The sequence below is a fragment of the Nonomuraea muscovyensis genome, assembly GCF_014207745.1.
Classification (GTDB): domain Bacteria; phylum Actinomycetota; class Actinomycetes; order Streptosporangiales; family Streptosporangiaceae; genus Nonomuraea; species Nonomuraea muscovyensis.
Window position 1 is genome coordinate 56,480 of sequence record NZ_JACHJB010000005.1, and the last position, 57,671, is coordinate 114,150.

At 72.9% G+C, this 57,671-nt stretch carries 45 protein-coding genes and 1 tRNA gene (2 of these 46 running past the window's edge); 28 read left to right on the plus strand and 18 right to left on the minus strand.

From position 1 onward, the window contains the following. The 3 genes in view from FHU36_RS42430 to FHU36_RS42440 are tightly spaced (at most 1 nt apart) and all read right to left on the minus strand, a layout consistent with a single transcriptional unit that may run on beyond the window. On the minus strand, window positions 1-200 hold the 5' end (the start) of the coding sequence (locus tag FHU36_RS42430; protein ID WP_185089816.1) for an ABC transporter ATP-binding protein. The gene continues 568 nt to the left of window position 1, outside the view; 200 of the gene's 768 nt are visible here — the first part of the coding sequence; the start codon lies at window positions 198-200; its stop codon lies off the left edge, out of view. A 1-nt stretch (window position 201) separates the two neighbouring features. Next, window positions 202-990, minus strand: a complete 789-nt coding sequence (locus FHU36_RS42435) for an ABC transporter permease (protein WP_185089817.1) — start codon at window positions 988-990, stop codon at window positions 202-204. After that, window positions 983-1,879, minus strand: a complete 897-nt coding sequence (locus tag FHU36_RS42440; protein WP_246503371.1) for an ABC transporter permease — start codon at window positions 1,877-1,879, stop codon at window positions 983-985. The genes FHU36_RS42435 and FHU36_RS42440 overlap by 8 nt, the downstream gene beginning before the upstream one ends. A 120-nt stretch (window positions 1,880-1,999) precedes the next feature. Here FHU36_RS42440 and FHU36_RS42445 point away from each other — a divergent pair, with 120 nt between their 5' ends. After that, entirely contained in the window at window positions 2,000-2,980 is a 981-nt protein-coding gene (locus FHU36_RS42445; RefSeq protein WP_185089818.1) for an alpha/beta hydrolase, read from the plus strand. Between the two features lie 60 nt (window positions 2,981-3,040). Continuing rightward, window positions 3,041-3,895 carry a siderophore-interacting protein gene (locus tag FHU36_RS42450; protein ID WP_185089819.1) on the plus strand — a complete coding sequence of 285 codons (855 nt, stop codon included), beginning with the start codon at window positions 3,041-3,043 and terminating at the stop codon, window positions 3,893-3,895. On the opposite strand, the gene FHU36_RS42455 is transcribed toward FHU36_RS42450, so the two are convergent. The 3 genes from FHU36_RS42455 to aceA form a co-directional block, all read right to left on the minus strand. Continuing rightward, window positions 3,879-5,135 (minus strand): TolB-like translocation protein, encoded by a 1,257-nt coding sequence (locus FHU36_RS42455; protein WP_185089820.1) that lies wholly within the window; start codon window positions 5,133-5,135, stop codon window positions 3,879-3,881. The genes FHU36_RS42450 and FHU36_RS42455 overlap by 17 nt on opposite strands. Then, window positions 5,132-5,665 (minus strand): SigE family RNA polymerase sigma factor, encoded by a 534-nt coding sequence (locus FHU36_RS42460; protein ID WP_185089821.1) that lies wholly within the window; start codon window positions 5,663-5,665, stop codon window positions 5,132-5,134. The genes FHU36_RS42455 and FHU36_RS42460 overlap by 4 nt, the downstream gene beginning before the upstream one ends. A gap of 184 nt (window positions 5,666-5,849) precedes the next feature. Continuing rightward, complete coding sequence (gene aceA, locus FHU36_RS42465; RefSeq protein ID WP_185089822.1) at window positions 5,850-7,130, minus strand: isocitrate lyase; 1,281 nt, start codon at window positions 7,128-7,130, stop codon at window positions 5,850-5,852. A 239-nt stretch (window positions 7,131-7,369) separates the two neighbouring features. On the opposite strand from aceA, the gene FHU36_RS42470 reads away from it, so the two are divergent. Beyond that, on the plus strand, window positions 7,370-8,842 hold the full coding sequence (locus FHU36_RS42470) for a helix-turn-helix transcriptional regulator (RefSeq protein WP_246503372.1): 1,473 nt from the start codon (window positions 7,370-7,372) through the stop codon (window positions 8,840-8,842). 67 nt (window positions 8,843-8,909) lie between these two features. Next, on the plus strand, window positions 8,910-10,121 hold the full coding sequence (locus FHU36_RS42475) for an acyl-CoA dehydrogenase family protein (RefSeq protein WP_185089823.1): 1,212 nt from the start codon (window positions 8,910-8,912) through the stop codon (window positions 10,119-10,121). A 99-nt stretch (window positions 10,122-10,220) separates the two neighbouring features. Here FHU36_RS42475 and FHU36_RS46695 read toward each other — a convergent pair whose 3' ends face one another. Next, window positions 10,221-12,278 carry a DUF4132 domain-containing protein gene (locus FHU36_RS46695; protein WP_185089824.1) on the minus strand — a complete coding sequence of 686 codons (2,058 nt, stop codon included), beginning with the start codon at window positions 12,276-12,278 and terminating at the stop codon, window positions 10,221-10,223. Window position 12,279: 1 nt separating this feature from the next. Then, a complete protein-coding gene (locus FHU36_RS42485) occupies window positions 12,280-12,672 on the minus strand; it encodes a hypothetical protein (RefSeq protein ID WP_185089825.1) in 393 nt (130 codons plus the stop codon). A 419-nt stretch (window positions 12,673-13,091) separates the two neighbouring features. Here FHU36_RS42485 and FHU36_RS42490 point away from each other — a divergent pair, with 419 nt between their 5' ends. After that, window positions 13,092-13,676 (plus strand): CGNR zinc finger domain-containing protein, encoded by a 585-nt coding sequence (locus FHU36_RS42490; RefSeq protein ID WP_185089826.1) that lies wholly within the window; start codon window positions 13,092-13,094, stop codon window positions 13,674-13,676. Beyond that, window positions 13,673-14,212: a GNAT family N-acetyltransferase gene (locus tag FHU36_RS42495; protein WP_185089827.1), complete on the plus strand. Its 540-nt coding sequence runs from the start codon at window positions 13,673-13,675 to the stop codon at window positions 14,210-14,212. Before FHU36_RS42490 ends, FHU36_RS42495 begins: the two co-directional genes overlap by 4 nt. 266 nt (window positions 14,213-14,478) lie before the next feature. Here FHU36_RS42495 and FHU36_RS42500 read toward each other — a convergent pair whose 3' ends face one another. After that, a complete protein-coding gene (locus FHU36_RS42500) occupies window positions 14,479-14,739 on the minus strand; it encodes a hypothetical protein (protein WP_185089828.1) in 261 nt (86 codons plus the stop codon). Then, window positions 14,736-15,416, minus strand: a complete 681-nt coding sequence (locus FHU36_RS42505) for a TetR/AcrR family transcriptional regulator (RefSeq protein WP_185089829.1) — start codon at window positions 15,414-15,416, stop codon at window positions 14,736-14,738. The genes FHU36_RS42500 and FHU36_RS42505 overlap by 4 nt, the downstream gene beginning before the upstream one ends. Window positions 15,417-15,544: 128 nt before the next feature. Between FHU36_RS42505 and FHU36_RS42510 the strand changes: the two genes are divergently transcribed. Together FHU36_RS42510 and FHU36_RS42515 are read left to right on the plus strand one after the other, a co-directional pair. Further along, window positions 15,545-16,246, plus strand: a complete 702-nt coding sequence (locus FHU36_RS42510; protein WP_185089830.1) for an NAD(P)-dependent oxidoreductase — start codon at window positions 15,545-15,547, stop codon at window positions 16,244-16,246. Between the two features lie 472 nt (window positions 16,247-16,718). Further along, complete coding sequence (locus FHU36_RS42515) at window positions 16,719-18,710, plus strand: PQQ-binding-like beta-propeller repeat protein (RefSeq protein ID WP_185089831.1); 1,992 nt, start codon at window positions 16,719-16,721, stop codon at window positions 18,708-18,710. Here FHU36_RS42515 and FHU36_RS42520 read toward each other — a convergent pair. After that, the gene (locus FHU36_RS42520; protein WP_185089832.1) at window positions 18,707-20,668 is read right to left on the minus strand and encodes a ligand-binding sensor domain-containing protein; all 1,962 of its coding nucleotides are present in this window, start codon (window positions 20,666-20,668) and stop codon (window positions 18,707-18,709) included. The genes FHU36_RS42515 and FHU36_RS42520 overlap by 4 nt on opposite strands. Before the next feature lie 344 nt (window positions 20,669-21,012). Here FHU36_RS42520 and FHU36_RS42525 point away from each other — a divergent pair, with 344 nt between their 5' ends. The 4 genes from FHU36_RS42525 (at window position 21,013) to FHU36_RS42540 (ending at window position 23,419) form a co-directional block, all read left to right on the plus strand. Continuing rightward, entirely contained in the window at window positions 21,013-21,339 is a 327-nt protein-coding gene (locus tag FHU36_RS42525; RefSeq protein WP_185089833.1) for a PadR family transcriptional regulator, read from the plus strand. Beyond that, window positions 21,336-21,692, plus strand: a complete 357-nt coding sequence (locus tag FHU36_RS42530; RefSeq protein ID WP_185089834.1) for a DUF1048 domain-containing protein — start codon at window positions 21,336-21,338, stop codon at window positions 21,690-21,692. The genes FHU36_RS42525 and FHU36_RS42530 overlap by 4 nt, the downstream gene beginning before the upstream one ends. A 1-nt stretch (window position 21,693) precedes the next feature. Then, window positions 21,694-22,020: a DUF1048 domain-containing protein gene (locus FHU36_RS42535; protein ID WP_185089835.1), complete on the plus strand. Its 327-nt coding sequence runs from the start codon at window positions 21,694-21,696 to the stop codon at window positions 22,018-22,020. Between the two features lie 598 nt (window positions 22,021-22,618). Continuing rightward, window positions 22,619-23,419 (plus strand): alpha/beta fold hydrolase, encoded by an 801-nt coding sequence (locus tag FHU36_RS42540; RefSeq protein WP_185089836.1) that lies wholly within the window; start codon window positions 22,619-22,621, stop codon window positions 23,417-23,419. Between the two features lie 144 nt (window positions 23,420-23,563). Here FHU36_RS42540 and FHU36_RS42545 read toward each other — a convergent pair. Continuing rightward, window positions 23,564-23,636, minus strand: a tRNA-Gly gene (locus FHU36_RS42545). Between the two features lie 133 nt (window positions 23,637-23,769). On the opposite strand from FHU36_RS42545, the gene FHU36_RS42550 reads away from it, so the two are divergent. Beyond that, entirely contained in the window at window positions 23,770-24,507 is a 738-nt protein-coding gene (locus tag FHU36_RS42550; protein WP_185089837.1) for a response regulator transcription factor, read from the plus strand. Here FHU36_RS42550 and FHU36_RS42555 read toward each other — a convergent pair. From FHU36_RS42555 to FHU36_RS42570, 4 genes are read right to left on the minus strand one after another with little or no spacing between them, the layout of a single operon-like run. Further along, window positions 24,464-26,776: a chorismate-binding protein gene (locus tag FHU36_RS42555; protein ID WP_185089838.1), complete on the minus strand. Its 2,313-nt coding sequence runs from the start codon at window positions 26,774-26,776 to the stop codon at window positions 24,464-24,466. The two genes, FHU36_RS42550 and FHU36_RS42555, sit on opposite strands and share 44 nt — an antisense overlap. Window positions 26,777-26,791: 15 nt before the next feature. Then, window positions 26,792-28,309: an AMP-binding protein gene (locus FHU36_RS42560; RefSeq protein WP_185089839.1), complete on the minus strand. Its 1,518-nt coding sequence runs from the start codon at window positions 28,307-28,309 to the stop codon at window positions 26,792-26,794. Continuing rightward, window positions 28,302-28,937 (minus strand): hypothetical protein, encoded by a 636-nt coding sequence (locus tag FHU36_RS42565; RefSeq protein WP_185089840.1) that lies wholly within the window; start codon window positions 28,935-28,937, stop codon window positions 28,302-28,304. The genes FHU36_RS42560 and FHU36_RS42565 overlap by 8 nt, the downstream gene beginning before the upstream one ends. After that, window positions 28,916-29,629 (minus strand): Phenylacetic acid catabolic protein, encoded by a 714-nt coding sequence (locus FHU36_RS42570; protein ID WP_312892231.1) that lies wholly within the window; start codon window positions 29,627-29,629, stop codon window positions 28,916-28,918. The genes FHU36_RS42565 and FHU36_RS42570 overlap by 22 nt, the downstream gene beginning before the upstream one ends. A gap of 286 nt (window positions 29,630-29,915) precedes the next feature. Between FHU36_RS42570 and FHU36_RS42575 the strand changes: the two genes are divergently transcribed. From FHU36_RS42575 to FHU36_RS42615, 9 genes are all read left to right on the plus strand, one after another. Beyond that, window positions 29,916-36,701, plus strand: a complete 6,786-nt coding sequence (locus FHU36_RS42575; protein ID WP_185089841.1) for a non-ribosomal peptide synthetase — start codon at window positions 29,916-29,918, stop codon at window positions 36,699-36,701. After that, a complete protein-coding gene (locus FHU36_RS42580; protein ID WP_185089842.1) occupies window positions 36,698-42,241 on the plus strand; it encodes a non-ribosomal peptide synthetase in 5,544 nt (1,847 codons plus the stop codon). Before FHU36_RS42575 ends, FHU36_RS42580 begins: the two co-directional genes overlap by 4 nt. Further along, complete coding sequence (locus FHU36_RS46700; RefSeq protein ID WP_221497443.1) at window positions 42,238-44,190, plus strand: saccharopine dehydrogenase NADP-binding domain-containing protein; 1,953 nt, start codon at window positions 42,238-42,240, stop codon at window positions 44,188-44,190. The genes FHU36_RS42580 and FHU36_RS46700 overlap by 4 nt, the downstream gene beginning before the upstream one ends. Beyond that, on the plus strand, window positions 44,187-45,374 hold the full coding sequence (locus FHU36_RS42590; protein ID WP_185089843.1) for a Gfo/Idh/MocA family oxidoreductase: 1,188 nt from the start codon (window positions 44,187-44,189) through the stop codon (window positions 45,372-45,374). The genes FHU36_RS46700 and FHU36_RS42590 overlap by 4 nt, the downstream gene beginning before the upstream one ends. Beyond that, window positions 45,371-46,150 carry a thioesterase II family protein gene (locus tag FHU36_RS42595; protein WP_185089844.1) on the plus strand — a complete coding sequence of 260 codons (780 nt, stop codon included), beginning with the start codon at window positions 45,371-45,373 and terminating at the stop codon, window positions 46,148-46,150. The genes FHU36_RS42590 and FHU36_RS42595 overlap by 4 nt, the downstream gene beginning before the upstream one ends. Before the next feature lie 28 nt (window positions 46,151-46,178). Continuing rightward, the gene (locus tag FHU36_RS42600) at window positions 46,179-46,556 is read left to right on the plus strand and encodes a nuclear transport factor 2 family protein (RefSeq protein ID WP_185089845.1); all 378 of its coding nucleotides are present in this window, start codon (window positions 46,179-46,181) and stop codon (window positions 46,554-46,556) included. Window positions 46,557-46,629: 73 nt separating this feature from the next. Then, window positions 46,630-47,589, plus strand: a complete 960-nt coding sequence (locus tag FHU36_RS42605) for an ATP-binding cassette domain-containing protein (RefSeq protein WP_185089846.1) — start codon at window positions 46,630-46,632, stop codon at window positions 47,587-47,589. Then, window positions 47,586-48,410, plus strand: coding sequence for an ABC transporter permease (locus FHU36_RS42610; RefSeq protein WP_185089847.1), 825 nt, complete (start codon window positions 47,586-47,588; stop codon window positions 48,408-48,410). Before FHU36_RS42605 ends, FHU36_RS42610 begins: the two co-directional genes overlap by 4 nt. Before the next feature lie 56 nt (window positions 48,411-48,466). Continuing rightward, window positions 48,467-49,222 carry an ABC transporter permease gene (locus FHU36_RS42615; protein WP_185089848.1) on the plus strand — a complete coding sequence of 252 codons (756 nt, stop codon included), beginning with the start codon at window positions 48,467-48,469 and terminating at the stop codon, window positions 49,220-49,222. A gap of 52 nt (window positions 49,223-49,274) precedes the next feature. Here the strand turns inward: FHU36_RS42615 and FHU36_RS42620 are convergent, their stop codons facing one another. After that, window positions 49,275-49,961 carry a methyltransferase gene (locus FHU36_RS42620; protein WP_185089849.1) on the minus strand — a complete coding sequence of 229 codons (687 nt, stop codon included), beginning with the start codon at window positions 49,959-49,961 and terminating at the stop codon, window positions 49,275-49,277. 114 nt (window positions 49,962-50,075) lie between these two features. On the opposite strand from FHU36_RS42620, the gene pdxH reads away from it, so the two are divergent. The 4 genes from pdxH to FHU36_RS42640 all read left to right on the plus strand — a co-directional run bounded on the left by pdxH (window position 50,076) and on the right by FHU36_RS42640 (window position 54,402). Further along, on the plus strand, window positions 50,076-50,714 hold the full coding sequence (gene pdxH / locus FHU36_RS42625) for a pyridoxamine 5'-phosphate oxidase (RefSeq protein WP_185089850.1): 639 nt from the start codon (window positions 50,076-50,078) through the stop codon (window positions 50,712-50,714). A 94-nt stretch (window positions 50,715-50,808) separates the two neighbouring features. Continuing rightward, window positions 50,809-52,560: a (2,3-dihydroxybenzoyl)adenylate synthase gene (locus tag FHU36_RS42630; RefSeq protein ID WP_185089851.1), complete on the plus strand. Its 1,752-nt coding sequence runs from the start codon at window positions 50,809-50,811 to the stop codon at window positions 52,558-52,560. Next, window positions 52,557-53,747 (plus strand): 3-deoxy-7-phosphoheptulonate synthase, encoded by a 1,191-nt coding sequence (locus FHU36_RS46705; protein ID WP_185089852.1) that lies wholly within the window; start codon window positions 52,557-52,559, stop codon window positions 53,745-53,747. The genes FHU36_RS42630 and FHU36_RS46705 overlap by 4 nt, the downstream gene beginning before the upstream one ends. A gap of 10 nt (window positions 53,748-53,757) precedes the next feature. Next, window positions 53,758-54,402, plus strand: a complete 645-nt coding sequence (locus FHU36_RS42640; RefSeq protein ID WP_185089853.1) for a DUF2461 domain-containing protein — start codon at window positions 53,758-53,760, stop codon at window positions 54,400-54,402. A 150-nt stretch (window positions 54,403-54,552) separates the two neighbouring features. On the opposite strand, the gene FHU36_RS42645 is transcribed toward FHU36_RS42640, so the two are convergent. After that, complete coding sequence (locus tag FHU36_RS42645) at window positions 54,553-55,884, minus strand: MFS transporter (RefSeq protein WP_185089854.1); 1,332 nt, start codon at window positions 55,882-55,884, stop codon at window positions 54,553-54,555. Window positions 55,885-56,089: 205 nt separating this feature from the next. On the opposite strand from FHU36_RS42645, the gene FHU36_RS45350 reads away from it, so the two are divergent. Both FHU36_RS45350 and FHU36_RS42655 read left to right on the plus strand, forming a co-directional pair. After that, window positions 56,090-57,076, plus strand: coding sequence for a shikimate dehydrogenase (locus FHU36_RS45350; protein WP_185089855.1), 987 nt, complete (start codon window positions 56,090-56,092; stop codon window positions 57,074-57,076). A 26-nt stretch (window positions 57,077-57,102) separates the two neighbouring features. Further along, on the plus strand, window positions 57,103-57,671 hold the 5' portion of the coding sequence (locus tag FHU36_RS42655; protein ID WP_185089856.1) for a bifunctional sugar phosphate isomerase/epimerase/4-hydroxyphenylpyruvate dioxygenase family protein. The gene runs 1,174 nt beyond the window's last position; only the first 569 of its 1,743 coding nucleotides appear in the window; its start codon is at window positions 57,103-57,105; the stop codon falls past the right edge of the window.

The window sequence follows — 57,671 nt, forward strand, 5'->3', positions numbered from 1 at the left end:
AGCCCGGCAACCCGCACGGTGCCGGAGGTGGGGGTGAGGATGCCGCAGAGCATCTTGATCGTGGTGGACTTGCCGGCGCCGTTGGGGCCGAGGTAGCCGACGAACTCCCCGGCCGCGATGCCGAACGACAGGTCGCGCACGGCGTGCACGACCTCGCGGCGGACCTTGAAGGAGCGGCCGGCCCGGTCGAGTTCGATCATGTTAACTCCCCGTGGATCGGTAGTGCCGCAGGCCCTGCCGCCAGGCGAGACCGGCGAGCAGGGCGAGGATGACGGCCGCGGCCGGGCCGAGGAACCGCATGAAGGCGGGCGTGCCGAACGGGTCGGCCCGGCCGAGCACGTACAGGCCGGGCTGCCAGTTGACGAACGCCAGCGGCAGCACGTAGGTGACCCCGCGCACCAGGTCGCGCCCGTAGGCGCTGAACGGATACTGGGTGAGCTGACCGCTGCCGTAGGTGAAGGCGTTGGTCACCTCCGGCGCGTCGGTGAGCACGAACTGCGCCGCCGCCCCCAGCGTCCACAGCGAGGCGAAGATGACGATGCCCGTGACGACCATGACCGGGACCATCCAGAGCCGCGCCGGGTCGAGGTCGAGCACGGTCAGCGCGTAGCCGAGCACGATGGCGGCCTGCAGCACCCGGCCGATCCGGGTGGGCGTGAAACGGTCGGTGGCGAGCTGGATCCACGGGCTGACCGGCCGGATCAGCATCGCGTCCAACGTGCCGGCCTTGATGTGCTGGCTGACCCGGTCGAGGTTGCTGACGAACATGTCGCACAGCGTGAACGCCATGCCGGCGGCACCGTAGAGGAAGAGGACCTCGTCGCGGTCGAACCCGGCGAGGCTGGTGGTGTTGGCGAAGATGACGAGGATGACGGCCACGTCGGTGGCGGCGATCACCGACCCGAGCGCCACCATGAGCGCGAACGACGCGCGGTAGGCCATCGCGGCGCGGGTCCAGGTCCACACCAGCACGAGGTAGGTGCTAACCACCCTGGATCACCACCTTGCGGCGGATCGCCCGGGTGCCGAGCGCGCCCAGCGCGAGCAGCACGACGGCCCAGCACACCTGCACGGCGAGCGTCCGGGGGATGTCGGCCTTGCCGAGGTAGACGTCGGCGGGCGCCTGCACCATGGCCGCGAACGGCATGGCCCTGACCACCTCGCCCAGCCGGCCGGGAACCAGGGCGAGGGGGAACATCATGCCGCTGCACAGCGTGCTCAGAACGAAGGAGAAGGCGTTGGCGCCCCTGTCGTCGACCAGCCAGCAGACGGACAGGGCGACGAGATAGCGCCAGGCGAAGCTGATGGCCCACGCGGCGGCGAACGACGCCAGGAACGCCGCCCAGTGTGCCGGGCCCGCCGGCGACACGATGCCGAACACCGCGGCGCCGAGCAGCATCGGCGGGATGCCGCGCACCAGGCCCAGATAGCCGGCCCGGCCCAGGTCCTCGGCCATCGTCCACGCCTGAAGCGAGGCTGGACGGACCAGGTCGAGCGCGATGTCGCCGCTGCGGATGCGCTCGGCGACGCCCAGCCCGCCGCCGAACAACTGCAGGGGGCCGATGAACGCCTGCGTGATGAAGCAGAAGGTGACGGCGTCGACGACGTCGTAGCCGGCCAGGCCGGGCCGGGCCTGCCACAGGGCGATGAGCACGTAGGCGCGCAGCACGCCGAACACGCTGTTGGTGAAGGCGCCGGCCAGCGCGGCCCAGACGTAGGTGGCGTGCTTGCGGAAACCGTACCGGACGAGCCGGGCGTACAGGGGGATGGTCTGACACCTCCAGAGAGTGAGGGCGCGGTGACGTACCGTGCCCGGACCCGTGCGCGGGTCGGCCGATGGGAGCGCTGGATTATGCGCCGGAGCGGCCGGCGCGCGCAACAGGATTTCCGGCCGCCGGACCGCCCGATATGAGGGCGAAATATCCCGGTAAGGGATGAGTTTCTTACTCGCTGGTAGATCGGTGTTCCACGGGGAAGGAGATCCATTGGAGGACAGGACATGCACATCGACAGGGACGTCGCTCCGGACTACCCCCTCAGCTGGCAGGCCCGAGCGCTCACCGGGCTGATGCGCGGCACGTTCAAGCCGGCGGCCAGCCTGCTCATGCGCCACGGCCTGGCCCTCGACTGCGCGGCCCGCATCGGCGAGCTGACCCGGTGGGTGCCGCTCCGCCCGCCCGAACACGTCACCATCACCCCCACGGACTTCTCCGCCTGCGGCGGCGAGTGGGTGCGTTCCGCCGAGGGCGGCGACCTGGACGAGGGCAAGGTGCTCCTGTACTTCCACGGTGGCGGCTACTTCGCCTGCTCGCCGGGCACGCACCGGTCGATCACCTGGCGGCTGTCGGCGGCGGCCCGGCGGCCCGTGCTGGCGCTCGACTACCGGCAGGGGCCGGTGCACAAGCTGGCCGACTCGCTGGCCGACGCGCTCGACGCCTACCGGTGCCTGCTGGAGCGGGGACACGCCGCCGGCGACGTCATCCTGGCCGGCGACTCGGCGGGCGGCCACCTGACGCTCGCCACGCTGCTCGCCCTGCGCGACCGGGGCGCCCCGCTGCCGGGTGCGGCGATCTGCCTGTCGCCGTGGGCCGACCTGACCGACTTCCCGCGCCGGGCCAACCGCTGGCAGGACCCCATGCTGTCGGCCGGCCGGATCCGCTGGCTGGCCCGCCGCTGGACCTCCGGCCTGGACCCGCGTGACCCGCTGGTCTCGCCGGTGCTGGGCGACTTCGCCGGGCTGCCGCCGATGATGATCGTGACCGGGTCCACGGAGGTGCTGCGCGACGAGGCGCGCCGGGTCGCGGTCAGGGCGCGCGAGGCGGGGGTGCCGGTGACGTACGAGGAGTGGCCGCGCATGCCGCACGTCTTCCCGCTCCTGGCCGACGTGCTGCCCGAGGCGCGTCACGCCTTCCGGCACATGGCGGGCTTCCTCGACGCGGTGGCCGCCTTCCGGGCCTCCGGCGAGACCGCCGCCGCATGAACGTGTCCTTCGGGTATAGGTTAGGTATGCCTAACTTTTATCCGCGCGGAGGAGCCGCCCATGCCAGCCAAGCCGGTAGACCACCACCGCGGTGTCGTCGTGCGCACCGAGCGGCTCACGCCGCACATGATCCGTGTCGTGGTCGGCGGTGACGGCCTGCGTGACTTCGCGCTGTCGGGATGCACCGACCACTACGTGAAACTGGTGTTCCCGCACGAGGGCGTCGACTACCCGGTGCCGTTCAGCGTCGCGAACGTGCGGGCCACCATGCCGCGCGAGGCGTGGCCCCGGCTGCGCACCTACACGGTGCGCGCGTGGGACGCCGAGACGCGGGAGCTGACGATCGACTTCGTGCACCACGGCGACAAGGGCCTGGCCGGGCCGTGGGCGGCGCGCGCCGAGCCGGGTGATGAGCTGCTGATGCTCGGCCCGGGCGGCGGCTACGCGCCGAGCCCCGACGCCGGCTGGCATCTCCTGGTGGGCGACGAGAGCGCCCTGCCCGCCATTGCGGCGTCGGTGGAGGCGCTGCCCGCCGGCGTGCTCGCCCACGTGCTGATCGAGGTGGACGGGCCGGCCGACGAGCAGAAGCTCGACTCGATGGGCGACGTGCGGGTGGCGTGGCTGCACCGCGACGGCCGCCCGGTCGGCGAGGCGCTGGTGGAGGCGGTGTGCCGGCTGGACTTCCCCGAGGGCGCCGTGCACGCGTTCGTGCACGGCGAGGCCGGGTTCGTCCGCCGGCTCCGCCACCACCTGCGCGTCGAGCGGCGGGTGCCGCTGGAGCGGCTGTCCATCTCCGGCTACTGGCGCTCCGGCGTGGACGACGAGGCGTGGCGGGCGGTCAAGAAGGCGTGGAACGCCCAGATCGAGGCCGAGGAGACCGCCGCGCTCGGGGCGGACGTCAGCCGATCTTCCTGAGGTCGACGACGTAGCGGGTGTCGCCGACGGTGTAGGACAGCAGCGGCTGGTCGCCCTCGACGTGGGGTGTCTCGATCATGGTGAGCCCCGGCTGGATGCCGGGGTCGCCGGACTTCGCGGTCGTCGCCGCGGAGCCGTCCTTCGGCCGGATGCCCAGATCGCCCGACTTGCCCGTCGTCGTGTCGTACAGCGCGACGCCGAGCGGGTGCCGGTCCGCCGCCACCGCCGTGGTGCAGAATCGGCCGGGCGCGAACCGTGACGGCTCGCACGGCGTCGCCGTCTCCCGCGAGCCGTCCCGCAGCCGCTGGAAGGTGGTGCCGTCCGCGGTCCAGCCGAGGCAGACGGTCAGGCCGCAGATGATCTCCTTCTCACCGGCCCGGACCAGCGCGGTGCGGGTCTCGTCCGTCTCCAGGTTGCGGATCGTGCCGAACATCGGCTCCTCCGGGCCGCGCATTCCCACCGTGCCGGCCCACGGCCAGGACAGCAGGTGCAGGCCGGCGCCGCCTTCGACGGGCTGCACCGTCCCGCCCCCGAGGGGGACGGCGAACACCCCGCCTTCGTTGATCGAGAAGACGACCCGGTCGCCGGTCACGGCCAGGCCGTCGAGGCCGTTCTCGTGGCCGCCGCCGTCCACCTGGTGGGTCGTCACGGTCCGCGCCTCGCCCCCCGCGAGCGGCGCGGACCAGATCTGGGCCCGGCCGTCGTCCAGCTTGGTCCACCAGACCACCTGGTCCGCGCCGATCGTGAAGCCGGAGGCGAAGAGCACGGTGCCCTCGGGCCTCGGCACGTCCGCGATCTTGCGCAGCTCGCCGCCGTCGAGGTCGTAGGCGTGGACCGTGTCGGCCACCTCGAAACGTTGCTGCGTCGTCACGAGCAGCGTCCGCTCGTCGATGAAGGCGAGCGGCCGGAAGGGGCGCCCGTCGGGCAGTTTCGCCGGGATCTTGCGCACCGCCGCCGGCCACACCTGCTCGATCGGCTCGGGCAGCGCCGTGAGCCTGACCTGGTCGGACGTCGCGGTCGGGGGGGTGGCGGGCACGGCCCGGATGTCCTCGCCGCGCAGCGCGTACGACGTGCCCCCGGCCAGCACCACCACGGCCGCCGCTGCGAGCAGCGCCCGGCCGCGCTGCCTGCGCCTGCGGTAGCGGGCCTCGACGGCGCGGGCCAGCGTGCCGGGCGCGTGCGGCGCCCGCCCTGCCGCGCCGGCCAGGGTCCTGCTCAGCCTGTTCTCCAGGTCGTTCATCGCGCCTCTCCTCGTCCGGCGTGGGGGTGCAGCTGTCGGTCGGGTACGGGCTCGCCCGGCGGCGGCAGGGCGGCGCGGAGCTTGTCGAGCGCCCGGGAGACCTGGCTGCGCACGGTGCCCCGCGAGATGCCGAGCACGGCCGCGATCTCGGAGTCGGTGAGCTGCTCGTAGTAGCGCAGCACGACGACCGCCCGCTGGCGGCGCGGCAGACCGGCGAGCGCCTGCCACAGGTCGCGCTCGTCGCCGGCCGGCAGCGCGTCGTGGTGCTCGCCCTCGGGCAGCGCCCAGGCGAGGTGCTCGCGCCGCCGCAGCCGCCAGGTGGCGATGTGCAGCCGGGCCATGGTGGTGCGCGCGTAGCTCTCCGGGTTGTCCTTGGACCGCAGCCGCGGCCAGGCGGCGCGCAGCTTGACCAGCGCCTCCTGGACGAGGTCGGCGGCGTCGTGCGGGTTCCCGGCGAGCACGTATCCGTAGCGCAGCAGCGCGTCGCCGCGGTCGGCGACGAACTCCGCGAAACGGGAGTCTGGTTCCACGTGCTTTTCGCCCTTCGTCGTTTCCGTCACCTCCCAGAGGGACCTGGCCGGGAAACTGTTGCACGGGCGCGCGCATGGGAAAGGGCCGCGCCAGGCCGGGGGGAGTGGCTGGCGCGGCCCTGGTCGCCGGGGAACCGTCCCATGCCCTGGAGGTGGCCGGCGAGTCGAGGGGTTGTCCGGTGGGTCAGTGCGTGAACTGCTCCTCTTCGGTGGAGCCCTTGAGCGCGGTCGTCGAGGAGTCGGGCGCGACGGCGGTGCTGATCAGGTCGAAGTAGCCGGTGCCGACCTCGCGCTGGTGGCGGGTGGCGGTGTAGCCGCGCGTCTCGGCCGCGAACTCGGCCTCCTGCAGGTCCACGTAGGCGGTCATGCCGCTGTTGGCGTAGCCCTGGGCCAGGTCGAACATCGAGTAGTTCAGCGAGTGGAAGCCGGCCAGCGTGATGAACTGGAACTTGTACCCCATGTGGCCCAGCTCCTTCTGGAACTTGGCGATCGTGGAGTCGTCGAGGTGCTTCTTCCAGTTGAACGACGGCGAGCAGTTGTAGGCGAGCATCTGGTCCGGGTACTCGGCCTTGATCGCCTCGGCGAACTCCCTGGCCACGTCGAGGTCGGGCGTGCCGGTCTCCATCCACAGCAGGTCGGAGTGCGGCGCGTAGGCCAGGCCGCGCGCGATGCACGCCTCGATGCCGTTGCGGACCCGGTAGAAGCCCTCGGCGGTGCGCTCGCCGGTGGTGAAGCGCTGGTCGCGGGGGTCCACGTCGCTGGTCAGGAGCGTCGCGGCCTGGGCGTCGGTCCGCGCGATGATCAGGGACGGGACTCCGGCCACGTCGGCGGCCAGGCGGGCTGCGTTCAGCGTCTTGATGTGCTGCCCGGTCGGGATGAGCACCTTGCCGCCGAGGTGGCCGCACTTCTTCTCGGAGGCGAGCTGGTCCTCCCAGTGGACGCCCGCCGCGCCGGCGGCGATCATGCCCTTCATCAGCTCGTAGGCGTTGAGCACGCCGCCGAAGCCCGCCTCGGCGTCGGCCACGATGGGCGCCAGCCACTCCCGGGGCTCCCCCTCCGACCAGCTGATCTGGTCGGCGCGCAGCAGCGCGTTGTTGATGCGGCGCACGACGGCCGGCACGGAGTTGGCCGGGTACAGGCTCTGGTCGGGGTAGGTGTGGCCGCCCAGGTTGGCGTCCGCGGCCACCTGCCAGCCGGACAGGTAGATCGCCTGGAGGCCGGCCTTCACCTGCTGGACGGCCTGGTTGCCGGTGAGCGCGCCGAGGGCGTGCACGTAGTCCTCGGTGTGCAGCAGCCGCCACAGCCGCTCGGCGCCGAGCCGGGCGAGCGTGTGCTCCTCCTGGACGCTGCCCCGCAGTCTGACCACGTCCTCGGCGCTGTAGGTGCGCTCGACGCCGTCCCAGCGAGGGTCGTTCTCCCATTCGTCCCGCAGCTGCTCAGCAGCTCCCTTGAGGCGATCGTTCATGATTTCACTCCTTTGTCGTCCCCTGGGGCCCGTCTCGAGTGTGTGCCCGTACGGCGCATGATCAGTAGCATCTGTGGCGAGAAGAAGTGTGAAAATTCTGCAGAGGTGAATACCTGCGGGTATTAGATGGAGAAGAAATCGCGAGTTTTCCTGTTGGACTAGACCAATCCGATCGAGAGCATGGCGTGGCTGCGCCGACGCTCTAGAAGATGGGCAGAATTTCTGTCTAAGATTGCGGCATGGCGTCCTTGTTGGGTGAAGAACCGCTGTCTTTGACGCAGGAGCTCGACCTCATCGCGTTCGGACAGCGCCTGCGCCACCTGCGCAAACAGCGCGGCCTGACCCTCTCCGACCTGGGCGCCCGCGTCGACCGGGCCCCCAGCCAGCTCTCCCTGCTGGAGAACGGCAAGCGCGAGCCCAAGCTGTCGCTGCTCAAGTCGCTCGCCACCGCCCTCGGCGTGCCCGTCGAGGAGCTGCTGCGCCGCCAGCCGCCCAACCGGCGCGCCCAGCTCGAGATCGCCCTCGAGGAGGCCCAGCGCGACCCTCTCTACGCCTCGCTCGGCCTGCCCCGACTCAAGGTCTCCGCGCGCGTGCCCAACGACGTGCTCGAACACATCCTCGGCCTGTACGGCGAGCTGCGCGCCCGCCAGGCCCGGGGCACCGCGACCCCGGAGGAGGCCAGGGCCGCCAACGCCGAGCTGCGCCGCCGGCAGCGCGAGCTGGGCAACTACTTCCCCGACATCGAGAAGGCCGCCGCCGAGTCACTGGCCGCCGTCGGCTACCGCACCGGGGCCCTGTCGCAGAGCACGGTCCAGGCGCTCGTCACCCACTTCGGCTACACGGTGCACACCGCCCAGGACCTGCCCCGCTCGGTGCGTTCCATCACCGACCTGCGCAACCGCCGCATCTACGTCAAGCACGAACAGCTCGGCATGCACACCCCGCGCACGATCCTCCTGCAGACCCTCGGCCACCTCGCGCTCGGCCACGGCAAGCCGCGCGACTTCGCCGACTTCCTGCGTCAGCGCACCGAGGCCAACTACTTCGCCGCCGCCGTCCTCGTTCCGGAGCGGGCCGCCGCCCTCTTCCTGAAGGAGGCCAAGGCCGATCGCGCGCTGTCGGTGGAGGACCTGCGCGACGTGTTCGCCGTCTCCTACGAGATGGCCGCCCACCGCTTCACCAACCTCGCCACCCACCATCTCGGCCTGGTCTGCCACTTCGTCCGCAACGACGCCGGCGGCACCATCTACAAGGCGTACGAGAACGACGGCATCGTCTTCCCCGCCGACGAGCAGGGCGCCATCGAGGGGCAGCGGATGTGCCTGCAGTGGTCGGGACGGCAGGTGTTCCTCTCGCCCGACCGGTTCTCCGTCTTCTACCAGTACTCCGACTCGCCCACCGGCACCTACTTCTGCGTCGCCCACGTCGACCCGTCACGCGAGCGCGACTTCGCCATCACGCTCGGCGTGCCGTACAGGGAGTCGCGCTGGTTCCGGGGCCGCGAGACGACCAACCGCACCAAGTCCCACTGCCCCACCGGCGACTGCTGCCGCCGCCCGCCCACCGAGCTGGCCGAACGCTGGGAGGGCTACGCCTGGCCGTCGGCCCGCGCCAACTCCCACGTCCTGGCCGCGCTGCCGCCCGGCTCGTTCCCCGGCGTGGACGAGGCCGACGTCTACACCTTCCTCGAACGGCACGCGGCCCGAAGCTGACCTTGGCCCCGTACCTACTGATGGGTAGGGTTTGTCTCGCCCGGAGGCACGGTGAGGGGAGTGGCGCATGAGCGGCGGTTTCGGTCTGGAGCCCAGCGACGATGTGGCCGAGGTGCGCGACTGGGTGCACACCTTCGCCCGTGACGTGATCCGCCCCGCGGGGGCCGAGTGGGACGAGCGCGAGGCGACCCCCTGGCCCGTCATCCAGGAAGCCGCAAGGATCGGGCTGTACTCGCTCGACTTCTTCGCCACCCAGTGGTTCGAGGAGAGCGGGCTGGCGCTGCCCGTGGCGTTCGAGGAGATCTTCTGGGGCGACGCCGGCATCGGCCTGTCCATCGTCGGCACCGGCCTGGCCGCCGCCGCGGTGTCGGCAGGCGGCACGCCCGAGCAGGTGGGGGAGTGGCTGCCCCAGATGTTCGGCACCGCCGCCGACGTCAAGCTCGGCGCGTTCTGCGTCTCCGAACCCGACGCCGGCTCCGACGTCGGCTCCATCCGCACCCGAGCCGTCCCCGACGGCGGCGACTGGGTGCTCAACGGCGTCAAGACCTGGGCCACCAACGGCGGCATCGCCAACGTCCACGTGGTCGTCGCCTCCGTCGACCCCGACCTCGGCACCCGCGGCCAGGCGACGTTCGTCATCCCGCCCGGCACACCGGGCCTGTCCATGGGGCAGAAGTTCAGGAAGCACGGCATCCGCGCCTCCCACACGGCCGAGGTCGTCCTCGACGACGTCCGCGTCCCCGGCTCCTGCCTGCTGGGCGGCAAGGAGAAACTGGAGGCCCGCCTCGCCCGCGTCCGCAAGGGCGAGCGCGCCGGCGAGCAGGCCGCCCTGCGCACCTTCGAGACCACCCGCCCCGCCGTCGCCGCCATGGCCGTCGGCATCGCCCGCGCCGCCTTCGAGTACGCCCGCGACTACGCCCGCGAACGCGAGCAGTTCGGCCGCAAGATCGGTGAGAACCAGGCGATCGCGTTCCTGCTGGCCGAGATGGCCACCAGGGTCGACATGGCCCGCCTGCTCACCTGGCGCGCCGCCTGGATGGCCCGCACCGGCAAGCGCTTCGAACAGGCGGAGGGCTCGATGTCGAAGCTGGTGGCGGGCGAGACGGCGGTCTGGGTGACGGAGCAGGCGATCCAGATCCTGGGCGGGGCGGGGTACACGCGCGAGCACCCGGTCGAACGCTTCCACCGCGACGCCAAGATCTACACCATCTTCGAGGGCACCTCGGAGATCCAGCGGCTGATCATCGGGCGCGCAGTGACCGGTCTGCCTGTGCGGTGACATTTCCGCAGGTCACAGGAAGTTTCGCGAGTGATCGTTCCAGGGTCGTAACCGGCGCCGCAGGGGGCGGGCACGAGTGTGCCCGCCCCCTGGCGTCGATCAGGCCTGGAGTTGGCGGGTGATGGACGGGTCGGTGATGGTGGTGTCGTTGGCCAGCAGGAAGGCCTTGGACAAGATGAGCGCCAACCGGCCGTCCTCCTCGAAGGGCAGGAACAGCCCGGCCCGGGGGTCGCGACCGGCGACGATGCACAGGTAGGCGTCGTTGGGCTCCATCAGGATGTTCGCCGACCCCAGGTGGATCTTGTAGGTGCGCAGATCGCCGCGGACCACCAGGAAGCGGTCGGTCAACGTGCAACGGTCGGAGATGGCCAGGCGCGGCAGCAACCGGGACAACACGTCCCGGCGTACCTCGGCGGACGGCGCAAGCGCAGCGAACGAGCCGGTCCGCCAGTAGGTCTGCAGCGCGTCCGGCCCGCTTGCGGCCCACTGCGGATCGGTCGTGATCGAACAGACTCCCACGAACAGGTCCACATCCCGCATCGCCTCGCTGAACACCAGCGTGGGGACCTCGGCCAGCGGCGCCAGGTGCCACCTGCCCCCGACCAGCCGGTGGAAGAGGACCTGCTCGGTGAGCGCGTAGCCCTCGTCGTAGAGGCCGTGTTCCAGCGTCGCCCGCCACTGCCCGCCGGCCAGCAGCCGCCGCGCGTCGCCGTTGTCGAAGCCGCCGTCCCACGGCCCGAGGTAGTTCGATTTCCAGCCCCGTGCCTTGAACAGCGCGCGGAGCCTGCGGTAGTCCACCACATGACCGGCGAACCGCCGCGAATGGTCGCCTGTCTCCTCCTCGGCGGGCGTGAGCAGGTAGACCTCGCGGAAAGCCTGCTTGTACGGCTGGCGCAGCTCCTTGTCCTGCACGACCTCGCGCCAGGCCCGAACCTCCTCCACCGACGCGCGGGCCGGATGCCACGGCCGCACCGGCACGTCCGGCACGTTCAGCCCCAGCTCGCTGCGCCACACGCCGGGGGAGACCTCGAACTCCCAGATCAGCCGCTCGGTGATCGGGTGACCCTCCAACTGCCGGTACGGCGGCGCCTTCTCCGCGGTGTAGCCCGCCTCCAGAGCCCTGGCCAGGGTCACCTGCTGCTGCTGGACCAGCTTGACCTGCTCGCGCAGCCGCTTCACCTCGTCGGGATGCTCCCGCCTGACGGCCGCCGGGACGGATGTGAGCTTCTTGTCGCCGTGCCACCACGACAGCTCGCCCCCACCCTCGATCGAGATCACAGCCGTGTGCTCACCGAACGCCTGCCGTACCCGTCCATCCGGCAGGCGGAACGCGACCTCCAGCCGCTCGGCCAGCGCGGGCTCGATGCGCTTGAACATCCGGTCGAGCTGCTTGGGCACCCCGGCGTGCCGGGTGACCTGGCGGGCGGCGCGCAGCGAGGAGATCGCCTCGGGAGTCGGATGGTCCTCCACCGCGCGGGCGATCTCGAACAGCAGGGCCTGGGAGGGCAGGGTCTTGGCCTGGGTGGGCGCGACCGCGACGCCGCGCAGCAGCCGGTCCAGCAAGGCGGGCAGCCAGGGCTCGTCACGGTGGAGCGCGAGCCGCACGGCACGCCCGAGAGTTCGCGTCTCCCAGGAGTCGAACGCCTTGTCCGCCTGGTAAGGGATCTCGCCCGCCTGGATCGCCGCGACGCGGGCCTCGGCCTGCTCCAGGACGGCGCGGGCGAAGGCGGGGTAGCCGGGCCGGCCGTCGAGCCATTCGGCCAAGCCGGTCGACCGCGGTTGGTCGAGGGCCGGTTCCCGGGCCGCCTCGGTGAACAGGGCACGCAACTCCACGTCCCAGCCGAGCATCAGGTCCACCTCCGCGATCGCGATGGGACCGAGCGCTTCGGCGAACCGCGGTCTCACCTCGGCATCCATGCCCGCCAGCCCTGCGGCCACCAGCGCGGCGAAGGACAGGCGGTTGTCACGCAGCAGGTAGTCGGCGAGCTCGCGCGCTGGGGCGACCAGATTCCGCCAGGTCTGGTCGACGACCGCGCTGTCACCGGGCCTGCCGCCCATCGCGGTGGTCAGCTGGGAGGTGATCGGCCAGTAGGTGGCGTCGGGCGCGGAACCGTTGAGCAGTTTGAGCAGGCGCTCCGCGAGGGGGGAGAGGTTCACGTCAGCCTCCGACCAGGGGAACGAGCTTGACGAACGACACCACCGGGTCGGTGGTCAGGTCGATCTCGGTGCCCAGGTCCTCGATCTGGCGGTCGCCGACCAGCAACAGGAACCCGTTGCGGGCGAACGCGGCCTCGGCGGCGTCGGCCTGCCGCTCCCAGTCGAGCGTGCGGGCGGTGCGCATCCGGTAGCCGTTCAGCTCGACCTCGGCGTCCGTCGGTTTGACCAGGCCGCGGAAATGATGGGAGGGAGCCGCGTTGTAGCGGGCCACCTCCTCGCGCACGCGCAGCCGTACCAGCTCCCGGGCCGAGATCCGCTCGGGCAGGCCGGGCAGGGAGAACTCCTCCAACGCCCGGCCCGTCGCCGTCTCATCGCGAAACACTACCGATGCCATCGAACGCCCTGTCTCTGTCAAATGTCAGATGATGGCGTCATCTATAGCAGCGCCCGGCGACAGAACACCGGTGACTGCGGGCATACTGCCGCACGCCGCAGTCGCTCGGCGGCGGCATCCCGGGCGCGCTGAGTCCGCTGCGACGGGATGTTCACCTTCAGTACAGTGCGCAACGCGATGACTACGCTTCCGCCCGTGAGGCGCTGCGGGACATGCTCACCGACCGGACGAAGGGCAGCCTCCACGGCGTGCGGCCTCGGCCGCCGGTCACGAGAGTCGGCGCGAGACCTCGTACGGCGGATGACGCACCTGACCCGGTAGAGGGTCCCCTGCCGCGCGCCGAAGACCTCGGGAGTCGCCGCCGGGCCCGAGGAAAAAGCGGATGCTGATGGTTGAGAGGTCCTGTTACCGTCAGGGTCATGGCAGCTACGGCGTTTCCGATCCTCGGCACCGAGCCGCCGGTGGTGGAGTTCGCCAACACGCTCTACGGCGACGGCGACCGGCGGATCGACTTCCTCGACACGGCCGCCCGGATCGAGGAGTGGTTCGCGCTGGTGCCCCTCGACGGCGGCGTCACGGCGCCCGCGGGCGTCATGGGGCGGCACGGCGAGCGGGTGCGGGCGGCGCGTGACTGCGTGCGGGCGCTGCTGTGCGCCGCGGCCGACGGGCGGGGGCCGGGCCGGGCGGCGGTCGAGCGGCTCAACGACCTGGCCGCGGCGGCGCCGACGTACCCGCGGCTGGAGTGGACACCCGGCGCCGCGCCGGCCGTGCGGCGTCTCGACACCGTCGCCGGCGCCCCCGCGCTGCTCGGCCGCCTCGCGAGCGGGTGCGCCGAGTTGCTGGCGGGGCCTGAGCCGGTGGCGGTCCGGCGCTGCCCGGGGCCGGGCTGTTCGATGCTCTTCGTCCGCGGCCATCCGCGGCGGCGCTGGTGTCACCCCTCGTGCGGCCACCGCGACCGGCAGGCCCGCTTCTACCGCAGACACCTCGCCCGGAGGCCGACATGACGATCACCTGGCGCCGGCTCGGCGCGTCCGACTTCCCGCTGCTGCGGCGGTGGCTGGAGCAGCCCCACGTGGCCCGGTGGTGGAACCATGAGACCTCGGCCGAGGCGGTGGCGCGCGACTTCGGCGCCGCCGCCCGGGGCGAGGAGCCGTCCGAGGACCTGCTGGTGCACCTCGACGGCCGCCCGCTCGGCCTGGTGCAGCGATGCCGTCTGGCCGACTACCCCGGCTACCGCGACGAGCTGGCCGCCGTCACCGCCGTGCCCGAGGGGGCGGTGACCATCGACTACCTCATCGGCGATCCGGGACAGACGGGCCGCGGCCTCGGACCGGCGGTGATCCGCGCGGTGGTCGAGCGGACGTGGGAGGAACTGCCGGACGCCACCTGCGTGCTGGTCCCGGTGCCGGTCGCGAACCGCGCCTCGTGGCGGGCGCTGGAGAAGGCCGGGCTGTGCCGGGTCGCCGAGGGCGAGCTGGAGCCCGACAACCCCGTCGACGGCCCCGCCCACTACGTGTACCGGACGGACCGGCCTGCGTAGCGGCGAACCTGTCGTACCCGGCCGGCTGGATCCACCCGAGTGGCTCCACCTGGGACGTCCGGATCTCAGCCGGAGGCGATGCCGGGCTCCGGCGCCAGGCCGTGGGTGTGCGGTGGCCGACGGCGGCGTCAGATGCGGGAATGCCCGTGGACGACCCGTGCCCAGATGAGGCATCCGAACGAGCCGGCGGCAGCGAGGGCCCGGACGATGTTCGGCTGCCAGGTCGGCGATCTTCGCCGGGTCGCCGGCCTGGGCCAGCCGGTCGTTCAATCCGCGACAGGGTCCTGGCCGAGCTGCGCGCGGGCGTCCGCCACCGGTCGATCGTGCACCGCAGCACGCTGGACGACCCGGAGGTGGCCGCCTACTTCCACGAGATCCACCGAGCCGGTGACCGGCACCGGGTGATCGACGAGCCGATCCAACTGCTGCTCATCCTCATTCCGGTTGCCGAATTCTCGGAGCCGGCCGGCAGTGACTGCCGGCCGGACAGCGATCAGCGAACGGGTGAACAGCAGCTCCCTCGTCACCCGGGCCCCCGGAGGATCCTCTCCAGGCCGTCGAGGATCAGGCCGAGCCCGAACTCGAACTCCTCCGCGTAGGCGTACCCCGGTTGCAGGGCGTGGTCCGTCATCATCTCGGCGAGGTGCGGATACATCCCGGCGGGCATGCTCCGGCCGATCGTCTCGGCCACGTCCTCGAGCTCATCCGGGGTGCTGAACGGCAGGCTCGACTCCTGCAGGACGAACCCGTAGACGTAGCTGTCGAGGGCGGAGAACGCGTGAGCGGCCATCCCGATCGAGAACCCCGCGGCCCGCAGGCTCCCGATCACGGCGTCGTGGTGGCGCAACGTCGCGGGGCCGGGGTTCCGCCGGGACTCCATCAGCCCGAGCGCCCAGGTGTGGCGCGACAGGACCCGGCGGGCCGAGGCCGCGCGCCGAAACATGGCCGTCTTCCAGTCCGCCTCGCCCGGGGGCAGTTCGATCTCGTCGAAGACGAGGTCCACGATCCCGTCCAGGATCTCGTCCTTGCCGGCCACGTGGTAGTAGAGCGACATCGCCTCGACCCCGAGATGCTCGGCCACCTTGCGCATGGTGACCGAGGCGACGCCCCGCTCGTCGGCGACCTGCGCGGCGGCTCGCAGGACGCGCTCCCTGCTCAGCGCGGTGCGGGGCGTGCGTGGCCGGTCGGGGCGCGATGGCGGCATGTGCGGTCTCCTGATGCTCCCCGACGTCGGCTCCGACGGTCCGGGGCTTGACTGCCTTACGGGCGTAAGGATAGCGTCCGAGCTATACCTTACGCCTGTAAGAACGCAGGCGGCGGGAAGGAGACGACATGGACGAACGCCCGTTTCGGGTCTGCGTCGTCGGAGCTTCCGGGAAGCTCGGGCGATACATGATCCGGCACGCCCTGGACCGGGGCTACGAGGTGGTGGGAGTGTGCCGCGAGCAGAGCGTCGGGAAGCTCGCGGAGTTCGCGGGGCGGATCACCGTCGTGCCTGGGGCGACGGACGACCGCCAGGTCATCAGGCGTGCGGTCGCCGGGTGCGACGGCGTGCTGACGGTGCTGGTCCCCTGGGGTGTCAAGGGCTACTCGACCGGGACGGCCCAGGCGGTGCTGGACCACGCGCCCCCGGGGGCGCGGCTGGTGTTCTCCTGCGGATGGCACATCACGCGAGACGGCCAGGATGTGTACGGGCTCGGGCTCCGGGTGTTCCTCAAGGTCTTCGGCCCGCTCGCGCGGCTCGCCCGCTTCGCAGACCTCGCCGACCAGGTGGAGGCGTGCCGCAGAGTGTTCGCCAGCGACACCCGCTGGACCGTCGTGCGCGGCAGCAACCTGGAGGAGGGCGAGAGCCAGGGGCTGCCGGTGTGGAGCCGGCACGTCGGCGATCCGGTCCTCAAGAGCAACCTCACCCGCCGGGCGGACTTCGCGCTGTTCATGGTGGCGGCGCTGGCCGACGACGAACTGGTCCACGAGGCTCCGGCGATCGTCGGCTGCCGGACGCCCTCGGCACTCGCCCACGCCCAGCCGGCCTGACCTGTCGACGGTCCGCGATGCCGCCGCGCCCCGAGTGGCGAAGGCGCCGGACCTGAAGGTGAGGCCGGCGGATGACGCGGGCGTGATGCCGTGGGGTGCCGTCCGTTCGTCGCGCCCGGCGGGCACCAGCGTGTGTCATCTAAGGGTTGCGTGGGGGTGCCGGTGGGAGGAGGCGGCGACGGAGTGAGCGCGGACCGACATGACGATCCACCGGAAACGGATGAGGAGCCGGCCGTGGCAGCAGGGCTCGGTCGCCGTCGGCGAGCCGACGCACGTGTCGCGCCCCGCGATCAGCTCTTCGATCCGATCGGTGAGGCGCCGCTGGACATCGGCCACAGCAGGGGCGCACTGCTCGGGCTGACCCGGGACCGGCAGCGGAAGCGTTGGCGTGGATTAGTTCCTTTGCCGTAATTCGGTATAGACAGGAAAGCGCACGGTTTCCTAGGTTTCGGTTATGACCTTAATTAAGCGCATGCTTGCATGCAGCATGGTGAGCGCTCTCGCGGTGCTCGGCGCCGTCGCTCCGGCGGCGGCCGCGGCGGCGCCACGCGTGGAGGATGTCGGCGTCCCGCTGGAGGACGTGCTGCTGATCGGCGGCGTGGTGGCGCCCGGCCCCGGTGGCCGCACCGTCCTGTGGGGCGCCTCCTCCGGCGCCCCCGCCCACCTCAACGCCGTCGACCCCGCCACCGGTGCCGAGGTGGCCAGATACGACCTGCCGGGCGCCGGCGGCTCCTGGGCCGTGGACGCTTCCCCTGACGGCGGCGTCTACGCCGGCACGTACGGCGACGGCCGCCTCTACCGCTGGACGGACCAGGGCGGTGTCCAGGATCTCGGCAGGCCCGTGCCCTCGGAGAACTTCATCTGGTCCGTGGCCGCGGGCGAGGGTGGCACCGTCTACGGCGGCACCTCCCCAGGCGGTCGCCTGTTCGCCTACGACCCCGCGACCGGCGTGCGCGACTACGGCAAGCTCTCACCCGCCCACGCCTACGTCCGCAGCGTCTCCTACGCCGGCGGGAAGATCTACGCGGGCACCGAGGCTCCCGCCGCCGTCTTCGAGATCGACGCGGCCTCGGGCGCCACGAGGCAGCTCCCCCTGCCCGACGGTTTCGACCCGGCGGGCCAGTGGGCCTACGACGTCAACGTCGCGGGCGGCTTCCTCTACGTCCGCTTCGGTGGCGCGAGCCCTGGCCCGCTGCACGTCTGGGACATCGCCGCCGGTGGATGGAGCGACACGCTCGCCGCCGCGCACGGCCTCGACGTCTCGCCCCCGGACGACGAGGGCGCGGTCTACCTGGTCAAGGGCGGTGAGCTGGTCCGCTACGACCCCCGTACCAAGGCCACGACGGGGACCGGGGTGCCCATCACGGGCCGGGTGGCCAACACGCGCGGCATCGGCTGGGCCGAGCTGGGCCTGCCGGACTATCCGGGCAAGAGCGTCGTGGGCCTGCTCTGGCGCGGGCTGATGTTCCGCTACAACCCGCAGACCGGCGCGAAGTCGTTCGTGCAGACGGCGGTCAAGGGCGAGCCCATCGACGTGACCGCGCTCGCGGAGGGTCCCGACGGCCGCATGTACGCCGGTGGCTTCCTCAACGGCGGCTTCGCCGCCCTGGACCCGGTGACGGGCAAGAGGGCGGAGTTCCACACGTTCTCCCAGAGCGAGGACATGACCGCCCACGACGGCAAGCTCTACATCGGCGCCTACCCCGAGGCGAGGGTCTACGCCTACGACCCGGCGCTGCCGTGGAACAGCACCGAGTACTCGCCGAGCCCCGAGCCGGGCCCCGCGGCGAACCCGGCGCGGCTGTTCGACCTCGCGGCGGACAAGCAGATCAGGCCGCGGGCGCTGGTGTCGGCGGGCCGCTATCTCGCCGCGGGCACCATGCCGGACCTCGGCCATCTGGGCGGCGTGCTGGCCGTGTGGGACCCGCGGACCGGGACGCTCAAGCACTCCCAGCGCAACGTGGTCAAGGACCAGAGCATCGTCTCGCTCGCCTACCGCGACGGCGTGCTCTACGGCGGCACGTCCATCTACAGCGGCCAGTCGGCCACGCCGCCGACGCAGCCGGAGTCCAAGCTGTTCGCGTGGTCGGTGAAGGAGAACCGGCTGCTGTGGGAGATCGTCCCCGCCCCGGGCAAGCCCGCCATCCCGGCGCTGACGTTCGACGACCGTGGGCGGTTGTGGGGGATCGCGGGCGGTGAGGTGTTCGCGGTCAGCACGGCCGCTCGCAAGGTGGTCGAACGCGTCACGCTGTCGGCCGGCAAGAGCTCGAGCGGGCAGCTCGCCTTCAACCGGCGCGATCACCTCCTGTACGGCGCGCACGCCGGTCAGGACGTCTTCTCGCTCGACCCGCGGACCGGGCGGCACACCGTGCTGAGGCAGGGACCCGTGCACCACCTCGCGGTGCACGGGTCCGGGGACGTCTACTTCGCCGAGGGGGCGCGCCTGTTCCGGCTGACCCGCTAGCAGACGCGGTAGGTGTAGAACTTCTCGAAGCGTGACAGGTAGAGGTGGCCGTCAGGGCCGAGGAGCAGGTTGGAGATCGGGCGGGCGATGAGCGCGAGCGCCATCGTCCCCGGATCGATCCGGTACGCCTTGCCCTGCACCTTGCCCCACAGGAAGCCCTTGTGGAAGACGAGGTTGGTGTCCAGCCACACCTGCGTGGCGCTGGACCAGGGATAGGTCTGGTGCTTGACGGACCTGACGGTCCGCCCGGTGGCCGGGTCCAGCTCGAACAGGGTGTCCGGGGTCAGTCCCCAAAGCCGCCCCGCGTCGTCGAAGGCGATTGAGCCGAGCGCCAGGTCGCCGGGGACGGGGGTGGACTGCCACTTGAGCGAGTCCGTGGCGATGTCGTACGCGAACGCCACGGCCTCGCCCGCCGGCGTGCTGGTGCCGCCGAAGGCCGAGGTGGCGCCGTAGACGACCCCGTCGCGGTAGGCCAGCCCGATGACGCTGTGGCCGGGGATGATGTCCCGTCTGATCACCGAGCGCCCGGTGGCGGGGTCGAGCAGGCCGAGCGCGCCGCCGTGGGTGCCGGCCTTGGGCACGGTGCCGAACGCCAGCCAGTCGCCCGCGGAGATCATCGCGAAGGGCCGGTCCTGCTCCTGGCCGCCGAGGTTGAGCAGGAGCCTGGGCGCGCTGCCGTCCCACTCGTAGATGCGGGCGCCGGGGTAGACGCCGAGGTAGAGCTTGCCCCTGTGGGTGACGATGCCCTCGCTCTGGCCGACGTTCGGCCAGTTCTGGGCCTCGCCGGTGGCAGGGTCGTAGGCGGCCAGGCCGCCGGTGAAGAAGCCGCCCGCGTAGACGCGGCCGTCGGGGCCCGTGCCCAGCGAGCGGATGGCGACGGGCTGGAGGGTCAGCGTGCTGTCGAGCAGCCGGCCCCGCCCGCTCTTGCGGTCGAAGTGCCAGATGCGGCCGGTGGAGCTGGTGCCGACGAGCACGTTCCCGAGCCAGCCGAGCGGGCGGGCGGCGCCTTCGCCGTATTCGGTGAAGCCCAGCCTGGTGATCTTCTTGGTCCTGAGGTCGTATTTCACGAGCTCGTCGTGCTGGAACAGGTAGAGGTCGTGGCCGAGCCTGCCGCCGCCGACGGTGAGGCTGTCGACGTCCGCCACGACGTCCGTCCACTTGCTCTCACGCAGGTCGTACACGCCCATGGGGTTGGCGCCCGTGGAAGTGCCGAAGCGGACCAGGAGGTAGTGGCCGGACACATCCACGTCGTAGGCGTAGCCGTTGCCCTCGATGGGCGGGTCGATCACCCGCTCGACCGTGCCGTCCGGGGAGAGCACCGCGACCTTCATGCTGCGCGCGCCGACGCCGGCGTACACGGTGCCGTCCTCGCCCACGGCCAGATCCCTGACGAACTGGTCGCCGGCCACCGGGACGCCCAGGTCGGTGAACTTCCCGGTCGCGGTGTCGTAGCGGAAGAGCTTGCCCGTGGGCGAGGTGCCGCCGTAGACGGCCGAGCCGTCGGGGGAGGCGGCGACCGTCCAGACGAACGATTCGGTCGAGATGGGGATGCCCAGCTCGCTCACCTGGTCGGTCGACGGGGTGTAGCGGAAGAGGCGGCCCATCGCCCCGGCGGTGGCGTTGTAGCTGCCCACATACACCGAGTGGTCCGGGGCGACGGTGACGGCCCAGGAGCCGAGGGCGAGCGGGAGCGGCCGCTCGCCGATCAGGTGGCCGTCGCGGGCGTCCCTGATGCCGAGCAGCGCCGGTCCGGACGCGCTGGAGGTGACGGAGTAGACGCGCGGGCCCTGCGGGTGGCTGGCGTCCAGCGCGGTACCCGCGGTGGTGGCACCCGTCAGCGGGAGCGTGCCGAGGTTGTGGAAGCCACACCCGGTGGGTGGTGCTGTGGTGGATTCGGCCTGGACCGGAGTTGGGAGAAATAAGACGGCGAGGAGAGCTGCGATTGCCATGATGCGCACGTACGACCTCCTATAACTGATAACGGCCTTGACCGTAATTTGCCGAGCCGCTCCGTGACAAGATGGTGGACCGGTTCCGGTGGTGATCATCCCCGTGCGGGAAGGCGCGCTCAAGGGGCCGGGCTCTGGGGCATGGTGTGACAGGCGTAGCGGGCGCCTGTGGTCAGGGCCCAGTAGTGGTCGCCGTAGGACCAGTGCCACCACCGCACCGAGCGCGGCGCCGATGATTCGAATCGCTTCCGCGGTCTGTGCTCGCCGCCTGCTGGCATACTCCACTACTCGGTGGTACCGTATAGTGGTACTCGATAGCACAGAGTACCAAGAGTGACCGAAGAGGACCCACGATGGACGACCTGACGGAGATGCTGAAGGGCACGCTTGAGGGCTGCGTGCTCGAAATCATCGGCAGCGAGGAGACCTACGGGTACGCCATCACGCGTCGGCTGCACGAACTCGGCTTCGCCGACGTCGTCGAGGGGACGGTTTACACCATCCTGCTGCGACTGGAGAAGAACGGGCTCGTCCAGGTGACGAAACGACCGTCCGGGATGGGCCCGCCGCGCAAGTTCTATGCGCTCAACGACGCGGGCCGCAAGGAGCTCGCGACGTTCTGGGCGAAATGGGAGTACATCACATCACGGCTCGACAAGCTCAAGGAGGGTGGGAGATGAACTTCTGGGAGACCATCACAGGCAGCGATCTCACCAGGGAATGGAAGGCGTTCGAAACTCGGGCCGAGGCATTGCCGGCCGACTACCGGGCGGCGTGGGAAGAGATCAAGGGTCATCTCTCTTCCTACGCGGATTTCACGGGTCGAAACCTGACGCCGATTGTCGACAATGCCCTGGGGCTGCTCGAAGAGACAGCGGCCGATGGGCAGAGCATTCACGAGGTGCTGGGTGGCGACATCGAGGGCTTCTGCGCGGCGCTGGCCGGCGGAGAAGGGGCTCGGAGCTATCGCGACCGGTGGCGCGAGCAGTTGAACAGGAACGTCGCAAGGAAATTGGGCCGGCTGGGAGGCTGACGTGGGCATCCGAGACATCATCGAGGGCAAGAAGCAGTGGCGGGCGCACATGGCGCGGGTCAAGGCGCTCCCGCCGGACTATCAGATCGTCTACGAGGAGATTCAGAAGTACTTCTTCAAGGTCGGACCGATCGACCTGCTTGACGGGTCCCTGCTCTCAGGGATCCTCGATTTCTTCGAGGAGGGCGTCGCGGCCGGCAAGGGTGTCCTGGAACTCATCGGCAACGACGTCGCCGCCTTCTGCGACGACCTGATCAAGGACTCGCGCACCTACGCGGACATCTATCAGGAGTCCATCAGAGGGGAAACCGGCACGGCCGGGAAGTGACATCCGTCGACCCGAACTCCAGCGCCTCGATGATCTGAATCAAGCCCGTGCGGTAGTGGGCGGTGCAGGGGGCCTTGAACACGCGCTGCTTGTGCTGCCGGCACGAAGATCCCTTGGCTTGTACTCGTGCGGCAGCGTCACCGGAGTCTCGTCGTCGCCGGGCACCGCGGAATAGATGACGTCCTCGACCGTCTCGGTCGGTGCCCCCAGCGCGGCCTCGGTCATCTTGAATCTGAACTCCGGCCCCCTCTCCGGCCCCCTCTCCGGCCCCCTCTCCGGCCCCCTCTCCGGCCCGCTCATCGGCGCGGCCCGGTCGACATCTCCACCGGCAGCGGCGGCTCCCCGTACGGGCCGGAGAGGTGTGCCTCCACACCTACGCCGGAAACCGCGAGGCCGGCATCCGCGAGGGCACCGCCGGCTGACTCGGCGTGAACGCCATGGCCGGCAACATGCGCAAGCGGGCTGGGCACCGCCGACGGCCCAGATCACCAAGACGCGCGCACACCAACACCGGTGACTTGGTGCTCCACGGTCTCTGCCCGGCGACTCCGACGACTGGACGAACCCCACAAGACAACGAAGACAGAGACGAGGAACCATGACCCATGCGAAGTGGACCGGCATGATGCCGGTCGACGACACGGCGCTGGCCGTGACCGACACCGGCGGCCCCGGTATCCCGGTGGTCTACTGCAATGGCCAATTCGCCACGCAGGGGTACTGGCGGCGGGTCATCGCCGACCTGGGGACGGGGTGGCGGCACATCACCTACGACATGCGGGCTCGCGGCAAATCGAAGCGTTCGGCGGACTATTCCTTCGAGACCGCCATCCGGGATGTCGATGCCGTTCTCGCGGCCAGGGGTGTGCCCCGGGCGCTGGTGGTGGGCTGGTCCTACGGAGCGTTCGTCGCGGCGCACTGGGCCAGCCGCAATCCCGACCGTTGTGTGGGCGCGGTCCTGGTTGACGGCGCGCAGCCGTACGACTGGATGACCGAGGAGATGGCGCTGGGGATGCGGAAGCTTTTCAAGCGGCTGAACTTGTTCATGCCGCTGCTGCGTCCGACGGGCCTGACCCCGCGGATGAGCGCCGTGCAGATGGCGGAAATCAACATCGAGCTCGGGTGGCTCGCCCGCGTGAGCGAGCTGGGCCCCGTGATGGACAACGTCACCGTCCCGACGCGGTATGTGCTCGCGTCGGGGTCGTCCTTCGGGAGCAAGGGCGATGGGCAAGAACGGATCCGCACCGGCGTCGATGCGGTGGTCGCCAGCAACCCGAACATCAAGATCAGCGCGAAGGTCCCCAGCAACCACGGCTCCATCCTGAAGAGGGACTTCCGCGCCGTCGCCGCGGCCGTACGCGAGGTCGCCGCCCTCGACCGCGGGGGGAACCCTCGCTGAGTAACCGAGCTTGAGGTCGACGGGCTGAGCAGGTCGGAAGAACGCCGGCCCGCGCCTGTGGAACGTGGCGCTGCCCGATGACCTCTCCGCCGCCCGGCGCGACATCGCCCGTTCGCGGGCACGCCGCGATCGGGCTGAGGATGTGGGGCCCAGCCGGATTCGAACCGGCGTCCTCCCCCATGGCATGGAGGCGCGACGACCTCTGCGCTATGGGCTCCACCCGCGCAGCCTACCGTTCCGCGATCATCGTCCGAACTGGTTCGCGCCGCTATCCAACAAAGCGATTGGCCGCGACGTTTGCGGGTAGGGAAGGCGGCTGGCGCGTCTCAGGGTCGGACGGCGGAGTGGTGATGAGCACGCAACGACACAGTGCACGACGGATCGACGCACCGGACGGGATCGCTCTGGTCGCCTTGGGAAGCGAGCTGGTCCGCTGCGGCCTGGCCACCATGCTCAGGGATCTGGGCGTCTTCCGCGAGGTGCTCGACAGCGGCGACTTCGACCACAGCATGGAGCTGTTGCACGCCGGCCGGCCCGAGTTGCTGGTGGTGAGCGCGCCGGTCGAGCAGGACAAGGCCGAGAAGCTGGCGCGGACGGCCGCCGACCACGGGGTGCGGGTGCTGCTGCTGTTACGAACGGCCTGCGACCAGGCCCTGGAGCGGGTGGCCGCGATGCCGGCCGACGGTTACCTGCTGGAAGGCGAGCTGACCCCCGAGACGCTGCGGAGCACGCTGACGGACCTGGAGAGCGGGCTGGTGCCGGTGCCGCAGCCCGTGGCGCGCAGGCTGCTGGCCAAGTTACGGCCCGCGTTCGCGAAGACCGGGACGGCCGCGCTCGACGGAGGGGCCGCGGCGGACGGCGACCGGGCCGGCTCGCCGCTCACCTCGCGCGAACAGCAGACGTTGACGCTGATGGCCGAAGGGCTGAGCAACAAGCAGATCGCCCGGCGGCTGGGCATCTCCGAGCACGGCGCCAAACGGCACGTCGCCAACATCCTGGCCAAGCTGAACTGCTCGAACCGGACGCTGGCGACGGCGGTGGCGCTCAGGCGCGGCCTGGTGTCACCACCGGGCAGACGCCCCCGCTGACGGCGCCCTCGCCACTGGTCGTGGCGGCGCGGGTGGCGGTCGCCGGGCCTGTCGCCTCCGCGTTCTGCGGGCCTGCCACCCCCTGCGGGCCGGTTCCCCCCGCGCCGTCCGGGCCGGTCGCGCTCTTCCCGGGCGACGTGTACGAGCACCCGGGTCGACGGCAGACCGTGGAGGCGGGCAGGCCGCGCAGCGGGGCCTGGGCCTTCAGCAGCATCTCCGCGTACTCCTCCACCGGGTCCGACCCGAGCACGATGGCCCCGCCGGCGCCGACCGTGAGCGTCCCGTCGCAGGCGACGGCGGTGCGGATGACGATGTTGAGGTCGGCCGTGCCGTCCAGCCCGAAGAACCCGATGGCGCCCGAGTAGACGCCGCGCGCCCGCCCCTCCAGCCGGTCGATGATCTCCATGGTGCGCAGCTTCGGCGCCCCCGTCATCGACCCGCCGGGAAAGCAGGCCCGCGCAGCCTGGACGGCGCTGATACCGTCCTGGAGCCGGCCGCGCACCGTGGACACGAGCTGGTGCACGGTGGCGTACGATTCCACGGCCATGAACCGCGGCACCTCCACGGTCCCGATGGCGCTGATGCGCCCGAGGTCGTTGCGGAGCAGGTCCACGATCATGAGGTTCTCGGCGCGGGTCTTGGCCGAGGTCGCCAGCTCGTGCCTGAGACTGGAGTCGCGCAGCGGCTCGGGGGCGCGCGGCGCCGTGCCCTTGATGGGCTTGGACTCGGCGACGTGCTCGCGGTCCACCTTGAGGAAGCGCTCGGGGGAGGAGCACAGCACCTCCATCTCGCCCAGGCGCAGGTAGGCGGCGTAGGGGGCCGGGTTGAGCCGCCGCTGGCGCAGGTAGAGGTCGTGGGCGGAGCCGTCGAACGGGATCTCGGCGGTGTCGGTCAGGCAGATCTCGTAACTCTCGCCCGCCCGCAGCAGCCGCAGGCACTCCTCGATGTCGGCCAGGTAGCGCTCGCGCGGGCGCACCAGCCACGGCTCGGCGTCGAAGCCGGGGCCGGGGCCGGGGCGGGGGCCGGGGCCGAAGCAGGAGCAGGAGTCGGGGCCGGGGCCGGAGTCGGAGCTGGGGCCGGGCTCGGGCGGGGGACGCTCGCCCACGCGGCGGCAGACGCCGGCCGCGTGCGCCACCCAGGCGCGGGCGGCCGCGCGGCTGTCCGGCTCGCCGTCGGTGAGCGCCGCCGCCCACGTGCTGCCGGTCAGGTGGTCCACCGCGACGAAGCGCGCCGCCGACATCCACACCGCGTCGGGGAACGGCGAGACGTGCGGCGAGGCGGCGCCGCAGTCGCGCTTCAGCTCGTAGCCGAAGTAGCCGACGTACCCGCCGTTCAGGTCGAACGGGAGGGCCGGGTCGGACGGCATGGCCCGGGCGCGGACGCGTTCGTCGAGCATGTCGAAGATCGAGGTGAAGACGGCCGACTCGTGGCCGCCGGAGTCGTGCACGAGCACGCTGTTCGCGCCGGGCCGGCAGGTCAGAACCTCGCCGTGCGGCCCGCCCGCGTCGCCGAGGAACGAGAACCGGGCCAGCCCTTGCTCGACGCGGCTGCTGTCCAGCCAGAAGGCGTGCTCCCGGTCGCCGAACAGCTCGGCGAAGACCGCCTCGGTGTCGGCCGCGCCGTACACCTGCTCCACCTCCAGCGACCAGCGCGGCCCGCACGGCACCGGCAGCGCGGCGGCCGGCGAGCCCGCCTCCAGGGCCAGTTCGCGGAACGTGCGCAGCAACGTGGGCCCGTGCTCGGTGGAGATGGACTCCGGGTGGAACTGCACCCCCCACCAGGGCATCGTCCGGTGCCGTAACCCCATGACGACCGAGTCGGCCGTCCACGCGGTGATCTCCAGGTCGCCGGGGGCGGGCGTGGCCACGCACAGGGAGTGGTAGCGCACCGCGTGGAAGCGCTGCGGCAGGTCGCGGAAGAGGTCGTGGCCGCAGTGGTGGATCTCCTCGACCTGGCCGTGGATCGGCGCCGGCGCGGGCACCACGTCGGCGCCCGACAGCCAGCCCAGCGCCTGGTGTCCCAGGCAGACGCCGAGCACCGGCAGCCCCGAGTCGCGGATCACGTCGAAGGTGGTCCCGACGTCGCGCTCGACCTGCGGGCGGCCCGGACCGGGGGAGATGACGAGGGCGTCGAAGCGCCGCAGGTCCACCTCGGCCCAGCCGGGGTCGTCGTTGGTCAGCACGACCGGCTCGGTGCCGTAGGACTCGGCGATGAGCTGGTAGAGGTTGTAGGTGTAGGAGTCGTGGTTGTCGATGATCAGGGTGCGCACGGCGGTTTCCTCACGTCAGCGGACTGGTCCGGCTGCCGCGCCGTCGCGCAGGGCGAAGCGGCGCAGCTTGCCGGTGGGGGTGCGCGGCAGCGCGCGCCGCAGCTCGACACCGCGCGGCACCTTGTACGGGGCCAGCCTGCGGCGGGCCAGCGCGATCAGCTCGCTCTCCAGCCGCCGCCCGTCGACGCCCGGCGCCGCGGGCACCACGAACGCCCGCAGCTTGCGCGCGCCCCGCTCGTCGGCGACCGCCGCGACGGCCACCTCGGCCACCTCGGGATGCTCGGCCAGCACCTTCTCGACCTCCAGCGGCGACATCGTGATGCCGCCCACCATCTCCAGGTCGTCGCGCCTGCCCCGGTGCACGTACGCCCCCGCCGCGGTGCGTACGGCCAGGTCGCCGGTGCGCAGCCAGCCGCCCGCCAGGGCGCGGGCCGTCTCCTCGGGCCGGCGCAGGTACTCCGGCAGCACGGACGCGCCGCGCACCCACAGCTCACCCTCGCCCTCGGGGACCGGGCGGCCGTCGTCGCCGCGCAGCTCCAGCTCGTAGCCGGGCAGCGGGCGGCCGATCGTGCCCGGTTCGTCGCGGGCGGCGGTGTTGGAGCAGAAGGCGTGGCCTACCTCGGTGGAGCCGAGCTGGTCGAGCACCGGTGCGCCGAGCAGGTCGCGGGTCTTCGCGCCGAGGGCGGGGTTCAGCGGTTCCCCGGCCGACACTGCGAGCCGTACGGAGGCGAACGCGCCGGGCGCGCACTCGGCCAGCAGGTTGGCGTAGGCGGACGGGACCGCGTACAGCAGGGTGACGCCGTAGCGCTCGACCGCCTCGGCGACGTCGGCGGGCGTGGGCCGGTGCGGCAGCAGCACGGCCGACGAGCCGGAGAACAGCGGGAAGACGAGGGCGTTGCCGAACCCGTAGGCGAAGAACATCTTCGACACCGACAGCGTCACGTCGTCGCGGCGCGCGCCGACGACGCCGACCCCCGCTGCGCGGTGGTAGCGGGCCGGGTCGGCGTGGCGGTGCAGCGCGGCCTTGGGGACCCCGGTGGTGCCCGAGGTGTACTGCGCGTACAGCGGGGCATCCGGGGAGACGTCCGCGGCCGGGGCGCGGGGGGCGCGTTCGGCGAGGCGCAGCAGCCGCTCGCCGGTCAGGACGGGCGACCCGGCGAAGCGCCCGGCGGTGCGGTCCGCGACGTCGTCGCAGGTGACGACGAGCGACGCCGCGCAGTCGGCGGCCATGAAGGCGTGGTCGTCCGGCGTGAGGCCGGGGTTGACGGGCACGGCGGTGACGCCGAGCCGGGCGGCGGCCAGGAACGCCGCCACCCACGCGATGCCGTCGCCGAGCGCGACGAGCGTCCGCGTGCCGGGCCGGGCGCCGTGGTCGAGGAGGACGGACGCGGCGCGGGCGGCGAGGTCGTGCACCTCGCCGTGGCTCCAGGTCCGGCCGGGGGTGTGGAAGGCGGGCAGGTCGCGCCAGCCCTCGCGGGCGGCCAGCTCGTCGAGGTGGCGGGCGAGGTTGCCGGTGGCGGGTGGTTCAGCCATGGCCGGCCCCCGTGCCGGCCTGCGTGCCGGCCTGCGTGCCGGCCTGCGTGCCGGCCTGCGTGCCGGCCTGCGTGCCGGCCTGCGTGCCGGGACCGGTACGGGCTCCCGTGCGGGCGGTGGCGACGGGGGCGACGAGGAAGGCGCCGTCCACCGGGCCGACCGGCCACCAGCCCTGCCCGAGCAGGATGGCGAGGAGGTCGTCCCCGTCGCCGGCCAGCGTGGTCGCGACGAGCGTGCCGACCAGCCACAGGATCGCGCCCGAGGCGGCCCGGGCGTCGGCGTCGTCCGGATCGGCGGGTTCCAGCAGAGGGGTGGCGAGCAGCATCGCGACGTGCTCGCCGAGTTCGAGGTGGGCGTCCCGGCCGGCGGCCAGCAGGGCGGCGCGGGCGTCGTTGCGGCGCCGCTCCAGGCCGGCCAGCCAGCGGGGATCGACGCGGTCCATGAGGCAGGCCGGCACCCGTGACAGCGCCCGCACCGGCAGCGCGCCGGCGAGCGCCGGCAGCGCCCCCCGCGCCGGCTCGCCGACGCGCGTCAGGCCCTTCAGCAGCAGCTCCACGCGTTCGCCGCCGGGGCCGAGGTCGGCGGCCAGGCCGTCGGGGGGAGCGGTCAGCTCGTAGTGCCGCGCCATCGCGGGTCCACCTCCGGGTAGTCGAGCCCCAGGTCGTCGCAGAGCAGGACGCGGGTGCGCCGGACGAACTCCGCGCGGCACTCGTCGTTCGTCAGCCGCTTGATCCCCCACTTGCGGAACAGCGCGTTGTTCGGGGAGTCGCCGCGCCCGAAGAACGGCAGCGTCATCGTGATGAGACGGTGCGCCGCCGCACGCACCTCCTCCCGGGTGGCCGGGTCGGCGGCCAGCCGCCCGGCCGTCGTGGCGCCGAACCGGACGTGGAAGCGCTCCTCCGGCATCAGCGACCGGCACAGCCGGCGCAGTGGCAGGTAGGAGCAGTCGCACAGGTCCTCCATCAGCACGATCTCCGCCAGGTCGACGATCGCCTTCGTCATGACGTATTCGGTCCAGCTCCGCACCTGGTAATCGAACACGGAAAGCGGCGGGCGCGTGTGCGGATCCTCCAGGCCGAGCTGTGCCGCGAGTTTGTTGAATTTCAAATGATGGCCGTATTCCTCCATGGCCATGCGGCACGCGAGCCATTTCTCGCGCGGAGTCGGGGCGAGCGAGATGGACGGCTCGTCGAAGACCGCCGCGCCCGCCGCCTCGTTGCGCACGTGGCTGTTGATGATCTTTCCGACGGCGGTGACGTACTCGTCGCCGAGCGCGCGGGCCTCGTCGGCTCCGGCCACGGTCTGCAGCGTGCGGGGCACTTCGCCTCCCTTTCTCGGCGCTACCGAGGCAAGCTAGGCGGCCTGCCGGACAGGGGCAAGTGCCCGGATGGGCACCTCGAAAGAGGTGCCCGCGAGTTCGCCGCCGGTGACCCGAACGGGCCGAACGGGTACGTTTACCGAAGAGCCGCAGAATACGCCGCACCGGTCGAGTAATAAGGTTAGGCAAACTTTATCGCCGGATGGGCAGGCGGCCGGGCCGCCGGACCGCCCACGAATTGCCTTTCACATTTGCGGGCCGGTCGCCGGTCGTGTCAGCTTGTTCGACATGTGGGAAACGGCGACGTTTCACGATGAGCTGGAGCGCACGGTCACCGGGCTGACCGGCGGCCCCTGCCGTGCCGTGCGGCCCGTCCACGGGCACGGGCCGACGTTGCTCGTGGAGGCCGGCACGGACGCCTGGCCGGCGGACCGCGTGCGCGCGGCCGTCATCGACGCGCACCGGCAGGTCGTGGAGACCGTGGTGTACGTCGCTCCCGGGTCGCTGGACGGCCGGTCCGAGGCGGAGCTGGTGACGGCGTACCGGCGCGGCGGGCTGGAGGTCGTCCACACCGACGCGCTGACCCCCGCGGCGCCGCCGGCGGCCCCCGCGGCCCCCGCCCGCGGGGGAGAGGCGCCCGCTCCGGACGTGCCGGCGTTCACCCTGGAGGAGGTGCGGCGGGCCGCCGCCGCGCTCGTCGGCCTGCCCGAGCGGGAGCTGGACCCGGACGACGACCTGATCCGCCTCGGCGTCGACTCGATCCGCATCATGCAGCTCGCCAACGACTGGCAGCGGCAGGGCGTCCGGGTGAAGTTCGCCGACCTGGCCGAGACGCCCACCGTGGCCGCCTGGCACGGGCTGCTCTCGTCCCGCGCCGCGAGCCCCGCCCCCGGTCCGCTGCCGGCCGTGGACCGCGACGCGCCGTTCGCGCTCACCCCGGTCCAGCACGCCTACTGGTTCGGCCGGCGCGACGGGCAGGTGCTCGGCGGCGTCGGCTGCCACTTCTACGTCGAGTTCGACGGCTCGGGTGTGGACGCGGCCGCCCTGGAGCGCGCCGTCCACGCCCTGTTCGACCGGCACGAGCTGCTGCGCACCCGGTTCACCGACGACGGCGCCCAGCGGATCCTGCCGCGCAGCCCGTGGCGGGGCCTCACCGTGCACGACCTGCGCGACCGCGCGGCCCCGGACGTGGCCGCGCAGCTGGCCGGGCTGCGGGAGCGGCTGTCGCACCGGCGGCTCGACATCGACCGGGCCGAGGTGCTCGACCTGACCCTGTCGCTGCTGCCGGACGGCGCCCACCGGCTGCACGTCAACATCGACCTGCTCGTCGCCGACGTCCGCAGCATCCAGATCCTCCTCGACGACCTCGCGGCCCTGTACGCCGCGCCGGACGAGCCGCTGCTCCCGATCGGCTGTACCTTCCCCGCCTACCTGGCCGAGCGGGATCGCCGCCAGGAGGACGAGCGCGCGGCCGACCGGCGCTACTGGGCGGAGCGCCTGCCCACCCTCCCCGGCGGGCCCCGGCTGCCGCTCGCCGTCGAGCCGGACCGCCTCGACCGGGTGCGCGTCGTGCGCCGCGACCACCGGCTCGGCCCCGAGCGGCGCCGCCGCCTGGCCGAACGGGCCCGCGCCCACGGCGTGACCCTGCCGATGGCCCTCGCGACGGCCCTGGCCGAGGTGATCGGGACCTGGAGCGAGTCGCCCCGGTTCCTGCTGAACATGCCGCTGTTCGACCGGCAGACGCTCCACCCCGACGTGCCGCGCATGGTGGCCGACTTCACCGACCTCATCCTGCTGGAGGTGGACCTCACCGAGCCGGCGTCGTTCGCCGGGCGGGCCGCCGCCCTGCAGAGCCGGTTCCAGGCCGACGCGGCGCACTCGGCGTACTCCGGGGTCGAGGTGCTGCGCGACCTCAACCGGGGCGGCCGCGCCGACCAGGTGACGGCTCCCGTGGTGTTCACCAGCGCGTTCGGCATGGGTGACCTGGTCGGGGCCGAGGTGCAGCGGCACCTGGGCAGGCTCGGCTGGATGCTCTCGCAGACGCCGCAGGTGTGGCTGGACCACCAGGTGGTGGAGGTGGACGGGGGGCTGCTGTTCAACTGGGACGCGGTGGAGGAGCTGTTCGCGCCGGGCGTGCTCGACGGGATGGCCGGGGCCTTCGCGCGGTTGCTGGACTGGATGGTCGAGCACGACTGGGACGCCGCGCCGCCGAGCCTGCTGCCGGGCGAGCAGCTCGTCGTGCGGGCCGGGGTGAACGACACGGCTGGTCCGGTGCCGGAGGGGGTGCTGCATGGGGGGTTCTTCGCGGTGGCGGGGCGTGAGCCGGGGCGGGTGGCGCTGGTCGGCGATGGGGTGTCGGTGTCGTATGGGGAGTTGGCTGGTCGGGCGTTGCGGGTGGCGGGGTTCCTGCGTGGGCGGGGTGTGGGGCCGGGGGATGCGGTGGGGGTGTCGCTGCCGAAGGGTGTGGATCAGGTGGTGGCGGTGTTGGGGGTGTTGGCTGCTGGTGGGGTGTATGTGCCGGTGGGGGTTGATCAGCCGGGGGTTCGTCGGGAGCGGATTCTTCGCCGTGCGGGGGTGCGGTTGGTGTTGGAGGGGGTGTGTGAGGGTGAGCCGTTGTCCGGGCCGGTGGGTGTGCGGCCGGAGCAGGCGGCTTATGTGATCTTCACGTCGGGTTCGACGGGGGAGCCGAAGGGTGTGGAGGTGTCGCATCGGGCGGCGTTGAACACGGTGGTGGATGTGAATGCGCGGTTCGGGGTGGGTGCGGGGGATCGGGTGCTGGCGGTGTCGGCGTTGGACTTCGATCTGTCGGTGTGGGATGTGTTCGGGTTGTTGTCGGTCGGTGGTGGGGTGGTGCTGGTCGGTGAGGAGGAGCGGCGGGAGGCGTATCGGTGGGCCGAGTTGGTGGCCGAGCATGGGGTGAGCGTGTGGAACACGGTGCCCGCCCTGCTCGACATGCTCCTCACGGCGAGCCCGCCCGGAGCGCTCACCGGCCTGCGCCTGGCCATGGTCTCCGGCGACTGGGTCGGGCTCGACCTCTCCGGGCGGCTGGCCGAGCACGCGCCCGGCTGTCGCCTGGTCGCCCTCGGCGGCGCGACCGAGGCCGCCATCTGGTCCAACTTCTGTTCCGTCCCCGAGAAGGTGCCGGCCGAGTGGGTGTCGGTGCCGTATGGGCGGCCGTTGACGAACCAGTGTTTCCGGGTGGTGGACGGCCGGGGCCGGGACTGTCCCGACTGGGTGGCCGGTGAGTTGTGGATCGGCGGTGTGGGGGTGGCGCTGGGGTATCGGGGTGATCCGGAGACGACGGCGGCCAGGTTCGTGGAGCGGGACGGTCTGCGCTGGTATCGGACCGGTGATCTGGGCCGGTACTGGCCGGATGGGACGTTGGAGTTCCTGGGCCGGGTGGATCACCAGGTCAAGGTGCGCGGTCATCGGATCGAGCTGGGCGAGGTGGAGGCCGCTCTGCTCGCTCATCCGGCCGTCAGTCAGGCCGTGGCCACTGTCGTCGGGGGAGCCGCCCGCCGTCTGGCGGCCCTGGCCGTCCCGGCCGGGGACGCTCCGCGCCTGGACGAGTTGCGCGCCTGGCTGACCGACCGGCTGCCGCCGTACATGGTGCCCGAGCACGTCGCGCTGCGGCCGGACGTCCCGCTCACCCCCAACGGCAAGATCGACCGCGCGGCCGTCACCCGCATCGCGGGTGAGCACGCCGCCGGCCGGATTGAACGCCTCGACCCGCCACGCGAAGGGCTGGAGAGCACCGTCGCCGGCCTGTGGCGCGAGCTCCTCGGCGTGGACGCCGTCGGGCGCGACCACGACTTCTTCGCCCTCGGCGGAGACAGCCTGCTCGCCACCCGGCTCATCACCCGGCTGCGCGCGGCCGGCGTCGCGGGCGCCGAACTGTCCCACCTGTTCGAGCGGCCCGGCCTCGCCGACTTCGCCGCGACCCTGCGCCACGGCGATCCGGCCGCCGAGAGCGGACGGTCCGCCCCCCGGCCCGCTCTCCGGGCCGACCCCGAGCACCGGCACGACCCGTTCCCCCCGACCGACGTGCAGCGCGCCTACTGGGTGGGCCGGACCGACGACTTCGCCCTGGGCGGTGTCGGCTGCCACTTCTACACCGAGTACGACCTGACCGGGCTGGACCTCGCCCGCCTGGAAGAGGCGTGGAACCGGCTCATCGCGCGGCACGAGATGCTGCGCGCCGAGTTCCTGCCCGACGGCCGCCAGCGCATCCTGCCGCGGGTGCCGCGCCTGGCCATCCCCGTCGTGGACGCCGACGACGACGACGCCGACCGGGCTCTCGCCGGCCTGCGCGACGCCATGTCGCACCAGGTCCTCGACGCCACCCGTTGGCCGCTGTTCGACGTGCGCGCCGTCCGGTACGGCGAGGACCGCACCCGCCTCGGCGTCAGCTTCGACAACATCGTCCTCGACGCGCTCAGCACCATGACCCTGCTGCGGGAGCTGGAGATCCTGTACGCGGACCCGGCCGCCGAGCTGCCCCCGATCGGCATGTCGTTCCGCGACTACGTGCTCACCGTCGAGCCGGACCCGGAGGCGCTGCGCCGCGCGGAGACCTACTGGTCGCAGCGGGTCGCCGACCTGCCACCGGCCCCGCAGCTTCCGCTCGCCGCCGACCCGGCCCGGATCGGCCGCCCCCGCTTCGCGCGCCGCCAGGCCCGACTGTCACCCGGGCAGTGGGCCAGGATCAAGGAGACCGCGCGCGCCTGCGGCCTCACCCCGTCCACGGTGCTCGCCACCGCGTTCGCCGAGGTGCTCGGCGCGTGGAGCGCCCGCCAGGACCTGACGATCAACCTCACCCTGTTCGACCGGCGGGAGGTCCACCCCGACATCGACGCGGTCCTCGGCGACTTCACCTCGCTGCTGCTGGTCGCCTACCAGCCGGAGCCCGGTGACACGTGGCTGGCCAACGCCCGCCGCCTGCAACAGCAGGTCGTCCGCGACTTGGAGCACAGCGAGGTCTCCGCCATCCGGGTGATGCGCGAGCTGGCCAGGCAGACCGGCTCCGCCGAGGTGACCATGCCGGTCGTCTTCACCAGCACCCTCGGCGTCACCGGCGAGGACGGCGCGAGTACCGGCCGGATGTTCGCCGAGCCCGTGTGGGGCGTCTCCCAGACGCCGCAGGTGTGGCTGGACCACCAGGTGGTGGAGTCCGGCGGCGGGCTGCTGTTCAACTGGGACGCGGTGGAGGAGCTGTTCGCGCCGGGCGTGCTCGACGGTATGTTCGCCGCCTTCGCCCGGCTGCTGGAGTGGCTCTCCACCGGCGACTGGGACCGTGAGACGCCCTCCCTCGTCCCCGCCGAGCAGCTCGTCGTGCGGGCCGGGGTGAACGACACGGCTGGTCCGGTGCCGGAGGGGGTGCTGCATGGGGGGTTCTTCGCGGTGGCGGGGCGTGAGCCGGGGCGGGTGGCGCTGGTCGGCGATGGGGTGTCGGTGTCGTATGGGGAGTTGGCTGGTCGGGCGTTGCGGGTGGCGGGGTTCCTGCGTGGGCGGGGTGTGGGGCCGGGGGATGCGGTGGGGGTGTCGCTGCCGAAGGGTGTGGATCAGGTGGTGGCGGTGTTGGGGGTGTTGGCTGCTGGTGGGGTGTATGTGCCGGTGGGGGTTGATCAGCCGGGGGTTCGTCGGGAGCGGATTCTTCGCCGTGCGGGGGTGCGGTTGGTGTTGGAGGGGGTGTGTGAGGGTGAGCCGTTGTCCGGGCCGGTGGGTGTGCGGCCGGAGCAGGCGGCTTATGTGATCTTCACGTCGGGTTCGACGGGGGAGCCGAAGGGTGTGGAGGTGTCGCATCGGGCGGCGTTGAACACGGTGGTGGATGTGAATGCGCGGTTCGGGGTGGGTGCGGGGGATCGGGTGCTGGCGGTGTCGGCGTTGGACTTCGATCTGTCGGTGTGGGATGTGTTCGGGTTGTTGTCGGTCGGTGGTGGGGTGGTGCTGGTCGGTGAGGAGGAGCGGCGGGAGGCGTATCGGTGGGCCGAGTTGGTGGCCGAGCATGGGGTGAGCGTGTGGAACACGGTGCCCGCCCTGCTCGACATGCTCCTCACGGCGAGCCCGCCCGGAGCGCTCACCGGCCTGCGCCTGGCCATGGTCTCCGGCGACTGGGTCGGGCTCGACCTCTCCGGGCGGCTGGCCGAGCACGCGCCCGGCTGTCGCCTGGTCGCCCTCGGCGGCGCGACCGAGGCCGCCATCTGGTCCAACTTCTGTTCCGTCCCCGAGAAGGTGCCGGCCGAGTGGGTGTCGGTGCCGTATGGGCGGCCGTTGACGAACCAGTGTTTCCGGGTGGTGGACGGCCGGGGCCGGGACTGTCCCGACTGGGTGGCCGGTGAGTTGTGGATCGGCGGTGTGGGGGTGGCGCTGGGGTATCGGGGTGATCCGGAGACGACGGCGGCCAGGTTCGTGGAGCGGGACGGTCTGCGCTGGTATCGGACCGGTGATCTGGGCCGGTACTGGCCGGATGGGACGTTGGAGTTCCTGGGCCGGGTGGATCACCAGGTCAAGGTGCGCGGTCATCGGATCGAGCTGGGCGAGGTGGAGGCCGCTCTGCTCGCTCATCCGGCCGTCAGTCAGGCCGTGGCCACTGTCGTCGGGGGAGCCGCCCGCCGTCTGGCGGCCCTGGCCGTCCCGGCCGGGGACGCTCCGAGCCTGGACGAGTTGCGCGCCTGGCTGACCGACCGGCTGCCGTCCTACGCCGTGCCGTCGACCCTCCGCCTGGTCGCCGGCCTCCCGCTCACCCTCAACGGCAAGATCGACCGCGCCGCCCTCGCCCGCCTGGCCGGACAGGACGACACCACCGCGGACGCCCCGCCCGACGGCGACACCGAGCGGACCCTCGCCCGCATCTGGCGCGACCTGCTCGTCGTGCCCGAGGTCGGCAGGCACCAGAACTTCGTCACCCTCGGCGGCGACAGCATCCTGGCCGCCCGCCTGGCCGAGGAGATCCGCACCGAGTTCGGCGTCGAACTCCCGCTCCGGGAGCTCTTCGCCGGACCGACCATCGCCGAACACGCCGCCCTGATCGACCAGCGGCGGACCGCGACCGACTTCGAGGAGGGGACCGTATGAACGCCGGCCGGCTCGCCGCGGAACTCGAGCGCCTGGGCGTCCACCTGTGGGAGGAGTCCGGACGGCTCCGCTACCGCGCACCCCAGGGCGTGCTCACCGACGAGCGACGCGCGCTGCTGGCCGAGCACAAGGCCGCCCTGCTCGACCACCTCACCCGCCGCGAACCGGCCCCGGCCGTCCACGACCCCGCCGGACGCCACGAGTCGTTCCCTCTCACCGACGTGCAGGCCGCCTACCTGCTGGGCCGTAGGGACGCCTTCGACTACGGCGGCACCGCCTGCCAGGTCTACGCCGAACTCGCCTTCGCCGACCTCGACCCCGCCCGCCTCGAACAGGCCTGGAACCAGCTCGTCCACCGCCACGACATGCTGCGCGCCACCGTCCACACCGAGGGCGGCTACCAGCAGGTCAGCCCGCAGGTGCCGCACTACCGCGTCCAGGTGGCCGACTTACGCGACCGGCCCGCCGCCGACGTGGCGGCACACGTCGAGCGCACCCGCGCCGAGATGGACCACCGCGTCTACGACCCGGACGACTGGCCGCTGTTCGAGCTGCGCATCACCCGCACCGGGAACCGCGACCTGCTGCACGTGTCCGTCGACTTCCTCATCGCCGACTACCTCAGCATCCGGCTCCTGCTCACCGAACTGGAACGGCTCTACCGCGACCCGGCCGCCGCCCTGCCCCCGCTGGAGATCACCTTCCGCGACTACCTGCTCGCCGCCCGCCGCGAACGCGACGGCCTCGCCTACGAGCGCGACCGCGACTACTGGGAGTCGCGCGCCGACGACCTGCCCGGCCCGCCCGAACTCCCGATCACCGAGCAGGCCGCCACCAGGGCCGGCACGCGCTTCACCCGTCACCAGGTCACGCTCACCCCCGACCAGTGGGACGGCCTGCGCGGCCGGGCCGCCGCCCACGGGGTGACCCCGTCCACGGCCGTCCTCACCGCGTTCGCGGAGGTCATCGGCCGCTGGAGCCGCCAGCCCGCCTTCACGCTCAACCTCACGCTGCTCAACCGCCGTCCCCTGCACCCGCAGGCCGCGGACCTGGTGGGCGACTTCACCACCGTCAGCCTGCTCGCCGTCGACACCACCGCCGCGGCCACCTTCGCCGGGCGCGCCGCCGCCGTGCAGAGTCGCCTGTGGGAGGACCTCGACCACCGCCTGTACACCGGGGTCGAGCTGATGCGCGAGATCGCCCGCCGCCGCGGCAGGGGCGCCGCCCTCATGCCCGTCGTCTTCACCAGCACCGTCGGCGTCGGCGACGACCCGGCCGGCGCCGACGGCCCGGCCGAGGTGGTGTACGGCAGGAGCCAGACCCCGCAGGTGTGGATCGACTGCCAGGCCCTCGTGGAGGGCGGCACCCTGCACGTCCGGTGGGACGTCCGCGACGGCGTCCTGCCCGACGGCGTCGCCGAGGACGCCTTCGGCGCGCTGCGCGGCCTCCTGCTCGACCTGGCCCGCTCCGATGCCGCCTGGGCCGCCCCGGACCCGGTACGGCTGCCCGCCGCGCAGACCGCACGTCGCGAACGCGCCAACGCCACCGCCGCCCCGCTCCCCACCGGCCTGCTGCACGACCCCGTCGTCGCGCAGGCCCGCCGTACCCCGGACCGGCCCGCCGTCGTGACCGGCGACCGCACCCTCACCTACGGCGACCTGCTGGCCCGGGCCCGCGCGGTCGCCGCACGGCTGCGCCCCGGCACGCGCGTGGCGATCCTCATGGACAAGGGCTGGGAACAGGTCGTCGCCGCGCTCGGCACCCTCCTGGCCGGAGCCGCCTACCTGCCGGTCGACACCGGCCAGCCGCCGGCCCGGCGCGAACGCATCCTCGCCGACGCCGGAGCCGCCCAGGTGCTCACCCAGTCGTGGATCGCCGAACGCCCGCCCGGCGTGGAACTCATCGACGTCGACACCCTCGACCCCGCGGGCACCCCGCCGCCCGTCTCCCCACCGCCCGTCTCCACGCCGCCCGTCTCCAGGGTCCGGCCCGGTGACCTCGCGTACGTCATCTACACCTCAGGCTCCACCGGCACGCCCAAGGGCGTGATGATCTCGCACGCCGCCGCGCTCAACACCGTCGCCGACGTCAACGGCCGCTTCGCCGTCACCGCCGGCGACCGCGTGCTCGGCCTGGCCGGCCTCGGCTTCGACCTGTCGGTCTACGACATCTTCGGCCCGCTGGCCGTGGGCGGCGCCCTGGTGCTGCCCGACGCCGGCCGCCGCGGGGACCCCGCCCACTGGGCGCGGCTCGTCGCCGAGCACGGCGTCACCGTGTGGAACTCCGTCCCCGCCCAGCTCCAGATGCTGGAACACTACCTCGGCGCCCACCCCGGCACCGGCCTGCCGTCGCTGCGGCTGGCGCTGCTCAGCGGCGACTGGATCCCCGTCGCGCTGCCCGGCCGCGTCCGCGCCCACCTGCCCGCGCTGGAGCTCGTCAGCCTCGGCGGCGCCACCGAGGCGGCCATCTGGTCCATCCACCACCCCATCGGTGACCCGCTGCCCGGCTGGTCCAGCGTCCCGTACGGCAAGCCCCTCGCCAACCAGGCGTTCCACGTCCTCGACCACGAGCTGCGGCCCCGGCCCGACTGGGTGCCCGGCGAGCTGTACATCGCCGGCGCGGGGCTGGCGCTCGGCTACCTCGGCGACGAGCAGAAGACCGCCGAACGCTTCATCCGCCACCCCGAGACGGGGGAGCGGCTCTACCGGACCGGCGACCTCGGCCGCTACCGCGACGGCGGGGTCATCGAGTTCCTCGGCCGCGAGGACCGGCAGGTCAAGATCCGCGGGCACCGGATCGAGCTGGCCGAGGTCGAGGCCGCCGTCCAGGCACATCCGTCGGTGGCCGCCGCGCACGTCCTGGTGGACGGCGACGGTTTGGACCGCCGCCTGGCCGCGTTCGCCGAACCCGCCCGCACCGCGGCCGGTGCCGCCGCCGCCGGCGCCGCCGCTGGCGCCGCCGCCGCCGCCGCCGGCGACGGCGACGGCGATGGCGAAGGGGGACGGCCGGTCGCGGAGCGGAGGGCGGCGGACGCCGCTGAACTGAGGGCTGCGGCCGCCGCCGCGGCGGACCCGTGCACCGCCCACATCGACCGCGCCGAGCTCATGGAGTTCATCGCCCGGCTCGACCGCGCCGCCGTGCTCGGCATGGCGCAGGCGCTCGTCCGGCAGGGGCTGTTCACCGAGCCGGGCGCCGCGGCCGGCGCCGAGGAGGTGCTCGCCGCGACCGGCGCCGCGCCCCGCCACCACCGCCTCGTCCGCCGCTGGCTGCGCGTCCTGGAACGCGAAGGGCTGCTCGAACGCCACGGGGAACGGTGGCATGCCGTACGGGCCGTCGGCGCCGAAGACCTGGCGGCGGCCTGGCGGTCCGTGGACGAACTGCAACGGGAGGACAGCTACCCGGCCGAGCTGATCGGCTACTTCAGGGACAGCACCGACCGCCTGCCCGAGCTGCTGCGCGACGAGCTCGACCCGCTGCCGCTGCTGTTCCCCGAAGGCCGGCTGGAGATCTCCGAAGCCGCCTACCGCGAGAACATCATCAGCCGCTACGTCAACCACGCCGCCGTCGAGCTGCTGCGCCAGATCGCCGGCCGCCACCCGGGCACGCTCCGGGTGCTGGAGGCGGGAGCCGGCGTCGGCGGCACCAGCGCCCAGACCATCCCCGCGCTCGACGGCCACGACGTCGACTACCTCTTCACCGACGTCTCGCCGTTCTTCATCAACGAGGCGCGCGAACGCTTCGGCGCCCGCCCGTGGGTCCGCTACGGCCTGTTCGACATCAACGAGGACTACCGCGAGCAGGGCTACGCCCCCAACGACTTCGACGTCATCCTGTGCGCGAACGTGCTGCACAACTCCCGCCACGCCGGCCGGGTCCTGCGACGCCTCACCGAGATGCTGCGGCCGGGCGGCTGGCTCGTCTTCATCGAGACCACCAAGGACAGCTACCAGATCATGACCTCGATGGAGTTCATGATGCCCGGCAAGGACCCCGCCACCTGGGACTACGAGGACCTGCGCCGCGGCCTCGACCAGACCTTCCTGGACCGGGAGCAGTGGCTCGGGCTGCTGCGCGAGGCCGGCGCCGACGCCACCGTCTGCCTGCCCGGCGACGGCGACGTGACCGGGCCGCTCGGCCAGAACGTCTTCGCCGCCCGTTTCAAGGCCGACCGGGCCCGCCTCGACGTGGCCGGCCTGGCCGGGCACCTGGCGGCCCGGCTGCCCGAGTACATGATCCCCGCCCACCTGCAGGTCGTCGACGCGCTGCCGCTCACCCCCAACGGCAAGGTGGACACGGCCGCCCTGCGCGGGCTGCTGCCCCGCGCCGCCGCCGGTCGCGCCTCCGCCGGCGGCCCGCCCCGCGACGACCTCGAACGCCGCCTCGCCGCCGTCTGGGCCGAGGTGCTGCACCTGCCGCGGGTGAACCGGGACGACGACTTCTTCGACCTCGGCGGCGACTCCCTCGTCGTGGCCAAGCTCGCCGCCGTACTGCGCGAGCAGGTGCCCGAGGCGCGCGAGGTGTTCTGGGACGACCTGGTCCGCCACATCCTGCACCGGCCCACCGTGGCCGCCCTCGCCGACGAGCTGCGCCGCGGCGCCCGGCCTGACGACGACGGCGGCCGGCCCGAAAGCTCCCCGCTGGTGCCCCTCGGCGGCGAGCCGGCCGGCGCCGGGACGCTGCGCGTGCTCGTCCACGAGGGCAGCGGCACGCTCAGCCCGTACCGGGCGCTCGCCCGCCGCCTCGCCGACAAGGGCGACCGGCTCGCCGGCCTCGCCGTCACCGAGGTCGACGCCTACCTCGCCGAGGACCCGCGCGGCCTCATCGAACGGCGCGCCGCCCGCTACGCCCGCACCCTCCTCGACACCGGTGCCACCGGGTTCCACGTCGTCGGCTACTGCATGGGCGGCCTGCTCGCGACGGAGGTCGCCCGGCAGCTCACCGAGGCGGGCGCGCACGTGCAGAACCTGACGGTGATCAGCAGCTACACGCTGCCGCGCGTCATCGACGACGACCTGGTCGCCGAGTACGTCTTCGCCCGCGTCATGGGCGTCGACCCGGCCGCCGCCGGCCACCTGGCGGACGAGGAGGCGATGTCGCGGCTGTTCGAGCGGCTGCTCGCCGAGGACCCCGAACGGGTGCCCGCCGGCCGGCTCGCCGCCGAGTCCGACGCCTTCGGCCGCCTGGCCGCCCGCCCGCAGGCCGAACGGCTGGCCGCCATCGGGCGGGCCGCCGCCACGGCCCACGCCGACGCCGACGTCGAGCGGCACGTCACCTCCCTCTACCAGGTCGTCCGGCACAGCCTCGCCGCCGTCGGCACCCACCGGCCCGAGCCGTACGCGGGGGACATCACGTTCCTGCGGCAGCTCGGCGACACCGGCTTCCTGCCGTGGCTGCGCGACGACATGACGGGCTTCTGGCGCGAGCTGTGCCTGGGCGAGCTGGCCGTGGCCGACATCCCGGGCGACCACTTCACCTGCCTGCAACCCCCGCACGTGGACGAGGTCGCCATGCTCCTGACCCCCCTCGGGGAGAGCCGATGACCTCCCCCACCCCACGCCCCGTCCCGCTCCCCGCCGGAGCCCCCGGCCACACCGGCGCGGGCGCCGCCCCTGTCGGTGCGCTCGGCCACGCTGTCACAGGCGCCGCCCCTGTCGGGGTGCTCGGCTGCACCGGCGCGGTCGGCCGCGCGCTGGTGCGCCGCCTGCGCGAGGACGGCATCGGCCCTCTCCGCCTGGGCGGCCGCGACCTCACCCGCGTCCGGGCCGTGGCGTCCTCGCCGCCCGCCACTCCGCCGGGCCCGACGGGCGTGCTTGGCGTGGCCGCTACCGGTGGCGACAGCGGGTCGGGGAACGAAGCGGTCACCTCCGGTGACGGTACCCAGATCGCCGAAGCTGTGCGGGTCGAGGAGGCGCGGGCCGAGGAGGCGCGGGCCGAGACGGTACGGGCCGAGACGGCGGGGGCCGAGGCGGTGCGGGCCGAGGCGTCGGGGGTTGAGGCGGTGCGGGTCGACGTGGAGGACGCGGGAGCGCTGGCGGCGTTCTGCGCCGGCTGCCGGATCGTCGTCAACTGCGCGGGCCCCTCCTCCCGCATCCTCGACACCGTCGCGCGCGCCGCACTCGCCGCCGGCGCCGCCTACGTGGACGTCGCCGGCGACCACATCGACCGCACCCTGCTTCAGACCATCGCGACCCGGCCACGCCCCCCGGCCACCCCAACCCCCGACACCGCCCCCACGACCACCGCCCCCACGACCCCGTCCGGCGACAACACCCCCATCACCCCGTCCGGCGTAACAGCCCCGCACTTCGAGGCCGCCCCGCCTGGCGGCGCCGTCCAGCCCGGCGAGGCTGCTCTGTACGGGGAGACTGCCCCGTCCGGCGAGGCTGCTCTGTACGGGGAGACTGCCCCGTCCGGCGTAACAGCCCCGCACTTCGAGGCCGCCCTGTACGGCGAGGCCGCTTCGCCCCACGGCGTCGCCTCGCCTGGGGAGACGGTCTCGTCTTGCGAGGCCGGCTTGACGGGCTCGTCCCACCAGGTGGCCGCGCCCGGCCTGACGGGGCCGGCCCGCGAGTCTGCGCCGTGGGGACGTGGAGGGGTGGGCGGGGATGCTGCGGTGGTGTTGGGGGCCGGGATGATGCCCGGGCTGTCGGCCTTGTTGCCGAGGTACCTCGCTGCCGGGTTCCGCCGGGTGGAGCGGCTCGTCGCGTACGTGGGTGGGTTGGACCCGTTCACGCCTGCCGCGGCTCGTGACTACGTCGCCTCCCTGGCCGGCGGCTACGGCACAGCGCTCGCGGCCTGGCGGGGGCACCGGCCGGTGCGAGGGGCGTTGCGGCCGGTTCGTGGCGTGCGGCTGCCGGGCTGGTCCGGTCGCGTCAGCGCGTACCCGTACCTCGCTGCCGAGACCGGGCGGCTGGCTCGGGCGCTGCGCATCGCCGAGGTGGAGTGGTGGACCGTGTTCGACGGGGAACGCACCCTCGACGCGCTCGCCCGTGCCGGGGACGCCGAGCCGGAGCGGGCGGCGGAGGCGCTGGTGCGCGCCTCCAGGCTGGAGGCGTTCGGGCGTGAGCCGTACTTCCAGATGGTCTTCGAGATGACCGGCGACGGTGGTGGCCGGACGCTGGTGGTGCGCACCGGGCAGAGCCACGAGCTGAGCGCCGCCGTGGCCGCCGCCGCGACGGTGGCCGTGCTACGCGGCCAGGTACCCGGGGGCGTGCACGAGGCGGCCGACGTGCTGAGCCCGGAGGACGTGTTCCGGCGGCTGTCCGCCGACCCGTCCCTGACCCGCCTGACGATCGACCTCGCCGAAGACGACCGTGTCCAGAGCCACCTCGCCGAGGGTGACCGCGCCCAGAGCGGCCGCGATCGCGCCGAGACTGACCCCGTCGGGACCGGCCCCGGTGCGACCGGGTCGGGCCAGGCCCGGACGGCTGCCGCGGTCAGTGGCGACTCGGCCGGGGTGGGCGCTGGTGTGGAGGAGGGAGTGCTGTGAGGGGACGGCCCCGCGTCCTGGTCTGCGGTACCGGCTTCGGCCGGGTGCATCTGGCGGCGTTGACCGATCCCCGGTCGGCCTTCGAGCCGGTCGGGATCCTCGCCAAGGGCGGGGAGCGGTCGCGGGCCTGCGCCGCCGAGGCGGGCGTGCCGCTGTACACGCGGGTGGAGCAGGTGCCGGACGGCGTGGACCTGGCCTGCGTCGTGCTGCTCGGCGACGTCAACGGCGGCCCGGGCAGCGCCGTCGCTGCCGAGCTGATGGCCCGCGGCGTGCCCGTGTTGCAGGAGGGGCCGCTGCTGCGCGACGAGCTGGCCGGCTCCCTGCGCGCCGCTCGCCGTCAGAAGGTGGCGTTCCAGGTGAACACCCACTACGTGCATCTGCCGCCGGTGCGCAGGTTCGTGGCCGCCGCCCGGGCGCTGCGCGAGGAGCAGGAGCCGCTGTGGGTGGAGGCCGCCTGCGGCATCCAGGTCGCCTACCACCTGGTGGACGTCCTGGGCCGGGCGCTCGGCGGGCTCAGACCGTACGGGTTCGCCGCGTGCGGCACGACGGACGGGCCGCGTACGCCGTTCCGCACCCTGGAGGGCGTGATCGCGGGTGTGCCCGTGACCCTGCGCGTGCAGAACCAGCTCCACCCCGCCGACCCCGACAACCACGCCCACCTGCTGCACCGCATCACGATCGGCGCCGAGGGCGGCACCCTGACCCTGCAGGACCCGCACGGCCCCGTCCTGTGGTCGCCCCGCCCGCACCTGCCCGCCCGGGCCCGGAACGCCACCCGGCTGCACGACGCCGCCGACGCGCACCTCGACTTCCCGGCGTGCGCCCCGCTCGGGCCGGCCGAGGCTCCGCCGTACCGGGAGATCCTCGCCCGGATGTGGCCCGACGGCGCCCACCGCGCCATCTCCACCACCTGGAAGGCTGTCCGTGATGGAATGGACACGATGCGTGACGGACAGTACTATCTCGCGGTCAGCGGGGTGTGGCAGGACCTGACGGCGGTGCTCGGCTTCCCCGAACGGCTGACCGGGCCGCCGCCCCGGCCGCTCCCCGCCGAGCCGCTGCGCGCCGCCGCCACGAAAGCCGTCCCGGAAGCCGTCCGGGAAGCCGTCCGGGAAGCCGTGTCGGAGGCCGCCACGAAAGTGGCCGAGGAGGAGCCGGACGCACCGGAGGAGGCGACCGCATGACCGTCACCACGGCCGAGCCGCGCGAGCGCTGGCTGCGGCCGTTGCGCGAGCACGACGTCCCCAGGCTGCGCCTGGTGTGCTTCCCGCACGCGGGTGGCGCCGCCGGCTTCTTCCGCACCTGGGCGGCCCGCCTGCCGCACGGCATCGAGCTGTACGGCGTGCAGTACCCCGGCCGCCAGGACCGCATCGGCGACGGCCACGCCACCACCATGGACGACCTCGCCGGCCCCGTCGCCGCCGCGCTGGAGCCGCTGGCCGGCGTTCCGGTCGCCCTGTTCGGCCACAGCATGGGCGCGGCCGTCGCCCACGAGACCGCCAGGCGGCTCGAGAGCCGCCTCGGCCGGCCGCTGGCCGGGCTGGTCGTCTCCGGAAGACCGGCGCCCGACCGGGTGCGCCGCTCCGACGTCCACCTGGGCGGCGAGCAGGCGCTGCTCGACGACCTGCGCCGTCTCGGCGGCACCAGCGACGAGGTGCTCGACGACCCCGCCCTGCGGGCGATCGTGGTGCCCACCCTGGAGGCCGACTACCGGCTGATCGAGACCTACCGTCCCGCCGCGACCGCCCCGATCCGCACCTCGGTGTGCGCCTGCGTCTCCGACGCCGACCCCGAGGTCGAGCCCGGCGAGGCGGCGGCCTGGAAGCACCACACCACCGGCTCGTTCGAGCTGCGCGTGTTCGCCGGCGACCACTTCTACCTGGTGCCGCAGGAGGCCGAACTGGTCGCCCAGGTGCTGCGCTCCTGTGACCTGCCGGCCCCCTGGCCCTCCACCCCCTGACGCGCACCCGCCACGAAAGGAGCACACGATGAGTCTCGACAAGGAACTGACCGCCCTGGAGGAGCAGGGCTGGGCCGCGATCTCCGTCGGCGACGGCGGCTTCTACCGCCGGTTGGTCACCGACCGCACGGTCTGCGTCGAGCCCGACGGCCTGCAGACCGGCTGGGAGCTGGCCGACGACATCGACGCCAGCAAGTCGCCGTTCGACGACTACAAGCTGGAGGACGTCAAGGTGCTGCCGCTCGGCGACGCCGCCGCGCTCATCACCTACCGCGCCGTCGTCCGGCTCAGCCAGGCCGACTTCACCTTCCAGCTCTACATGACCAGCGTGTACGAGCGCGCCGGCGAGGAGTGGAAGCTGCTCTTCCACCAGCAGACCCCGGTCAAGGAGAGCGAGGACGGCTGATCGCGGATGGCCCCGCCCGCCCGCGGGCAGGATCTCCGGCGCAACCGACCGCTCACCCCAGGAGGTTCCGATCATGCACGGAGGCAGCGTGGAGGTCGAACGCCTCCGCAAGACCTTCGGCGAGAAGACGGCCGTGGACGAGGTGTCGTTCAGCGTCGCGCCGGGCACCGTCCTCGGCCTGCTCGGCGGCAACGGCGCGGGCAAGACCACGATGGTCAACTGCCTGAGCACGCTGCTGCCCCTCGACGGCGGGCGGGCCGTCGTCGCCGGGTGCGACGTCACCGACGACCCGGCGGGCGTGCGCGCCTCCATCGCGCTGACCGGCCAGTTCGCCGCCGTCGACGACGTGCTGACCGGGCGGCAGAACCTCGTCCTGTTCGGCAGGCTGCTCAAGCTGGGCCGTAAGGAGGCCGCCGCGCGCGCCGAGGAACTGCTCGCCGGGTTCGGCCTCGGCGACGCGGCCGACCAGCCGGTCACGTCCTACTCCGGCGGCATGCGCCGGCGCCTCGACCTGGCCGCCAGCCTGGTGGTGCGGCGGCCCGTCATCTTCCTCGACGAGCCGACCACCGGGCTCGACCCGGTCGGGCGCAGGGAGATGTGGCGCGTCGTCTCCGGGCTGTGCGACGAGGGGGCGACGTTGCTGCTGACCACCCAGTACCTGGAGGAGGCCGACCGGCTCGCCGACCGGATCGTCGTCCTCGACCAGGGCCGCGTCATCGCCGAGGGCACCCCGCGCGAGCTGAAGGACCAGGTCGGCGGCGCCGTCTGCGCCGTCCACGTCGACGCTCCCGAGCAGCGCGAACGGGCGGTGCGCGCGCTGCGCGAGCGGCTGGACGGCGTCACCGAGTCCGGCGACCTGATCACCGTGGCCGGGGCCGACGCCGGCACGCTCACCGAGGTGGTGCGCGTCCTCACCGAGGCCGGGGTCGAGCCCGACGACGTGGGGCTGCGCCGGCCCACGCTCGACGACGTGTTCTTCGCCCTCACCGGCGAGCACGAGGAGCGCGAGGAGCAGGAGGGGACGCGGCTGTGACGCCCCCGACCAGCCCGGCCGCCGCGACCGCCGCGACGGTCCGGCCGCCCGTCACCGAGAAGGGCCTGCGCAACCTGCTGGAGCAGGGCCTGCTGCTGGCCGGCCGCAACGTGCGGCTCACCTCGGTGGCCGACACCGTCAGCACCATGGTCGTCTTCCCGGTGATCTTCGTTTTCGGTTTCCTGGCGATCTTCGGCAACCTGCTGGCGGCGCGGGGGGTCGACTACGCCCAGTTCCTGCCGCCGGCGATCGTCGTGCAGTGGATGTTCTCGGTGGCCATCTCCGCCGCGTTCTTCTTCGCCACCGACCGGCGCACCGGCATGCTCGCCCGCTACCGGGCGATGGCCATCAACCGCGGCGCCGTGGTGGTCGGCAGGATGGCCGCCGACAGCCTGCGCGCGCTGCTGGCCATCGTGGTGATCCTCGCCGTCGGTCACGTGGCGGGCTTCCGCTTCCAGGCGGGGCCGCTCGCGGCGCTCGCCTTCGTGGCGCTGTCCGTGGGCTTCGCGCTGACGCTGTCGGCGGGCACCAGCGCGGTCGGCCTGGCCTCGCGCGACCCCGAGGCGGTCTCCTCCACCCTGCACACCGTGTACCTGCCGCTGCTGATGGTCTCGTCCGCGTTCGTGCCGGCCGACGCCTTTCCCGCCTGGATCGAGCCGTTCGTCCGGGCGCAGCCGGTGACGGCGGTCCTCGACGCGCTGCGCGCCCTGGCCGACGGCGGGCCCACCGCGGAGCCCGTGGCGCGGGCCGTGCTGTGGATGGCGGGGCTGCTGGCGCTCTTCTCACTGGCCGCCGTCCGCGCGTTCAGGAGGGCCACGTGAAGGGGAACCGCGTGCAGGGGAGCGGCGTGCAGGGGAGCCGCATGAGGGAGAGCCGCGTGAACACGCTCGCCGAGACGTCCCTGCTGGCCGGTCGCAACCTGCGGCGCTTCCTGCGCAGCCCGCAGCTCATCGCCGACTCGGTCATGTTCCCGCTGATCCTGCTGTTCGTCATGCTGCTCGTCTTCGGCGAACTCGTCGGCGAGGTCACCCGCGGCGCCTACATCGACCGGCTCGCTCCCGTGATCGTGTTGTTCAGCGCCGCCTACGGCGCGGTCGGCACCGGGGTCGGCTTCTTCACCGACCTGCGCGGCGGGATCGTCGACCGGTTCAGGGCGATGGACATCGGCCGGCTGTCGGTGCTGACGGGCCGGGTCGCCGGCGACCTGGTCCGGGTGCTGCTGGTCGCCGTGGTCACCACCGCCGTCGCGCACCTGGCCGGGTTCCGCTTCACCCAGGGGCCGCTGGCGGTGGCAGGCTTCTTCGGCGTCGTGCTGCTGTTCGCCTGGATGTTCCTGTGGATAGCGGTGGTCGCCGCCATGTCCGCCTCCAGCGAGCAGGCCGTCAGCGGGGCGCTCAACACGCCGGTCACGCTGCTGCTGTTCCTGTCGTCGGGGTTCGTGCCGGCCGAGCAGTTCCCCGGCTGGCTGCAACCGGTCGTCCGGGCCAATCCGCTCTCCCTCGCCGGAGACGCGCTGGTGGGGCTCTCCCAAGGGGGTCCCGTGGCCGTTCCGGTGTTTTTCACCCTCGCCTGGGCGGTGGCGGCGACGGTGATATTCGTGCCGCTCGCGGTGCGCCTTTACCGGCGGCGGTGAAACGCATTCTTCCGAGCTTTTCCCGGGGCTCGGAAGAATGCGTGACCGCCTTTTATCCGGCTCGCCGGAATTCGACGAGCCGGTATTCGATGTGCCCGTCGGCCGTGCCGCACCGCGCCGCCCGCACCGTGCCGGCGGTCCAGCCGTGGCGGACGGCCAGCTCGTCCAGGTGCTCCTCGCTGCCCAGGTCCGTGAAGCCGAGCAGCAGCCTGCCGCCCGGCTGCAGGTGCCGGGGAGCGTCCCGCAGGTACGCCTCGTGCGCGCCGTAGCCGGGGTCGAAGAAGGCCCGCTCCAACTCGGCGCCCTCCCGCTCGCCCGCCGGTGCCTCCACGAAGTTGGAGTTCCAGAAGATCAGGTCGAACCTGTCGTCGCCGCTCAGCGGGGCGAACATGTCGCCGTGCGCGACCCGTACGCGGTCCTCGACGCCGTGCCGTACGGCGTTCATGCGGGTGTTGTCGGCGGCGGCGGCGCTCACGTCGAGGGCCGTCACGGAGGCGCAGCCCCGCAGCGCCGCCGTGACGGCGAGGTAGCCGCAGCCGCTCCCGACCTCGCAGAACGACCCGTGCACGGGGTACGGCAGCCACTCGGCGTACAGGGCGGCCGACTGGGTCAGTTGCGGGGCGTACACCCCGGGCAGCAGGTCCCATTCCCGGCCCAGCAGCCGGAATGTCGTGGGCTCGACGATCTCCCTGTGTCGGTCGAGGAGAATTCCCGCCGCCTGGCTGGCTCGTCCATTCATCACCGCTCTCCGATCATTGTCCGACATTGCATCACGATAATTATAGGCATTAGTGTTTAAATGGCACCAGTGATGGTAATCGGGAGATGAATCTGGATAAGGACGGATATGGCGATGACCGCTACCGCAGACGTCACCCGGCTCGCCGCCGCGTACCGGCGCACGGGCATCGAGGCACCCGATCCCGACCCTCTCGGGCAGTTCGCGCGCTGGCTGGAGGAGTGGCGGGCCGCCTGCCCCGGCGCCCCGGTCTCGGCCGTGCTGGCGACGGCCGACCACCACGGGCGCCCCTCGGCCCGCTGGGTGGACGTGGCCCACGTCGACCACGGCTTCGTGTTCTTCACCCACCACGCCAGCCGCAAGGCCACCGACCTGGCCGTCAACCGGGCGGCCTCGCTCTGCTTCGGCTGGCTCGATCTCGGCCGGCAGGTCCGCGTCGACGGCTCGGCCGGCCGGCTGACCGACGTGGAGTCCGACGCCCACTTCGCGCGGCTGCCGCGATCCCTGCAGGTGCTGGCCTGGGCGAGCGAGCAGAGCGCGGAGATCGGCGACAGGGAGGTTGTCCGGGAACGCTTCGGCCAGGCCCGCGAGCGGTTCGCCGGCCAGGAGATCCCGCGACCGGTGCACTGGGGCGGCTACCGGGTCACGCCGCTGGAGGTCGAGTTCTGGCAGCGGCGGAGCGACGAGATCCAGGACCGCCTGCGCTACCGCCACGAGGGCGGCGCCTGGCGGCACACCAGGCTCGCCCCATGACCGCCCACCCTGCGACCGCCCACTCCCTGACCTCCAAGTCCCTGACCGCCCACCCCATGACCGGACACCCCGCTGTGACGAGGAGGACGACGCGATGATGCCCGGATGCGTGCCGTGGCCCCCCGAGGACGCCCGGCGCTACCGCGACGAGGGGCTGTGGTGTGGCGAGACACTCGGTGACATGCTCCGCCGGTCCGCGCGCGAGCACGGCGACCGCACCGCCGTGGTGGCCACCACCCGCCTTGAGCACGGAAGCGGTGAGCACGGAAGCGGTGAGCACGGTGGGCCCCGGCTGGTGCGGTGCAGCTATCGCGAGCTTGACGAGCGGGCCGACCGGCTGGCGGCCGGGCTGCGCGCGTCGGGCGTCCGGCCCGGCGACCGCGTGCTCGTCCAGCTCCCGAACAGCCCCGAGCTGATCGAGCTGTGCTTCGCGCTGTTCCGCACCGGCGCCGCCCCCGTGCTCGCGCTGCCGCCGCACCGCCACGACGAGATCACCCACCTGGCGGCCCACACCGGGGCGGTGGCGTACGTGGTCCCCGACCGGCACCAGGGGTTCGACCACCGGAAGCTGGCCCGGCGGGTCCGAGGCGCCGTGCCCGGACTGCGGCAGGTCATCGTGTGCGGCGAGCCCGAGGCGTTCACCGCGCTGTCCGGCCTGTACGCCCCGGCCCGTGACGACGTGCCGGGTCCCCGGCCGGAGGACGTGGCGCTGTTCCTGTTGTCGGGCGGCACCACCGGCCGGTCCAAGCTCATCCCGCGCACCCACGACGACTACCTGTGCAACCTCCGGCTGAGCGCCGCCAACGCCCGGCTGGACCCCGGCGCCGTCTACCTGGCCGCGCTGCCCATCGCGCACAACTACGCCCTCGGCTGCCCCGGCGTGCTGGGCACCCTGTACGCGGGCGGCACCGTCGTGCTGCCTGCGACGCCCAGCCCCGACGACGCGTTCCCGCTGATCGAGAGCGAACGCGTCACCCTGACCGGCCTGGTGCCGTCGCTCGCCCGGCTCTGGACCGAGGCCGCCGCCTGGAGCGGACACGACCTGTCGAGCCTGCGCCTGGTCCAGGTCGGCGGCGCCGCCGTCGGCCCCGATCTGGCCCGCGCGGTGGGGGAGCGGCTCGGCCGCGTCCAGCAGTCGTTCGGCATGGCGGAGGGGCTGCTCAGCCAGAGCCCGCCCGACGACCCACCCGACCTGCTGGCCACCACCCAGGGCAGGCCCCTGTCGACGGCCGACGAGGTTCGCGTCGTGGACGAGGAGGGGCGCGACGTGCCCGCCGGGCAGACCGGCGAACTGCTCGTCCGCGGCCCGTACACCATCCGCGGCTACTACCGCGCCGAGGAGCACAACGCCGCCGCCTTCACCCCGGACGGGTTCTTCCGCAGCGGCGACCTGGCCCGGATCACCCCGACCGGCCACCTCGTCATCTGCGGCCGGGTCAAGGACGTCATCAACCGCGGCGGTGACAAGGTGCCCGCCGACGAGGTGGAGGAGCACCTCCTCGCCCACCCGCTGGTGCGGGCCGCCGCCGTGGTCGCCGTCCCCGACCCGTACCTGGGCGAGCGCACCTGCGCCTGCATCGTCCCGGTCACCGGCCCGGCCGGCGCAGCCGACCTCGGAGACCCGGCCGATCCCGCCCACACCGCGGACCCCGCCGCGCGGGCGCCCTCGCAGCGGGCGATCGCGGAGTTCATGCGCGAGCGCGGCGTGGCCGCCTACAAGGTGCCGGACCGCGTCGAGGTCGTCCCGAGCCTGCCTCTCACCCCCGTGGGGAAGATCGACAAGGCCCGGCTGCGCGCCGGGCTCGCGCGACCCGGCGCGCGTCACGACGGCGGCGAGCCCGCGTGAGCCCCGCCACGACCGCCGAGGGGGAGCACACGCGCCCGCGCACCGCTCCCCAGCAGCCCGACTGGGGCGACCCGGCCCTGCTGGAGGAGGTCACCGGGACGCTCGCCGGGCTGAGGCCGCTGGTCACACGCGCCGAGTGCGCCCGGCTCACCGACGCGGTCGCCGAGGTGGAGCGCGGGCGGGCGCTGCTGCTGCAGGGCGGCGACTGCGCCGAACGCTTCCGCGAGTCCGGCCCGGACCAGGTCGAGGCCAAGCTGCGGCAGCTCTACGACCTCGCCGCCGGGATGTGCACCGCCACCGGCCTGCCCGCCGTGCCCGTCGGCCGGCTGGCCGGTCAGTACGGCAAGCCGCGCTCCTCGCCATACGAGCGCGGCGCGGACGGCACCCCGGTCCCGGCCTACCGCGGCGACGCCGTCAACAGCCCCGCCGACGACCCGCGGGCCCGCCACCCCGACCCGTCCCGGCTGCTGCGCGCCTACGCGTGCGCGGAGCGGGTGCTGCGCGAGGTCCGCGGCTCCTGGCGCGGGCGCGGCCCGCTGGAGCGGGCGTACGTCTCCCACGAGGCGCTGCTGCTCGACTACGAGCAGCCCCTCGTCCGCCGGGACGGCGCGACCGCCTACGCCTCCTCCGCCCACTCGGTGTGGGTCGGCGAGCGCACCCGCGACCCCGGCGGGCCGCACGTCGCCTTCGCCGCGGGCGTCGCCAACACCGTCGGCGTCAAGCTGGGGCCGTCCGTCACACCGGCGCAGGCGGTCCGGCTGAGCCGCCTGCTCAACCCCGACGCCAGGCCCGGCCGGCTGGTGTTCGTGGTGCGCCTCGGCAGCGCGAAGGTCCGCACGGTGCTGCCCGAGATCGTGGGAGAGGTGACCAGGCGGGGTAGACCGGTCGTGTGGCTGTGCGACCCGATGCACGGCAACACCGTCCGCATCGGTTCGGGGCCGAAGACCCGGCCCATGGAGGCGATCCTGGAGGAGGTGGTGGCGTTCGTGCGGGTGCTCCAGGCGCAGCGGCGGCATCCGGCCGGGCTGCATCTGGAGATGACGCCCCAGGACGTCACCGAGTGCGTCACCGCGCCGCGCCCGCACGCGGGGCCGCCCGCGCTGCCGCGCTACCGCACCGCCTGCGATCCCCGCCTCAACGCCGGCCAGGCGGCCGAGGTGGTCGACCGGTTCGTGAGAGTCCTGTGAAGGAGGCGACGTGAGCTTCGACGGCATCCCGCGCAAGGCCTACGACTTCTACAAGGAGCTGGAGGGCGACAACACGAAGGAGTTCTGGCACGCGCGCAAGGAGACCTACGACACCTGCGTGCGCGAGCCGCTCCAGGCTCTGCTGGCCGAGCTGGAGGACGAGTTCGGCCCGGCCAAGCTCTTCCGGCCGCAGCGGGACACCCGGTTCAGCAAGGACAAGTCGCCGTACAAGGCCGAGCAGACGGCGAGCGTCGCCGTCGAGGGCTCCGTCGGCTACTACCTGCAGCTCGAGGCGGCGGGGCTGTACGTGGGGGCGGGTTTCCACGCCTTCGGCGGCGACGACACGGCCCGCTACCGGGCGGCCGTGGCCGACGACGAGGCGGGCGCCGAGCTGGCCACCATCACCGAACGCCTCACCAAGGACGGCTTCGACCTGGTCGGGGAGCGGGTCAAGACCCGGCCGCGCGGCTACCCGGCCGACCATCCGCGCCTCGACCTGCTGCGCTTCTCGTCGCTGGGCGCCGAGCGGCGCATCCCCAAGAGCAGGGCCACGGGCAAGCAGGCGCTGACCGCCGTCCGCGACGACTGGCGGCGCCTGCGTCCCCTGGTCGAGTGGCTGGTCGCCCACGCCGCCCACGGCCGCCCCGCCTCCTGACGCCGCCGGGCCGCGCCGCCCCGGCGACCGGCCGTGCCGCCCTTCGGGGCCGCTCGCGTGCGTTCGCGGGCCCGGTGGCGGGGGGTCGACTTCGGTCGCGTGCGTTCGCGGGCCCGGGTGCCGGGGTTCGGGGCCGGTCGCGTACGGTGCTCAGGGGCGGGACGCGAGCTGTCCGGCGGGCCGGCCGAGGTGCTCGGTCGGGACGCGGTGCGTCTCGCGGGCGGTCGCCACCGCGATGGCGCTGATGGCGCAGAGGATCGCCGTGAAGACGCCCACCCCGACCCAGCCGCGCAGGCCGAGCCAGCCCTCCGGCGAGACGATCCCGGCGGCCGAGGCGACGGCGAACCCGGCGATGGCGAAGCCGATCTGCGTGCCGATCGCCATCCCCGAGAGCCGGACCTTCGTGGTGAACATCTCGCCGTACAGCGCCGGCCAGGTCCCGTTGGCGGCCGAGTAGACGACGCCGAACGTCAGCACGCCCACCAGGAAGATCAGCGGGTAGCTCCCGGAGTTGATGGCCGCCAGGTAGGCGAAGATCATGATGGGACTGCCGACGGCCCCGACGAGGAAGACCGGCTTGCGGCCGATCCGGTCCGACAGGCGCGCCCACAGCGGGATGGCGACCAGGGCCGTGACGTTGGCGGCGATGCTCACCCACAGCATGGTCGCCTTGTCCAGCCCGACGGACTCGCCGGTGGCGTAGTTCAGCGCCCACACGGTGAAGATGGTGCTGACCGTGGCGATGAGCGCCGCGCACACGACGCGCAGCACGCTGCCCCAGTGGTCGCGGAACAGCAGGGCCAGCGGCATGCGGGGCACGGTGCCCTCGGCCACCTCGCGCTCGAAGGCGGGCGTCTCCTCCAGCTTGCGGCGGATGACCCAGCCGGCGACGGCGACGGCCACGCTCAGCCAGAACGGCACCCGCCATCCCCAGCTCAGCAACTGCTCCTCGGGCAGCGCCGCGACGGGGATGAACACGAACGTGGCCAGGATCTGGCCGAACTGGGTGCCGTTGAGGGTGAAGCTCGTGTAGTAGCCGCGGCGGTCGGCGGGGGCGTGTTCGAGGGTCATGGAGTTGGCGCTGGCCTGCTCGCCGGCCGCCGAGAGGCCCTGCATGACGCGCAGCAGCACGAGCAGGACGGGCGCCAGACCGCCGATCTGCTCGCGGGTCGGCAGGCAGCCGATGAGGAAGGTCGACACGCCCATGAGGACGAGCGTGAACACCATGATCTTGCGGCGGCCGAACCGGTCGCCGACGTGCCCGAGGGCGAACGCGCCGATGGGGCGCGCCGCGTAGGCGACGCCGAACGTGGCCAGGGACTGCAGGGTCGCCGTGGCCGGGTCCGAGGCGTCGAAGAAGACCTTGGAGAAGATCAGGGCGGCGGCGCTGCCGTAGATGAAGAAGTCGTAGTACTCGAGCGCGCTGCCGATCCAGGCGGCCAGCGCCGCTTTGCGTGGCTTGCCCTCGGGGACGTCGGTCACGGTCGCTCCTTAGGTGGGTCTCCGGCGGCGGCCGGGCGGGGGGTGGCGGAGCCCGCTTAGTTACGAACTGGATAGTTAATTCGCACGGGTGCGGCCATGGTGCTGTGAGGGTCTCCGTCTGTCAAGGGTCTTCCTCGCCGCGACGGGGCGGGCTATAACTAACTCACTAGTTTGTTCATTGCGGCGAACGTGAGGCCACCACGACATGACCCCTTCGTACCTCGTCGGGCTGATAGGCGCCGGCATCGGCACGTCCCTGAGCCCGGCCCTGCACGAGCGGGAGGCGCACCACCACGGCCTGCGCTACCTCTACCGGCTCGTCGACCTGGCCGGACTGGGGCTCGGGCCGGAGAGCGCGGGCGAGCTGGTGCGGGCGGCGCGGCGGCTCGGCTTCGACGGGCTCAACATCACCCACCCCTGCAAGCAGACCGTCATCGCCCACCTCGACGAGCTGTCCGTCGACGCCGCCACCCTCGGCGCGGTCAACACCGTCACCTTCGAGGGGGAGCGGGCGATCGGCCACAACACCGACTGGATCGGCTTCGCCGAGTCGTTCGCCCGCGGTCTCCCGGACGCGGCCACCCGCCGGGTCGTCCAGCTCGGCGCCGGCGGCGCGGGAGCCGCCACCGCCCACGCGCTGCTCACGCTCGGCGCCGACCACCTGACCGTCGCCGACCTCGACCCCAGCCGGGCGCGAGGGCTGGCGGACGCGCTGGTGGCCAGGTTCGGGCCGGGCCGCGCGAGCACCGTACCCCTGCCGCCACCCCTGCCACCGCAGCCGGACCCGCACGGCCAGCAGCCGGACCCGAGCGGCCCGCCCGTCACGCGGGGCCCGCAGCGGGGCGGGGCCGGGGAGCCGGGCGAGCGGGGGGAGCCGGCGGACGGGCGGGAGCTGGCGGAGCTGCTGCGTGCGGCGGACGGGCTCGTGCACGCCACGCCCACCGGCATGGCGCGGCACCCGGGCCTGCCCCTGCCCGCCGGCCTGCTCCACCCCGGCCTGTGGGTGGCCGACATCGTCTACCGCCCCCTGGACACCGAACTGCTGCGCACCGCGCGGGCGCTCGGCTGCCGCACCCTGGACGGCGGCGGCATGGTCGTCTTCCAGGCCGCGCACGCCTTCCGGCTGTTCACCGGCGCCGAACCCGACACCGAACGCATGCTCGCCCACCTGACCACGCTCGTCACGTCCTGACTCGTCATCTCCCGAGGAGAGCCCCCGTGCGCAGGTCCATCGCCACCGTCTCGGTCAGCGGCACCCTGGCCGAGAAGCTCGACGCCATCGCCGCCGCGGGCTTCGACGGCGTCGAGATCTTCGAGAACGACCTCGTCTCCTCCCCGCTGTCGCCGGAGGAGGTGCGCGACCGGGCCGCCGACCTCGGGCTCGGCATCGACCTCTACCAGCCGTTCCGCGACTTCGAGGCGGTCGGCCCCGACGCGCTCGCGGCCGGCCTGCGCCGGGCCGAGCACAAGTTCGCCGTGATGGAACGGTTGGGTGCGCGCACGCTGCTGGTGTGCTCCAACGTCTCGCGGGACGCCGTGGACGACGACGAGCTGGCCGCCGCCCAGTTGCGGCTGCTGGCGGAACGGGCCGCCGCCCACGGCATCAGGATCGCCTACGAGGCGCTGGCCTGGGGGCGGCACGTCGACGACTACCTGCACGCCTGGCGGATCGTCCGCATGGCCGACCACCCGAACCTCGGCACCTGTCTGGACAGCTTCCACATCCTCTCGCGCGGCACGGATCCCGGCGGCATCGAGGCGATCCCCGGCGAGAAGATCTTCTTCCT

What these genes read in the sequence shown, in the direction of transcription:
- FHU36_RS42510 (WP_185089830.1), top strand. Translation starts at nt 15,545, where the DNA reads ATGGACGAACGCCCGTTTCGGGTCTGCGTCGTCGGAGCTTCCGGGAAG.
- FHU36_RS42540 (WP_185089836.1), top strand. Translation starts at nt 22,619, where the DNA reads ATGACCCATGCGAAGTGGACCGGCATGATGCCGGTCGACGACACGGCG.
- FHU36_RS42595 (WP_185089844.1), top strand. Translation starts at nt 45,371, where the DNA reads ATGACCGTCACCACGGCCGAGCCGCGCGAGCGCTGGCTGCGGCCGTTG.
- FHU36_RS42450 (WP_185089819.1), top strand. Translation starts at nt 3,041, where the DNA reads ATGCCAGCCAAGCCGGTAGACCACCACCGCGGTGTCGTCGTGCGCACC.
- FHU36_RS42470 (WP_246503372.1), top strand. Translation starts at nt 7,370, where the DNA reads ATGGCGTCCTTGTTGGGTGAAGAACCGCTGTCTTTGACGCAGGAGCTC.
- FHU36_RS42445 (WP_185089818.1), top strand. Translation starts at nt 2,000, where the DNA reads ATGCACATCGACAGGGACGTCGCTCCGGACTACCCCCTCAGCTGGCAG.
- FHU36_RS42580 (WP_185089842.1), top strand. Translation starts at nt 36,698, where the DNA reads ATGAACGCCGGCCGGCTCGCCGCGGAACTCGAGCGCCTGGGCGTCCAC.
- aceA (WP_185089822.1), bottom strand. Translation starts at nt 7,130, where the DNA reads ATGAACGATCGCCTCAAGGGAGCTGCTGAGCAGCTGCGGGACGAATGG.
- FHU36_RS42495 (WP_185089827.1), top strand. Translation starts at nt 13,673, where the DNA reads ATGACGATCACCTGGCGCCGGCTCGGCGCGTCCGACTTCCCGCTGCTG.
- pdxH (WP_185089850.1), top strand. Translation starts at nt 50,076, where the DNA reads ATGACCGCTACCGCAGACGTCACCCGGCTCGCCGCCGCGTACCGGCGC.
- FHU36_RS42550 (WP_185089837.1), top strand. Translation starts at nt 23,770, where the DNA reads ATGAGCACGCAACGACACAGTGCACGACGGATCGACGCACCGGACGGG.
- FHU36_RS42515 (WP_185089831.1), top strand. Translation starts at nt 16,719, where the DNA reads ATGCTTGCATGCAGCATGGTGAGCGCTCTCGCGGTGCTCGGCGCCGTC.
- FHU36_RS42485 (WP_185089825.1), bottom strand. Translation starts at nt 12,672, where the DNA reads ATGGCATCGGTAGTGTTTCGCGATGAGACGGCGACGGGCCGGGCGTTG.
- FHU36_RS42475 (WP_185089823.1), top strand. Translation starts at nt 8,910, where the DNA reads ATGAGCGGCGGTTTCGGTCTGGAGCCCAGCGACGATGTGGCCGAGGTG.
- FHU36_RS42620 (WP_185089849.1), bottom strand. Translation starts at nt 49,961, where the DNA reads ATGAATGGACGAGCCAGCCAGGCGGCGGGAATTCTCCTCGACCGACAC.
- FHU36_RS42505 (WP_185089829.1), bottom strand. Translation starts at nt 15,416, where the DNA reads ATGCCGCCATCGCGCCCCGACCGGCCACGCACGCCCCGCACCGCGCTG.
- FHU36_RS42605 (WP_185089846.1), top strand. Translation starts at nt 46,630, where the DNA reads ATGCACGGAGGCAGCGTGGAGGTCGAACGCCTCCGCAAGACCTTCGGC.
- FHU36_RS42530 (WP_185089834.1), top strand. Translation starts at nt 21,336, where the DNA reads ATGAACTTCTGGGAGACCATCACAGGCAGCGATCTCACCAGGGAATGG.
- FHU36_RS42455 (WP_185089820.1), bottom strand. Translation starts at nt 5,135, where the DNA reads ATGAACGACCTGGAGAACAGGCTGAGCAGGACCCTGGCCGGCGCGGCA.
- FHU36_RS42525 (WP_185089833.1), top strand. Translation starts at nt 21,013, where the DNA reads ATGGACGACCTGACGGAGATGCTGAAGGGCACGCTTGAGGGCTGCGTG.
- FHU36_RS42565 (WP_185089840.1), bottom strand. Translation starts at nt 28,937, where the DNA reads ATGGCGCGGCACTACGAGCTGACCGCTCCCCCCGACGGCCTGGCCGCC.
- FHU36_RS42630 (WP_185089851.1), top strand. Translation starts at nt 50,809, where the DNA reads ATGATGCCCGGATGCGTGCCGTGGCCCCCCGAGGACGCCCGGCGCTAC.
- FHU36_RS42600 (WP_185089845.1), top strand. Translation starts at nt 46,179, where the DNA reads ATGAGTCTCGACAAGGAACTGACCGCCCTGGAGGAGCAGGGCTGGGCC.
- FHU36_RS42560 (WP_185089839.1), bottom strand. Translation starts at nt 28,309, where the DNA reads ATGGCTGAACCACCCGCCACCGGCAACCTCGCCCGCCACCTCGACGAG.
- FHU36_RS42575 (WP_185089841.1), top strand. Translation starts at nt 29,916, where the DNA reads ATGTGGGAAACGGCGACGTTTCACGATGAGCTGGAGCGCACGGTCACC.
- FHU36_RS42490 (WP_185089826.1), top strand. Translation starts at nt 13,092, where the DNA reads ATGGCAGCTACGGCGTTTCCGATCCTCGGCACCGAGCCGCCGGTGGTG.
- FHU36_RS46700 (WP_221497443.1), top strand. Translation starts at nt 42,238, where the DNA reads ATGACCTCCCCCACCCCACGCCCCGTCCCGCTCCCCGCCGGAGCCCCC.
- FHU36_RS45350 (WP_185089855.1), top strand. Translation starts at nt 56,090, where the DNA reads ATGACCCCTTCGTACCTCGTCGGGCTGATAGGCGCCGGCATCGGCACG.